Raw genomic sequence first — 57,671 nt, 5'->3', positions numbered from 1 at the left:
ATGAATATTCCAAGTGGGGCACTTATCATTTCGCCGATCTCTTAGGGATTGGCGTCGATCGCACGGAAAGTACGGGTACGGGCTATACAGGCCAATACCATGACATTCCATCTGCAAGGTACGAGTCGCTTCATACTTGTCCGGATGAGCTGCTGTTGTTTTTCCACCATGTTCCGTACACACATAAGCTCCATTCGGGAAAAACCGTAATCCAGCATATTTATGATTCGCATTTTGAAGGTGTCGAGCAAGCCGGGGAGCTCATGCAGTCGTGGGCAAGCCTGAAAGGGAAGGTAGACGATACGCGGTTCACCCATGTGTTAAGCCGGTTGGAAGAACAGGTTCGGCATGCCAAGGAATGGCGCGATATGATTAATACTTACTTTTACCGCAAATCAGGAATCCCCGATGAGAGAAACCGTACGATTTATTAATTTCAACCCGCCCTGTGCGGTTTTTTTTTTGATAGAACAGTGGGTGAACAGGAAAATTATAGTGATGTTTTCCCGCTAATTCCAACCTCCGGTACTACATGTAAATAATATCATTATCGTGGCAGCTATCGACAGGCTTCGAACAATTGTGATATCATCGATTTCTGATAACGTGTTAACGCAATAAAGCGAATACTTAATTAAGGTGGTTATTGAATCAAATGAAGCGTTTAGCAGCTATGGTTTTAGTCATCTCGACAGCAATTGCAATGTTTACAGGATGCTCCGGTTCGAAAGGCGCGGCTGGAGATGGAGAGAAACTGGTAATTGGTATTGACGACAAATTTGCTCCGATGGGATTCCGGGACGATAAGAATGAGATCGTCGGTTTTGATATTGATTATGCCAAAGCGGCAGCAGAAAAAATGGGAGTCACTGTGGAATTCCAACCGATTGATTGGAAGACGAAAGAATCCGAGCTGAACAGCGGCCGTATTGATTTGATTTGGAATGGATATACGATTACGGACGAGCGCAAAGAAAAAGTACTATTTACAAAGCCTTATTTAAAAAACGCTCAGGTAGTTGTCACACTGGCTGATTCGAACCTAACTAAGCTTGATGACTTGTCCGGTAAAATAGTGGGACTTCAATCGCTGTCCTCGGCATCAGATGCATTGAATGCAAATCCTATCCAATCTAAAATAAAGACGGTAACGGAATTCGCCGACAATGTTCTTGCCCTAAGCGACCTGAAGATCGGCCGCGTGGACGCGGTAGTTATTGATGAAGTCGTAATCAAATATTATATGTCCAAAGAGGAAGGCACCTTCAAGCTTCTGGAAGAATCCCTTGCTCCGGAGGAATACGGAGTCGGCGTCAAGAAAGGCAACGAAGCACTGCTCGAAAAGCTGCAAAAAGCGCTTGATGAAATGAACCACGACGGTACTGCGACGGAAATTTCGAATAAGTGGTTTGGCGAAGACAAGGTATTAAAGTAAACAAGATCGAATGATGATAGGGAAAACGGGATTTCTCCCCAGGAAATCCCGTTTTGCTTTTGGAGGAATTTTTTTATGTCCGCAGATTATTATACCTCGATGATTAAGCCCATGCTGGAAGGGGCTCAGATGACGATTCTATTGTTTTTAATCGCCATTGTGGTATCCATACCGCTGGGCTTCGTGCTGACGTTAGCCGTAAAAAGCAGCAGCAAACCGATAGCCTGGCTTGCACATACCTATATATACGTTATGCGCGGTACACCGCTATTGCTGCAGCTGCTTGTGATCTGCTTCGGGCTGCCGATGCTCCCGGTGGTCGGCGAATACTTGGTGCTGGACCGGTTTACTGCAGCTTGTGTCGGTTTTGTTTTGAACTATGCGGCCTATTTTGCCGAAATATTCCGAGGCGGTCTGATTTCCATCGATAAAGGCCAGTATGAAGCCTCTCAGGTGCTTGGATTTAACAAATGGCAGACTACGACGCGGATTATCCTGCCTCAAATGTTCCGCGTAGTATTACCGTCCGTTGCCAATGAATCGATTACGTTGATCAAGGATACCGCACTGCTCTACGCCGTTGCCGTTCCGGAGCTGCTGCATTTTGCCCAGACGGCGGTGAATCGTGACTTTACGATCATGCCTTTCTTTATAGCCGCCATCATTTATTTGATTATGACACTGCTGTTAACCCTGCTCTTCAAATGGCTGGAACGGAAATTTAAATTTGAATAAAAGGAATGGCGAATGTGGCTATTATTGAAGTAACTAAACTGAGTAAATCATTTGGCACTTTGGATGTATTGAAGCAAGTGACGTTTACTGTGAATAAACACGATGTAGTGGCGGTTATCGGCCCTTCGGGCTCCGGGAAAAGCACGATGCTCCGAAGTCTGGTGAATCTTGAACAGATTAATGGCGGCAGCATCAATGTGGCGGGAGAGTTCCTGGTTAAAGACGGGATTTACTCGCGCCCGCAGGAGATCAAGCGGATTACTTCCAAGATGGGCATGGTGTTTCAGCATTTCAATCTCTTCCCCCATTTAACCGTGAAGGAAAATCTGGAGCTTGCTCCTAGATTGGTCAAGGGAGAGACGGCGGAGGAAGTCGCAAGAAGAAGCGAGGAGCTGCTGGAGAAGGTAGGTCTTTCCAGCCGGGCTTTGGATTACCCGTCGAAGCTCTCAGGCGGGCAAAAACAACGGGTTGCGATCGCCCGGGCACTTATGATGAATCCGGATATATTATTGTTTGATGAGCCGACCTCTGCCTTGGATCCGGAATTGACGGGTGAGGTGCTGCAGGTCATGAAGGACCTTGCTGAGGAGCATATGACGATGATTGTCGTAACGCATGAAATGGGCTTCGCCAAAGAAGTGGCGGGTCAGGTCATGTTCATCGATAATGGCGAGATCGTTGAATCGGGCCCTCCGGATCAAATCTTTACGAGCCCACAGTTTGACCGGACTAAGCTTTTCTTGAACCGGGTTTTGAAATAATCTGTTGTCCCATATGTAGAACGCCCATAGAAAGCCTATTTTCCTCGATAGTACCGAATTTAGCTGATTTTACTGTGGCTGTCCATGTAGGTCTATGACCTTTTAGGACAGCCTATTTGAGGCTGAAGGGCAGTTTGCCGATTGCCTAGATTACTTTAAGCTGTTATTAATCGAAAGTAAGGCATGGTATACATATTCTAAAACAGGAGTCTTAACCCCCAAATCGTTTCCTTTTTGAATAACATAACCGCATAACGATTCGACCTCCATTTTCTTCCCCTGTTCCCGATGCTGCAGCATCGAGGGTCTATGATTCCTTACGAGCTCCGATTTGGGGAATACTTCATCGATGACTGCTTGCTTCAGGTCGACGCCCAGTCCCTTTGCAATTAGGACGATCTCCATAAGTATGTCTTCTGCGTAAGACCGCAGTGCTTCAGCATCAAGGATTTCGCCAATCGTTTTTTGTGTTAGCGCGCATAAAGGATTGAACGTAGCATTATATAAAAACTTCTCCCATTTCGTTTCTAATATATTAGATGATAGCTTGCACTCCAAGCCTGATCGATTGAATAAATCAGTGATAAGTTCTGCCTTTAACCGTCCATTTTCCGATAGGGGGCCGATGACAAAGGATTGAATGTTTTCTTGTCTTATTACCCCCGGAGACTCTAATTGAACCGTAATATAAGAGGCGCCGGAGAGAACGCGGTCGCTTCCGATGAGAGCGGCTAACCTTTCCTCATTGTCCACTCCGTTCTGAAGCGTGAGGACGGTCGATTCCGGCTTTAAGTGAGGGAGCATTTGGGCCGCCGTTTCTTTGGTTTGGGCGGAGTTCACGGTAAATATAATCAAATCGGCATGCATAAGCGCTTTAAAGTCATCTGTAAATATGGCGCGGATATGATGGCTCCCTGACATAGAAGAGTGGACGATTAGTCCGTTTTGCTGCATCGCTTTCAAATGCTGGCCCCTGGCAATGAAAATAACCTCGTCCACATGTGGTTTCAACATCGTTCCGCAATAGCCTCCGACCGCACCTGCTCCGAGAACAGCGATTTTCATGCTGGATCACCCGATTCATGTTTGTCTTTATAACATGATATGCGGTGAAGGGGAAAAATGTCGAAACTTCAGAATTTAGTCAAAAGATTAACGTGACAGATTAAAGGATAAAATAAATCCACGTTGTTAATAATGAGGTGCTTCGAATGTCTCAGGGCATTTTTCTTCCGCTTAATTTCAATTCAATCTGGTATTTAGGATTGGGTACGCTAAGTCTCATCCTTCTCTCCTTCGTGTTTTTCAAATCGAAAAATTATAGAAGCCTGCTCCTTTTTTTGGGGATGATCGGGGTAGGTTATACGATCGAGTTTGTCATATATGTTTTATTGGAGAGCTATGCCTATAATCCCCAGATCATCGCCCGCGATGCTTATTATGACAACAATATGGGGGCAATTGCTTCTAATATGCTGACTTTGCCCGTAACTGCCGCCTTAATAGCGGTGTTTCGCTTGAACTGGATTTGGATCGCCGTAATTACGGGTTTAGTGTTAGGGGTAGAGTGGCTGTTCGAAAAATTGGGCATTTATCGTCATTATTGGTGGCGTCTGGGATATACTGCCATCGGTCTGCCGGTTTATTATGGTTTGGCCAGAGCCTGGTTTACTCGACTTATGCTTCCTTTAAAGGGCTTCCTTCACGCTTTGACGCTGTTTTTCATCACATGGGCGCTTTTTACTATGCAGTTTTTCGCTATTGCGTTTTTTAACAGCAGGTATTATCAACTCGGATGGTTTGATAGCCGATCGCATGATACAACCGCCATGACGTCTATATTTGGGATACTTTTCAGCATTTTCTTCGTGTGGGTGTTGAAACATAATTGGAAATATAAATGGCTAAAGTACATGCTTCCTCCAGTTGTTATATCTGGCGTTTATATGATTTTCGATATAATCGGAGTGCTGCACAGCCTCGTATGGTGGGATTACTGGTATTGCTTTGGAGTGAACTTATTCGTGCTTATTGCAGTTGACGCAATAAGCAGACGCTTACGGAATGGTCCGGGGTGAACGGAGATCCTAATACGGTCAAAAAGAGCGCCTCAAACGGTGCTCTTTTTGTTGACAGATGAGGTTGATTATTGTACTATTCTAAAGGATAGTGATAATCATTATCACTTATTAGGGTCCGAGAGGGGAAATAGATTTAAATGTTTACATCCAGAGTAAAGACGCTGCTTCTTATGCTGCTTATACTAACCACTGCACTTGTAGGTTGTTCCACAAAGAAGACGGAAGAGAATTCCGGAACAGATGCAGGCACGGCTGAGAAAGTTGTCACTGTATCATGGCCAAGAGATATCGGGACGATGAACCCGCATGTTTACAATCCTTCTCAATTGATAGCGCAATCGATGATTTACGAGCCGCTTGTCAGCTACAAAGACGGAGGCAAGCTTGAGCCTCATTTGGCCGAATCGTGGACCATATCGGAGGACGGTAAAGAATATACTTTTAAAATCCGTCAAAATGTAAAGTTTTCGGACGGAACGGCTTTTAACGCCGAGGTTGCCAAAAAGAACTTCGATGCCGTTATGAAAAACGTCGAAAATCATAGCTGGCTTGGTTTTATCGGTGTTCTCGACAAGACCGAAGCTGTTGACGAATTTACGTTTAAACTAACATTGAAACAGCCTTATTACCCGACTATTCAGGAGTTGTCGGTCATCCGCCCGGTGCGCTTTCTCGGCGAAGCCGGTTTCCCGGATGACGGTGACACATCCAAAGGCGTGAAGCAGCCGGTAGGGACCGGACCATGGATGCTGGCGGATTACAAGACAGACGAATATGCGGAGTTTACCCGTAATCCGAATTACTGGGGAGAAGAACCGAAAGTCGATAAAATTGTGATCAAAATTATTCCGGACGGAGAAACGCGCGTGCTCGCCTTTGAGAAAGGGGAGCTGGACTTAATCTACGGAGAAGGCATCATCAGCATGGATGCATATAAGCAGCTGGAAGCATCCGGAGAATATGAAACCACTCTTTCTGAGCCTATCGCGACTAGACAATTGGTGTTGAATACGACTAACGAAGCGCTTGCGGATCTGAAGGTGCGTCAGGCTCTGCAGCATGGTTTTAACAAAAAGGCGATGGTTGAAGGCGTTACCTCAAGCTTGGAAGAGATGGCGGACAGCCTCTTGTCCCAAAACTTTCCGTATGCTCAAACTAGCGCAGCACCGGCCGAATACGACATAGAAAAAGCGAAAGCTTATTTGGATGAGGCGGGCTGGTTGCTGCCGGACGGCAAAACAGTCCGGGAGAAGGACGGCAAGCCGCTGGAGCTGGAATTGATCTATGAAAAGGCGGAACAAATTCAAAAACCGATGGCCGAAACACTGCAAGCTGAATGGGCAGCGATCGGCGTTAAGCTGAATATTACCGGTCTTGAGCTTACTGAACAGGTGAAACGTTTCCGTGCAAACGACTTTGATTTGTACTTCTTTAGCAACTACGGCGCGCCGTATGATCCGCACTCGTTCATTCACATCGTTGCCGAGAAAGGCTTTGGCATTTCGGATGCGCTGTCGAAGCTGCCGATGAAGCAAGAACTGGATCAGCAAGTGCAGGAAGCCCTTCTCTCTACGGATGAGAAAAAGCGCGAGGAACTATACGGTGCCATCCAGACGACATTACACGAGCAGGCAGCGCTCCTGCCGGTCTCTTATATTAAAAAGACGGTTGTGTATAACAAAAACATAAGCGGCTTTGAATTTCCGGCGAATCGGGACGAGAATCCATTCTCCAGCATCGACATCGCACAGTAAACCGCAGGGAGGCTTAACATGGGCAGCTATATTGGGAAACGGCTTCTTGCCGTCATACCTATTTTTCTCTTTGCCACGCTTCTCACGTTTTTACTGATCCATGTCTCGCCGGTCGACCCCGCCGAAGCCTATTTGACTGCGGCGCATATCCAACCGACCGACGAGCTGCTCGCTCAGAAAAGACATGAATTCGGCTTAGACCAGCCGCTGCTTGTACAATATGCCCAAACCCTCATGAAGATGTGCCGACTTGATTTCGGCACATCTTATGTTTCTAATGAACCGGTTTGGCAGGAAGTCGTTCTCCGGATGCCCGCAACGATCCAGCTCGCCTTCAGCAGCATTTGTCTGGCCATCCTTATCAGCGTGCCGATTGGTTTTTTGGCGGCTGTATACAAAAATAGCGTGTTCGATCATCTGAGCCGGCTGCTTGCTTATTTCGGCGCTTCCATACCGCAGTTTTGGCTCGGCTATTTATTGATATTTTTCTTTTCCGTCAAGCTCGATCTGTTTCCAGTGCAAGGAAGGGGCTCGTTCGCACATCTCGTCCTTCCGTCGATAACGCTCGCTTTGGGACTCATTGCCATTTATTCCCGGTTACTGCGAACCAGCGTTCTGGAACAATTACAGGAGCCGTATGTGTTATACGCCAGGACGAGAGGCATTAAAGAGAAGCTGCTTATGAGCAAGCATGTGCTGAAAATTGCGATTTCACCGATGCTTACCGGTCTCGGCATGAATATGGGCAAATTGCTTGCGGGGACGATCATTGTGGAGGAAGTCTTTTCTTGGCCTGGCTTTGGACGTTACTTTATCGAAGCGATCTTTAACCGGGATATACCGGTTATCCAAAGCTATGTGTTCCTCGCCGCTTGTCTGTTTATCGTATGCAACCTGATCGTGGATCTTTTGCAGATGTACCTGGATCCCCGAATTTCCTGGAAAGGAAGAACCGACCATTGATCGCGAGTATACGGACCGGCCTTAAAAGTCAGAAGACCGTAGCGGTATGCTCGGTCATTTTATTCGTTCTTTTTTCACTTACCATATTGGCACCGTGGATATCTCCGCATGACCCGGTTGAAGTGAACTTGGCGCTCAAGCTGCAGTCTCCAACGTGGGAATATCCGCTCGGAACGGATCATTTGGGACGCTGCAACCTGTCTCGCCTTTTACACGGTGCCCAAGTTTCTTTAGGCTTTGCGTCGTTGATATTCATCTCCTCTTTATTAATCGGCTTACTGATCGGCACCTTTTCCGGTTACAAAGGCGGTGTAATTGACCTTATACTGATGCGTTTCTGCGAAGGGGTGATGGCATTTCCGTCACTCGTGCTTATTTTAGGGCTTGTCGGCATATTTGGACCCGGACTCCCGCAGGTCGTTTTGGCCATGGTGTTGGTGCAGTGGGTGTATTATGCCCGTATGTTCCGCGGCATGGTTCTCAGCTTGAAGGAACGGAATTTTATTACCGCCGCCAGAATAAGCGGATCTTCGCAATGGACGATCATCAGACGGCATTTGATCCCTAACGTGCTTCCTCCGATCATCGTGATGGGAACGCTGGAAATTGGTTGGGCGATCATGGACATCGCCGCCATGTCGTTTCTTGGACTCGGCATTCAGCCGCCATCGCCGGAGTGGGGCTCCATGATCCACGAAGGGAAATCATATATACGAAGCAATCCCGAATTAATGCTGTATCCGGGAATCATGATTCTTATCGTTGTTATTACATTTAATGTATTGGGTGAAGCTTTGTCGGACCGGTTTGGCGTAAAACGACGTTTTTGAAAAGGAATGAGGCCATTGATTATAGATCCACGATATGTTTTGCAGGTGAGCGGCCTGCACGTAACGGTAAATACGGCTCAGGGAACGGTTCCTCTGGTTCAAGACATCCATTTTGAGCTGAAGCCCGGTCGCGTGCTCGGTCTTGTAGGAGAAAGCGGCAGCGGCAAAACGATTACCAGTCTGTCCTTGATGCAGCTTCTGGACCGTAAAACAACCAGAGTGGAAGGCAGCATACGATTAAACGGCCGTGAGCTGAACGGGCTGAAAGCGGATACGATGCGGAGCATACGCGGGAAAGAAATCGCCTTCATTATGCAAAATCCGATGAATGCCTTCACTCCCGTGATTAAGATCGGCGATCAATTCATTGAAACGATCCGTACGCATACCTCACTAACCAAAAAACAAGCGTTCGAGCTGGCGGTTACCTCTTTGGAAGATGTAAATTTACCTGATCCCGCAGGAATCATGAAGCAGTATCCATTTCAACTGAGCGGGGGAATGCTGCAGCGGGTTATGATAGCTATTACCATATGCCTCCGGCCATCCGTCATTATTGCCGATGAGCCGACTACCGCTCTGGATGTGACCAATCAATTGCAGGTTCTGAGGCAGCTGGAGCGCATACGTTCGGAATACGGCACATCCATTTTATTGATTTCTCATGATTTAGGTGTGATATCGGAGATGGCTGACGAGGTTGTCGTTATGCAGCATGGCCGGATAGTTGAAAAAGCGGATGTCTACCAGCTGTTCGATCATCCGCAGCATGAGTATACGAAAAAACTGCTCAATGCCAGACCCGCGTTACAGATCAACCAGCCGACTAAGGAGTTTGTCATGTTATGAATGCCTTGAAAGCGCCGGAGACGGTTTTGCAGGACCGTCCCTTTGGGCCGAAAGCGATACAGATTTACCTCGTAGCGATATTATTTTATACGACCAGCCATATCCTTCTGATTCTGCTGCCGCTGAGCTCGCACAAGCTGGGAGCAAGCCCGGCTCAGATTGGTCTAATTATGGGCGCATATATGTTTACCTCGATGTTTTTACGGCCTGTCGCCGGTAAAATTGTCGACAAGCTCGGGACAAAACGAATTTTTGCCGCGGCGCTGATATTGAATGCGGTTGTCATAACGATGTACCTTTTTCAAGAGCTGTGGGTTTTCGCTTTGCTCCGAATTTTGCAGGGCGTGATCCTTTCCTTCTTTTCCATGGTGTCGCATCTCATGATCATTGAAGTTTTACCCACGAAAGCCCGCGGTCAAGGCTTATCTCTTTTCTCGCTTTCATCCATGCTGCCTTATACCTACGGCCCTTTTCTCGCTCTGTATTTTGCGGATAAGGTCCCTATGACGTACATTTTTATGGGGTTGATCCCGCTCAGCTTGACGACGCTCCTCATCGGCATGAATCTCAGATTGCCTGAGCTTCGCAGGCAGGAAAATTTGCAAACGGACAATCTTCACAGCAGCCGTGATGTCTATAAAGGGTGGAAAGACCGGAAGCTGCTGCTTCCTTCCGTAATCATGCTGCTAGCTTCAGCAATCATCGGTACGGTGGCTGCCTTTCTTCCGCTTTATTTGGAGAAGCGCGGACTGCCTTATGCCGGATTGTATTTCTTGACCGAAACCGCGGTGCTTATAACCTTGCGCTTCTTCGGCAGAAAAATGATTCCTACAGACGGACGGTTCCCTTTTAAGATGATTGTCATGCTCATACTCCTGATGACGACCGCCGTCGGTTTGGTTCGGATGGCCGAATCGCTGCCTGTTGTACTGCTAGCCGCCGTTTGCAACGGGATTGCATTGTCGATGCTGTACCCAACGCTGCTCACTTATGTGTCGTTTATCGTGCCGGAACGGTTCAGAGGCAGAGGGATCGGTCTGTTCATTGCTGCCGCCGACTTCGGAACCTCCGTAGGCATTTGGGGGCTGAGCCTGGTGGCGAGCACGTATTCATACGAAGCTATGTTTTCCAGCTGTATCGCCATTGGAGCGGCTGCTCTGCTGCTTGTCCTATTTCCAAAAAAACCGGGGGTGAGCAAGTGAGTTTGCTGCAGGTGAAGAACGTTACTCATGGATACGGCTCATCCAACCTGTTCTGGCAGGCGAAGCGGGCAACGGTGCTTGACGATGTATCGCTCACCATCGAGCATGGCCAGTGCCTGGGGCTTCTCGGAACGAGCGGAGCAGGGAAGAGCACGCTTGGCAAGGTGATACTAGGTTTGGAAAAACCGCAGAAGGGGCAGATTCTTTTCCAAGGAATCGATCTGTATGACACGAATGCGAGTACCCGAAGACATCTTCGCCGCGATCTGCAGGTCGTGTTTCAAGATTGCTATTCTTCCGTAAATCCGCGAATGACCGCTGAGCAAATTATTGGGGAGCCGCTGCAAAACTTCGAGAGCCTATCCCCTAACGAGCAAAAGCGCACGATAGGAGAGCTGCTGGAAACAGTCGGACTAAGCCCGGAAGATATGAGGAAGTACCCTCATCAATTTAGCGGAGGGCAGTTGCAAAGGATCAATATCGCGAGAGCGATTGCCTTAAAACCGAAGATGCTTATATTGGACGAGGCGGTTAGCAGTTTGGACATGGTGACTCAAGCTAATATTTTGACCTTGTTAAAAGACTTAAAGACGATATTCGGCCTTTCTTACCTGTTTATCACGCATGATATTAAAGCTGCATATACCATTTCCGATGCTTTAGCCGTCATGGAAAAAGGGGAATTGGTTGTACAGTGTGAGGACAAAACGCAGTTTCTACAACTGCCGCACCCGAGTGTACAGAGGCTGCTGCAGTCTATTCTTTCGGAGCACCCGCGGTCACGATCACTCTAGTACTAAATTAAAAAGGAGCTAAGCCATAGCAATAATGGCTAGCTCCTTTGTAGTTAATTACAGGCTTCATACATAGTTTTTCCTGAAATTGATTAAAATGCTGCTGAATATAAAACCGACTCCGAGACCCAAGGGCAAAAATAGAATCGGCAGCCAAACCGGACCAAGCAGTACCCCAAATAGTTTGAGCTTGGAGGAATAGATCACCCCAACGGTTAAGAAATACGCAGTAAATACGAACGGAAGAAAGGAATAGGGAGTTTTCATTCCCCCGACATCCCGGTATCCATCCCACATTGCAAACATGTAAAGACAAGGATAAAACATCAGCCATTGATAATTGGCTTGTTCGATTGCTTGCTTGATTTCACCTTGAAAGCTCAAAAGAATCACTTTATTAAAGTTCGCATTCACGTTGATTAGGAACTCCAAGGCAATAAACAAAATCCCTTTAACGTATTTACCGTTTAATAGCTGGGCAAATCCTGGAAGGGCAATACTCCAAAATATGAGCTCCGGTTTTCTCTCTTTATCATTCATATTTTTCCATATCCTCGTATGCTTCGGCTGAATGCAGGTTTTTCAAGGTGCTGCTTGTCCTTTCGGGCTACTTGCTTTAGTGTGTACCGAATATATATATACATACTTGTAATTTATTTACAAAAATTGATCTGAATATTCCAGAGCTTCCTTTGCAAAGAACGCTCGTTTTTCTTTCGAGAATATTTTAATGGAATGTGTGTAAAATATGGTTTGATTAAACAAATGGAGGACATGACATGAACGTACAAAGAGCGCAAGAGATCGCAGAATCTGCAGTTATGGCAAATGTAACTTACCAAGGAAATCCTGTTTTTATTCAGCATGTCGATCACGATAAGGAAACAGCGAGAATTTACCCGCTCAATGAGTCGGAGAATGAGCAAGTGGTGCCAGTACATAGCTTGGAAGAGCATTAAGACACGTGTATGGATTATGTACTTTCGGTTCTAAGAGCAGTTGGTTTGTTTGTTGTTGGATTATTAGCCTTTCGGGTAATGGGAAGTCAATCGGTAGGAAGATTAACGGATTTTGATCTGGTCGTCGTTATAGCGATTGGAGCGATAATTGGGGACGGATTAGCTGATCCTGAACTAAATGTATTCATTCTTATCGCAGCTATTGCCGGACTAGTGTTGATGCAAATATTAGCCAGCGTACTTGCCATGAAAAGCCCGCTTATAGAAAAATTAGTGATGGGCAGCCCTATTAAGCTAATTGAAAACGGAAAAATACTGCTAAACGGGTTGCGAAGAGCCAGAATAACGAAAAATAACTTAGATCAGGAATTACGGGTTAAAGGATTAACAAGCCTTGAACAGGTCGAAGAAGCTTTTATGGAGCCGAACGGAAAGCTTAGTGTAATTGAAAAAGAGAAATAAAGGGTAAGGAGAGGACACTGACAGAAGAGGTTCGGTGTCCTTTTCCATTTTCTCTCGTTAATTTCGGCGGATTTGGCCGCGAATTTCTCCATCTGGATTTTGTATGGTGTGTACATTAACATATGCGTTGCCGTTATCAAACTCACGAACTAAGTCCATGATCGTTTTTCCTGCCAGAAGATCGACTAAATCTTGGCTTGTCAGGACACCCCGAACGATTCCGCGTCTTACTGATATGCCAAATTTTGACGGACCGAACAGAAAGGCGACAACGGGACCGTTTTGTCCTCTTTGTCCAAGATGAATATGTGCTTCAGTAACACCAGTGATGTTAAGAACGGTAAGTCGGAATCTTAATTGAGTACCGCTGCTATCGAGTTGGAAAACAGCATTTCCAGTGGCTGCCGTTTTTACAGGAGGAACCTCATTTCGCCCTTTTAAGAAGGCCTTGAATGTTCTGATAAGACCTCACTCCTCTTCTCGCGTGTTACTATAATATATTTTGAGATTAATAGATTTGTTTGTTTATCCGTCTACAGCAAGTGAAACGGGCTATCTTAATCTATTTGTATTTGGAGCTCGATTATAAAGTCTTCATTGTTAGATGAAAGAGGTATCTCACCCTTTATGAGATACCTCTTTTTTTCCAATTCCTTCTAGAATTCAATGAACTGGTTCCGGTACTTATTGTAGTCGGCCGCTTTGCACTCTAGCTTGAGGCGCGTGCCTTCCGGTTCATAGCTCGTCGATTGAACATGGGCATGCTCGTTAAAGTAAGCGACCAGCCGTCCTTGTTCGAAAGGAATCACGATTTCGCATTGCATATAATCATGAAAGATGCGCCCGCGGATCAGCTCTATCAGCTCATCGATTCCGCTTCTTTGTTTGGCGGAGAGGTATACGCTGCCGTCATGAACCCGCGGATAATTCTCATCCGTTAAATCCGACTTGTTATAAGCATAAATGGCCGGAATATGATCGGCGCCCAGTTCTTTTAGCGTATCGTTAGTAACGGAAATGTGCTTCTCATATTCCGGGTTGGAATAATCAACCACATGAACCAGTAAATCCGCTTCGGCAACTTCCTCCAACGTCGAACGGAACGCTTTAATGAGATGATGGGGCAATTTGCTTACAAATCCGACCGTGTCCGTTAACAAGAACGATTTCTGATCGGGCAGCACGATGCTTCTGACGGACGTTTCCAGCGTTGCGAATAACATATCTTGAGCCAATACTTGTTTGTTAGCTCCCGGATTGAACGTTTCCATGATGACGTTCATCAAGCTTGATTTGCCTGTATTGGTATAACCGACCAAACAAACGACGGGAACTTCATTTTTATGGCGCTGCTTCCGCTGGATCTGGCGCCGGGACACCAGCTTCTCGAGCTCGGCCTGCATAGCCGTTATTCGTTCTTCGATTCGCCGCCGGTCGAGCTCTAATTTGGTTTCGCCGGAGCCTCTGTTTTTCAAACCCGCGCCGCCGCCTTGCCGGCCTAATGATTCCCGAAGACCGACCAGACGGGGAAGCATATACTGCAGCTCAGCGATCTCCACTTGAAGCTGCGCTTCCCTTGTTTTGGCTCGTTCCGAGAAAATATCGAGAATTAATATGGTCCGGTCGATCACCTTCCGCTGTAGAGCGGCTTCAAGGTTGCGAATCTGGGCAGGAGACAGCTCATCGTTAAAAATAACGACAGGTGCGTCATTCTCTTCAAGCAGCGCCAGCAATTCCTTTAGCTTGCCGGTTCCAATGTAATGGGAGGAATTCACGCGGGCTGCTTTTTGGCACAGCTCGCCAACGACCTCCACATTGCAAGCGGCGGCCAAGCTGCGGAGCTCTTCCATTGAATATGAAAAGTCAGGCTGGTTAAGGAGATTGACCCCGACGATAATCGCTTTCTGTTTCAGTTGTTCCATAAATCATCATCCTCCAATTTTAAAAAGCAAAATAAAAAACACAGGCAGACTGCCTGTGTTTTTCATTAAGAGGATATCAGAAAAATCCATAAGGAAAAAAAGCTCCTTACTTGCCGGATTTATGGCCATGAAATGTTCCTTATTTAAAGGCAAACACGAAGAAGGTAGATCGAATAATCGAGACTGCCTCTTCGTGTATTTCAATATAGGGTTACCTTTAAAAATGGACAGACCAATCCTGAGTCCTCTGCACACAGGCAGAGCCTTTGGCGCTATTCAATTAGCTGCGCAAAGATCTAACTCGGATGTAGTCTATCACACGTAACCCTCCGTTCCATTTTAAGTAAGTCGAGTTTACCACAGGAGTAAGTTTATGGCAATTGCTAATCTTCTTGGCTTGTTGCCCACACTTTCCCGGACAGCATGGCATATCTTGATTTTAAATTGTGTAAAGGTGTACTGATGGAATATAAGGCTTCTCATGAGGGAATACGGGAAAAACTTCATTGATAATGAGAGGTGAAATCATTGCCAAAAAAGATTATGCGGGGAGATATATGGGATCAACAAACCCTGAAGCATTTGCTGCAACGAAAGCCTAAAATTTTATATAGAGGTAAAAGCCGCTACCAAAATATTGTCTTGCTGGAAGCGAAGGATATACGTTTGTATCTCGATAAGCAGCTGCAGTTCAGTTCATTGGATGAACGCTTTTATCACGAGGCACTTGTTCTCCCGGCCATGACCATGTCACCTAGCCGTCGCAATGTATTAATATTGGGCGGGGGCGACGGATTCGCAGTACGGGAAGTACTTAAATATCGTGATGTAAAATCGGTTGATCTTGTTGAGTTGGATCCAAAAATGATTCAAATCGCAAAAAGAAAGCCTATGTCTCTATTAAATAATCGTTCCTTATATGATAAGCGGGTTAAAATTTATCAAAAGGATGCAAGAACTTTTTTTCCATTGAATCCAAAACCAAATTCAAAAACCTACAATGTCATTATCGTCGATTTTCCGGATCCGTCTGATAAAGTGATAAGTAAGCTTTATACCAAAGAGTTTTTCCGGCGTGTAGTAAAATCGCTTGCTCCGGGCGGGATTATTGTCATTCAATCTAATTCGACCGAAGATATGCCGCGTGTGTACTGGAGTATTTATCATACATTAAAAAGCGTCGGAATGGTAACGAAAAGCTACTACGTTTATGTCCCTTCCTTTGGAGATTGGGGATTCCAGATCGCTTCGTTTAGAAAGATGATTCCAGGCAAAAAGAAAGTATCGGTTCCCCATTTAACGCTCCCCAAAAACCTTTCAACCTTGTTTAAATTGCCGAAGGAAGTTCGTGCAGAAAAAAGTAAGGCCTTGCCGAATAGTTTAAGAAAGCTGAGGCTATTCAAATATTACCATTCAGATCAACAAAGCGCGTATTCACAATGATGGTTAGGGAGAGGGCTATGGGATAGCCCTCTTTCGTTTTTTCATGCAAACATTAGCCTAGAAATCGGGATCTTCATAAGGATGAGCGACCCATCCTGCGGCATCAATAAACAATCTTACTGCGACCACGCGCCGGTTTTCCATCAAAGTGAAGAAATGGGGTGTATTCACCGGAACAGAAATCACATCGCCAGGGACTAATTCTATATCGAAGTAGCCGGTATCTTTGCTCCCTTTAACGGTGAAGATCCCTTTTCCTGCCGTAATAATACGAACTTCGTCTTCGGTATGCACATGGACCTGCTGAAATTTCTTCAGGAGCTCATCCAGATTAGGCGTAGCATCAGAGAGGGCTACAATATCCCATCTTTGATAACCGTGCCTTTGCGCAAGCGATCTGATTTCTGCATCGAAAACGTCAAGAATCTTTTCTTTCTCCGAGTCGGAGAGAATAAATTTTTCCTGGAGGTTTTCCGGCAGCTTGTTAGTATCCAAGTGTTCATAAAGAACGCCCTGATCTTCCAAGAAACTTTTTACGTTTTCCTCGCCTTTAATTCTTTCATTTGTTTTACGAAGTACGATCTCCGCCATACTGTTTTCCCCTTTCAATAGAAGTTTCTACCCTCTTAAAAGAGGGACAAGGATTGAATTCGGTGTACCGCTTCACGAAGCCGTTCTTCATTCGTGAGGAGTCCCGCACGAACGTATCCCTCACCGTGCTTGCCAAATCCGATGCCTGGCGCCACAACCACCTGAACCTTTTCCAGAAGCAGATTTGCAAACTGGCTGGAGGTATATCCGGGCGGAACCGGAAGCCAAGCAAAGAACGTCCCTTCGGAAGGCGGAGCATGCCATCCGATTTTACCCATTTCATAATAAAAGGAGTTCCTTCTGGATTCATATATGCCGACCAGCTCCCTTACACAGTTCTGAGAGTGCATCAAAGCGGTAACCGCCGCATCTTGAACCGCTCCAAACAAGCTGACATAATAATGATCCTGAAGCTTATTGATTAATCGGATGACGTTCTTATTCCCCAGCGCGAAACCGATTCGCCAGCCTGCCATGTTATAGGTTTTGGATAGAGTATAGAATTCGACCCCGACCTCTTTCGCTCCGGGACGAGTCAAGAAGCTAACCGGTTTCTTCCCGTCAAATCCGATGGCTCCGTAGGCAAAGTCATGTGCGATGACAATATGGTTTTTCTCTGCAAACCGAATGGCCTCATCGAATAAGGAGGCAGGGGCGCAGACACCGGTAGGATTGGACGGATAATTTAGAAACATTAATTTCGTCCTTTTCAGCTGCTCTGCTGTAATTTTTTCGAAATCAGGAAAATAGGAATTTTCCCGCAGCAGCGGCATCGTAACCATCTCAGCTCCTGACAGCGCAATCCCCGACCAGTAATCCGGATATCCAGGGTCAGGAACAAGCGCGCTATCTCCCGGATCGAGCAATACGGCCGAAAGCTCTACCAAGCCTGTTTTCGCTCCGGCAAGAATGGCTACTTCTTCCTCGGGATCGAGAGAAACGCCATGTTCATTCTTATACCACTGACATATAGCCTCTTTTAATTCTCTTCTCCCGGAAAATGGGGGGTACTTGTGGTTTAACGGATTTTCGGCCGCCTCTTTTAAGGAATGAACAATATGCGACGGAGTGGGAAGATCGGGATTTCCCTGTCCGAGATTAATGACATCGTATCCTTCTGCGGTGAATTTGTTTACTCTCGACACCAGGGTTGAGAAAAATTGAACGGGAAGACGGTTCAATTGAGCTGATGCCTTAATTTCGAATTTTCCTATTTGTTCATCCATTACATCCCCTCCCCTATTAAGAAAGGATATGACGGGGAAAGCAGATTTGCTTGTACATCTATCATCTATTAGAAAAACAATCGTTTGTCTCTCTATTAATCACCTAAATAGTTAGTCTAATTTACTATTTTCGCCTTTTACAAACACCAATGCTTCTCTCTTGGATTATTTATAGAATAGGAATACTTTTTCAATAGAGGAGAGGGACCTTATGCTTCGATACCACCCCCTTGATGAACAGGGAGCTATAACCTATGCCCTAAAGTTTACGGATCTATTTCCAGAGAATGCTCAGCTCATTTGCAGAAAGGTCGGGGATGGAAATTTAAATCTCGTCTTTCAGCTTACAGACAAACGATCAGGTAAGAGTATTATTATGAAGCAGGCGCGCCCCTTTGCGCGAGCAATTGGAGAATCATGGCCGTTAACTCTCGACCGGGCACGCATTGAAAGCCAGGCATTGATCAATCATGACAGGATCTGTCCCGGTTTAGTACCAAAAGTCTATCATTATGATAGAGTTCTGGCGTTGACTATCATGGAGGATCTATCTAACCACCTCATTATGCGTAAGGGGCTTGCTGCCCGAAAGCGCTATCCTCATTTTGCGAGTCATATCGGCACCTTCCTGGCACGAACTTTGTTTATGACGTCCGATATCGCTTTGCCCGCGCAAACAAAGAAGAAAAGAACGGTTCAATTCATGAATCCGGAAATGTGCAAAATCTCAGAGGATCTCATTTTCACTTACCCTTATTTCGATTCCGGAGAGAATCAATTTAATCCATTGATAGCGGATACGGTGGAAGAAATATGGATGAACAACCAATTGAAGCTTGAAGTCGCAAAGCTAAAGGATGGTTTCCTCACTCATGCCCAGGCGCTTATCCATGGCGACCTTCATACCGGCAGTATCATGGTGACAGAAGAGGATACCAAAGTGATTGATCCGGAATTTACTTTTTATGGACCTATGGGATTTGATATCGGGGCCGTGATCGGAAATCTTCTGCTAAGCTTTGCCTCCCATGAAGGGCATACTCCGGACTTGGGGGAACGCATGAATTATCAAGAGTATCTTCTTACGATGATTGAACAAATATGGACTTGCTTTGAAAAAGAATTCAGGCAGTTATGGGAAAAAGAAGCAAAGGAGCGAATGGCGGTAATCCCGGGATATGTAGACCATTACTTGCTTCAAGTACTGGAGGATGCTTCAGGATATGCAGGCTGCAAGATGATACGCCGGATTATCGGTCTTGCACATGTATGGGATCTGGAAAGCATAAGCGATCCAAAGCTGCGGGCAAACGGGGAAAAATTAGCGCTGTCGGTCGGACAAAAGCTGGTACTTGAGAGACGTCAGGTGAAAGAAATTTACGATATTACATCCCGTGTAAGACAGTTAGTAGAGTTGGGATGAAAAAGTAAGTTAATAAAAATTGGGAGGTATTGTATATGACTATCAAAGAATGGAAAGTCGCTTCAAGCTAAGGTACACGCTGTTCCCGCTGAATTAGACTACTATGTGGCTAATCTGCGATTAGAAACGCTTGGCATTCATATAGATCATCTTACAAAAACTAAGAGGCTATCCCCTAAGTAAATCACTTAGGGGACAGCCTCTTCTTTTTAACATGACTATTCCTCAAGGTTAGTTTGCTCACTTCATATTTTTAAAGAATTCATCTTGTTTTAATCTTATGGGCAGCTCCGGGCATATGTTTTCAGCAGATTCAATGGTCCACCCTGCCACCTTGGTTCCGCAAATCACCGCTTCTTTTAAAGAGAGCCCCTTAACTAATCCCATGACTGTACCTGAAAAGAAAGCATCTCCTGCTCCGCTTGAATCAACAAGTTTGACAGGAAAGACAGGTTGATAACCTACCTCTTTGGTTTGGGGATAGTAGACAGCCCCTTTTTCTCCCAATGTAGCCACCATAGAGCCCATTCCCATCCGATCAACAAATTGAATAAGAGAATCTTGTTTTTGATCGATATTCAAAAATACTGAACATTCTATATTTAGGCATAATAATATCTACTCATCCATACCTTTTCGTTTCTATCACATAGAATATATTAAATGAAAATAGAATAGAGGTGAGAGGATGAAGCAAGGTTCAGACCCGCCTAAGCTACGAACTCTACCGGAAATGGTTCAAGAACAAACTACCATTATTGTAGAATTGGATCCTCCAAGAGATCTGGACTACTCTCCTTTTTTAGAGGGGGCTATAGCGCTGAAAGAGGCTGGTGCTGATGCGGTAACGATGGCTGATAACTCGCTGGCAATGACCCGTATCAGCAATGTAGCGATGGGAACGCTTGTAAGAGAGCGGGTTGGGATTCGCCCTCTCCTCCACGTGACTTGCCGGGACAGGAATTTGATTGCTCAACAGTCTCATATGATGGGACTTTACGCCTTGGGTATTGATCATGTGCTCATTGTAACTGGCGACCCTCCGCGCTATGGCGACCTTCCGGGTGCTGCGCCTGTTTTCGATACGACTTCATCAGAAATGATTCGCATGATTAAAAAGTTAAACGAGGGTATTTCATTCTCGGGCCGCCCCCTTAAAGCATGCACGACATTTACCGTAGGGGCAGCCTTCAATCCCAATACACGGCATTTAAACAAGTCTGTTGAGAGGCTGGAGAAAAAGATTGCGGCAGGTGCGGATTATGCCATGAGTCAACCTCTCTTCTGTCATCAACAAATCGAACTGGTAGCACAAGCAACTCAGTATTTAGCTATTCCTATCTTTATTGGGATCATGCCTTTAACCAGCTATCGGAATGCTGAATTTCTCCATAATCAAGTTCCAGGCATACGACTCTCCGATGACGTACTTGCTAGGATGGCTCGCTTCCAAGGTGAAGATGCAAGAAAACAAGGATTGGAAATTGCGATGGAGCTCGTGGATACCGTTTACCGTTCTTTTAAAGGAATTTATCTGATTACTCCGTTTATGCGGTATGAAATGACGGCAGAATTGACGAGGTATTTGAAGAGTAAAAGATAAGACGGAGGGATGCGGGATGTCGGCAGTCGTTGTTGTGGGGACGCAGTGGGGAGATGAAGGGAAAGGCAAGATTACCGATTATTTAGCGGAAAAAGCGGACATTGTCGCCCGGTATCAAGGCGGGAATAATGCGGGTCATACCATCGTGTTTGAGGGAAATAAATATAAACTGCACCTGATTCCTTCCGGAATTTTATATAAGGATAAGATTTGTGTTATTGGAAACGGAGTCGTTGTTGATCCGAAGGCGCTTATTCAAGAGATTGAGTACCTTCATAGTCATAAAGTGAGTACGGATCACTTACGGATCAGCAATCGGGCACACATCATTATGCCTTATCATATCAAGTTGGATTCTGTAGAAGAAGATGCTAAAGGAACGAATAAGATTGGTACGACGCGCAGAGGAATTGGACCAGCTTATACGGATAAATTTGCCCGCGCGGGCATTCGTATAGCGGATCTTTTGGATCCTGAGGAATTCGAACGCAAGTTAAGGCGTAATGTGGAGGAAAAGAATCGTTTGTTTGAGAAAGTTTACTTGACAGAAGGCTTTAATATAGAGGAGCTTCTAGGTGAATATTTGGCAATAGCAGAAATCCTTCGACCTTATGTGTCCGATACGTCAGTGCTGCTTAACGATGCGGTAGATGCAGGAAAAAGGGTTTTGTTTGAAGGTGCCCAGGGAGTCATGCTGGACATTGATCATGGCACCTATCCATTCGTCACCTCTTCCAATCCGATCGCTGGAGGGGTCTGTATCGGTGCAGGTGTCGGACCAACCAAGATTCATCAGGTGATAGGGGTAGCCAAGGCATACACAACCAGAGTAGGAGATGGTCCATTTCCAACTGAATTAATGAATGACATTGGAAACCACATTCGTGAAGTTGGTCATGAATATGGAACTACTACAGGTCGTCCAAGACGTGTGGGATGGTTTGACAGTATTGTGGTCCGCCATGCTCGCCGCGTGAGCGGAGTAACAGGACTTTCGCTTCATTCGATCGATGTTTTGACTGGTATTGACAAGTTGAAAATCTGTACGGCATATAAATATAAAGACGAAGTTATGGAATCTTTCCCTGCTAATCTTAACATCCTGGCAAAATGTGAGCCTATCTATGAAGAGCTCCCCGGCTGGTCGGAGGACATTACAAGAGTCAAGTCATTGGGGGAGCTGCCCGCAAATGCGCGTCAATTCATAGAGAGAATCAGTTTTTTAACAGGTATTCCAGTATCTATTTTTTCTGTTGGACCAGACCGTGATCAAACGATTGTAGTGAACCATGTATTTCAACCGTAACAAAATGGACTAATGTCCAATTCAAGGGAGATACTCGGAAAATCAACCCCCCGCTGTAATTTGCTAATCTCTTTGCAAATGCAAGCGGGGATGATTACTAACATAGACTTCATATACATAAAAGTCTGTTATGGGGTGATTCCGAAGTGAAAGGAAGAATAACCGTGAAAAAACCATCTATTCAAGAACAAATGCAAAAGAAGATTCTGATACTGGATGGCGCTATGGGGACTATGATTCAGCAGGAGAATCTCATTGCCGAAGATTTTGGAGGGGAAGAACTGGAAGGATGTAATGAGATGCTTGTCCTGACGCGTCCGGATATTATTTTAAACATTCATGAAGCGTATCTTGCCGCGGGTTCCGATATGATTGAAACGAACACCTTCGGTGCTACGAAAGTCGTACTGTCAGAATATGATCTCCAAGAGAAATCAAGAGAAATTAATATTGCTGCTGCAAAGCTTGCCATTGAAGCAGCAGAGAAATATTCCACGCCGGAGTGGCCTCGGTATGTGGCAGGAGCGTTGGGGCCTACGACCAAATCGCTATCTGTCACAGGAGGAGTGACCTTCGAACAGTTGGAAGAAAGCTATTTTGAGCAGGCGGCAGCCTTGATTGAGGGTGGCGTTGAAGCTCTGTTAATCGAAACTTCACAGGATACGCTCAATGTTAAAGCGGCCAGTATCGGCGTACGAAGAGCCTTCGAACAGCTCGGTGTTGAGCTTCCAATTATGATCTCAGGAACTATAGAACCCATGGGTACAACTTTGGCAGGTCAACATATCGAATCTTTCTATATTTCACTGGAGCATTTAAACCCGATCTCAATTGGTCTGAACTGTGCGACAGGTCCTGAGTTTATGCGTGACCATATTCGCACGTTATCGCAAATAGCCGATTCGGCCATTAGCTGTTATCCGAATGCTGGTTTGCCCGATGAGAACGGGCATTACCATGAATCGCCGGAGTCATTGGCCAAGAAGCTGGAAGGCTTCGCCGAACAGGGCTGGCTTAACATTGTCGGAGGCTGCTGCGGAACGACGCCTGCTCATATTCGCGCCTTAGCAGATACAATGAGCCAATACTCTCCCCGTAAGAATTATGGCAGTCATCCCGCTGCGGTGTCAGGGATCGAGACCGTCTATATCGAAGATGAGAATCGTCCGATCATGGTCGGCGAGAGAACGAACATATCAGGTTCCCGAAAGTTCAAAAGATTAATAAAAGAAAAAAAGTTCGAGGAAGGTTCAGAAATTGCCAGGGCGCAAGTGAAGAATGGCGCTCACGTCATTGATATTAATTTGCAGGATACAGATATCGACGAGGCGTATGCGATGAAGCATTTTCTGCAGGAAGTGGTCAAAAAAGTAAAAGCGCCGCTCATGATCGACTCCACTTATGATCACATCATTGAACTTGGTTTGAAATATTCGCAAGGAAAAGCGATTATCAATTCGATCAATCTGGAGGATGGTGAAGCCAAGTTTGCCGCTATTGTGCCTTTGATTCATAAATACGGGGCAGCTGTTGTCATGATCCTCATCGATGAACGAGGTCAAGCCGTATCCAGAAAAGCTAAGATCGAGGTCGCGGATCGGGCATATGACTTGTTGACAAATAAATATGGTTTGAAACCGCACGATATTATTTTTGACCCGAACATGTTCCCGGTCGGTTCTGGTGATCCACAGTATCTCGGATCTGCTGTCGAAACGATTGAAGGAATTAAATGGATTAAAGCGAAATATCCGGAATGCAAGACCATTCTAGGTCTTAGCAATATTTCCTTCGGTCTTCCTGATGCAGGCCGGGAAGTGTTGAACGCTGTTTACTTGTACCATTGTACCAAGGCCGGATTGGACTACGCCATCGTTAACACCGAGAAGCTGGAGCGTTATGCTTCAATTTCAGAGGAAGAGCGCCGTCTCGCCGAGGAATTAATTTATAATACGAACGATGATACACTTGCCAAGTTTGTGGCGCATTTCCGTGTCAAAAAGGTAGAGAAGAAAGAAAAGATTTCAAACCTCTCGCTTGAAGACCGCCTCGGTTCCTATGTGATCGAAGGGACGAAGGAAGGGCTCATTCCCGATTTGGAAGAAGCGCTGAAGGTATATTCTCCACTTGAAGTCATTAACGGTCCGTTGATGAAAGGAATGGCGGAAGTTGGACGATTGTTTAACAACAATGAGCTTATTGTAGCTGAAGTTCTGCAGAGTGCGGAAGTAATGAAGGCCTCCGTTTCCTATCTGGAACCTTTTATGAAGAAAGATGAATCTGCTGAAAAAGGGAAAATCATTCTCGCAACGGTTAAAGGCGACGTTCACGATATCGGTAAAAATCTCGTGGAGATCATTCTCTCTAATAATGGATACAAGATTGTGAACCTTGGAATCAAGGTTCCTCCGGAGCAGATCATTGAAGCTTATCGAAGAGAACTGCCCGCTGCAATCGGATTATCAGGCCTGCTAGTTAAATCGGCGCAGCAAATGGTCATTACAGCACAGGATTTGCGGGGAGCAGGCGTCGATGCACCGATACTGGTCGGAGGCGCTGCCTTGACCCGCAAATTTACGAAGACGCGCATTGCTCCTGAATATGATGGAATGGTCTTGTATGCCAAGGATGCGATGGACGGATTGGACATTGCTAACCGGTTGAACGATCCTGAGCAGCGGAAGCGGCTCATTCAAGAACTGAGGGAGACCAAGGAATTGGATGTCATGGAAACTGGCAAGAAGGAAGATCTGCTGCCGAAGATGACACGGGTTAATGCTTCTACGATTTCAAAGGAGGTTCCGGTTCATGTGCCGCCAGATTTAAAGCGGCACATTTTGCGGGATTATCCAATCGGTCACATTATGCCTTATGTTAACATGCAGATGCTGCTTGGCCATCATCTGGGCTTGAAAGGTAAAGTAGAGCGTCTCTTGAGAGAAAAGGATGCTAAAGCCTTGCAGCTGAAAGATACCGTGGATTCGATTCTGAATGATGCTCAGAAAAACGGGATTATTCAAGCGCATGGGATGTATCGCTTTTTCCCTGCGCAATCTAGCGGCAACGATGTGCTTGTTTACGATTCGGACGATAAAGGCAAAGTACTGCAGACATTTACCTTTCCAAGACAGGAAACTGAGCCTTACTACTGCTTGGCCGATTACTTGAAGTCGGTGGAAAGCGGCCAAATGGACTATGTGGGCTTCCTATTGGTCACAGCTGGGCATGGGATCAACGAGCTTGCAAAGGAGCTGCGTGAAAAAGGCGATTATCTCAAATCACATGCGTTGCAGGCAACTGCGCTTGAGGTTGCGGAAGGGTTCGCGGAGCGGGTTCATCATATCATGCGTGATGTATGGGGAATCCCCGACGCGCTCCAGATGACGATGCAGGAGCGCTTTGGAGCGAAGTATATCGGACAGCGTTTCTCCTTCGGTTATCCGGCTTGTCCGGATCTGGAGGATCAGGAGCCGCTCTTCGCTCTGCTGAAGCCGGAGGATATCGGTGTAGAGCTGACGGAGTCGTTCATGATGGATCCGGAGGCTTCGGTCTCAGCAATTGTCTTTGCGCATCCCGAAGCACGTTACTTTAACGTCGACAAGGCTTAGTAAAACGAACGTGATATGTATAATGTGAGCATCAAGCCCACGGAACATATCGATCAAGCACTTTTCCAAAGAAAAAGACGACTTCTCATCCCAATAACCGAGATGAGCGTCGTCTTTTTTGATCCTTAATTCAGTCACTCAAAATACAAGCAAGTTCTTCAGTGGCCTCAAGAAGCAGGAGGCTTTCCATTTAATCTATGATCACTATTTCATCTAAACCACGAATTAGTTTTTTCATATACATTTTCTTAGGTTTTAATATATCAATTAAATAATTGATAGCGATTTGGGGGTCTACTTTCTTTCCGCATGTGAAACAATCAATTGCTGCAAATTTTTCTTCTGGATAAGTATGAATGGAAAGATGGCTTTCAGATACAAGAATAAGAACGGTACAGCCATTTGGCTCGAATTTTTTATAAGTGACTGATAACACATCTGCACGACTTTTCACAGCTGCATCTATCATTCCTTGTTTTAAAAATTCAACATCATCCAGAAGCGAAAAATCCACCCCCCAAACGTCAAGAGCAATATGTCTTCCATATGTCGAATACTCCATATCCTATCTCCCCTCAAAGATTTAATGAAGATGAAAAAGCAGAATTGAAAGTCTATCAACTTCACTAAATATAATATGAAAAAAAAGTAGAAATTGATCTAGTAGAATGTCTAATTCTAGTTAGTATTTTGTTAGAAAGTGCCTTCCTCATCCTTGGCGATGAATAAAATACCGAAACGTCCATGCTCTTCCCGGAAAGAAACATATATTAATAAAATAAGCAAGGAATCCTTAGGCAAGAAGGGAGTTGAGGATTCGATGAATGAGATAAACAAAAAGGTTATTTCGGAAATTTTACAAAAAAATTATGGTGTTATACCTGAAATCATGGTTCGAATAAGACGTAAATCGGATAGGCAGGTATGGAAGATAACAGATACCAATACAAACATATATGCCCTAAAATATTTGGAAAAAAGCGCCAGAGCCCCAGTGATCGCTGCAGTAAATGATTATATGCATGGGAAAGGGATTCCGGTAACACCCGTTCTTCCGACTTTGTATGGCACTTCATACCTAGACGTCAATTATGGCTGTTTCCTGCTGTTTCCATGGCTGGAAGGGGAGCATCCCAGCTATACAGAGCCGGGAATGATCGAAAAAATGGCCATCCTGCTTGCCAAATTTCATGAGGCGTCCCATGGCTACGCTGCTTCAGGCAATCCGATTGCCGATAGTCGTTTGGATTGGAATAAAATCTATAAAAAAAAGATAAAAAAAATGGAAAAATTCCGGGTAAAGGCTAGTGTAAGCGAGGATTCATTCTCACAGGTCTATTTAAGTCATTTACCGTGGCTTCAAGCCCGTGCCAACTGGGTGCTTGAACAGCTTCCGCAAACGGCTTTGCGTACTCTATTGGACTCCATAAAGCATGATCCCCGTCTTGGACATGGCGATTATTCACATCTTAATGTTCTCCGCAATAACCATAACGAGTTAACCGTCATCGATTTAGATACCGTCAGCCTAGCGCTTCCTATGCGAGATATATCCCATCTTTGTACTTTGATTAAACAATCCTTTGGAGAATGGTCCAGGGAGAGATTCCAAGTGGTATTGAATGCTTACCAGCAAATCCGTCCTCTTTCTCCGGAAGAACTTGAGCTTCTTCTGCTGGATCAAATTTTTCCGCATAAAGCGATTCGATTGGCGCAGAAATACTTTGTTGATTCAAGCCATGTAAAAGGTCATGCAACACTTCTTATTGAATTTGAGCGTTGTATAGCGATAGATAAACAAAAAATAACCGAACTTGGGATGGGACCTATATGGAAGGAATAGAAGATTTTAAACAGGAGAGGCGTATGAAAGTTGTTATATTGGCAGCTGGAGTCGGTAGTCGCTTGCGTCCATTAACGACAAACAGTCCAAAAGCAATGATTAGGATCAATGATAAACCTTTAGTGCAGTACCAAGTAGAGAGCGTGATGAAGTCCGGTTTCGCATATGAAGATATTTACATTATAGGCGGCCATAAAATCGAAGAAATTGAAAAGCACTTTAAAGGAACAGGGGTTCATTTTATATACAATCCGTTCTATCAATCCATGAACAATATTTATTCTTTTTTACTTAGCCGTGCTGTGGGCGGTGATTTATTGCTGATTAATTCGGATCTTTTTTATGATCATCGGATGATTTCGTTAATTTTAAATGCAGAGCACCCCACATGCATATTGGTTGATGGGCAAAAAGAGCTGACCGAGGAAGCGATGAGAGTAAAGCTGGATGGAAACCGCTTACGATTGGTGAACAAGCAATTGAGTTTGACAGGTACGGATGGCGAGTATATTGGAATTTCTAAATTGGCTGCCCGGGATCTTGCTGTTTTATATCAAAAAGCATTGGAGTTAATTGAAGCGGGAGAAACAAGCTGTTGGTATGAAAATGTATTTGAAGCGTGTGCGGCAAACGTGGAAATTAGGGCTGTGAGTACGGAAGGATACCATTGGATTGAGATAGATGATCTAAGTGATTTTGAATGCGCAAAACAACTTATGTAGCGGGGGGCTTACTATGTCAAATAAGATGGGACTCCCAGCGCATTTGATTTACGAGCCCAAGGCATTTGAACGATTGTATGGAAGTGAAATTTGTGATTCGTTGGCCAATCGGAGAGTGGTTGTGATTAGCGGCAAAGGCGCGACTCGCAAAATAAGCGAGCAGCTGATTCTTACGATGAAATTGCAACCGGTACAGATAAAGGCTTTATACTGCACTGACAATACTCTCCGGACGATAGATGAGCTGGAAATTGAGACACGACTGGAATATGCCGAGGTGATTATCGGCGTTGGGGGCGGAAAGGTACTCGATGTATCCAAAGTAGTCGGCACGAGAATGAATGTGCCCGTCATGCTGGTACCGACAGCGTTGTCATGTGATGCTGTCTGTTCGCCGGTAGCTTCTATCCGTGTGAATCAAATTAAGAGTATAAGTATCGAAGTCGGAATGCCGTGGGCTGTCGTTATCGACCTCGATATCGTGGCCGGTTCGCCCCATCGATTATTTTGTGCCGGCATCGGGGACCTGCTTTCCAATAAGACAGCGCTTGTTGACTGGAAGCTGGCGCATCAAGTGAATAAAGAAAAAATTGATACTGTTTCTTGTATGATCGCCAATAATGCGGTGGATATTTTTTTGAATTCCGTTAATGAAAATAACATAGGCAGAGCAGCTTTGCTGAAGATGACGGTTGAATCAATTATCATGAGCGGGATTGCCATGGCTATTGCAGGTTCGAGCAGACCTTGCAGCGGTTCGGAGCATTTAATTAGCCATGCGCTGGATAATTACTGCGGCGGAAAAGCGCTTCACGGGGAACAGGTTGCTGTAGCCATGTTAATTTCTGAATATTTACAAGGGGACCATAACTCTGGGAACAACATGAGACAGCATTTCAAAATATTAGGTCTTCCTACGCACTATAAGGAGATTGGTTATACAAAGGATGAGATGTGCTTGGCGATTCAGAAAGCCCCTTCGATACGAAACCGCTACACCATTTTGAATGAAATGGAACTAAAAACGAAACAAATTAATTATATATTAGATGAAGTATTTCCTCTCTCACCCTAAATCACCATAAGATAATAAGGAGTGTGCCTTCATGGCTGCCACAAAATATTCTTTGAAAGATATTAGAGATTCTTCTTATAAAAAAAGGGATGCCTGGTGGACCGTTTATTTGGTTGATCCAATCGCTTCAAGGTTAATGCTTCCTATAGCCAACTACACCAATATTAGCCCAAATCAACTTACTTTATTAGCATTTGTGACCGGCCTCATTGCCGCTTTTAATTTTTATCAGGGTACCTATGTTTCGTTAGTCGCGGGTGCGGTTTTTTATCATATCAGCTTTACTTTAGATTGCATGGACGGGAAAATTTCTCGTCTTAAAAAGACGGGTACCATATATGGGGCATGGATGGATTATATTTTGGACCGAACCCGCGTTGCCATTTGTGCTTTTGCATTGATGCTTGGTCAATATCACCAAACGGGAGAAGTGTATTATTTTTATTTGGCTGCTCTCATTTGTTTTTTGGACAGTACGCGATACATGAATTCGTTGCTTGTCTACAAATCGCTAAATGAAATGCGTAAAAAAATTGATAAAGCGAATAGCAAACTTCAAATGGATAAGAAGCCTGTCATGATTAAGCATACCAAATGGGTCAAAATTCTAGACGGTAAGCGATCACAGCAATATATAAAAGCAGGAAAAAAAGATATCAGTATAAAAGAGGATTTTTTAAAGGAAGTTGTAACCCGGCATCCGTCTTATTTGAAAATAAGGGCATTCTTTTTAAAAAGAAGAGTTCGATTGCATCTGATGAGCGGAATTGAATATCAAATGTTTATTTTTATCATTGCTACGGTTACGGGCCTTATCAAAGAAGGAGTTATTTTTAGCTCTGTTATAATGATCATGTTTGAATCGGCTGTTATTTATAAGCTGTGGCTTATGAATGTAGATTACCGGCGACAGTTAAGCCTATTAACTGACCGAATAAAAAGCTTATCTATCCGCGATTAGCGCGGATTTTTTTCATTTACGAGAACGCAACGTACTATTTCGATATCTTGCTATTACATTAGCAAATGCGTACAGATGGCCATCATCGGGGGTATACTTAGGGAGAGGTGAGCCAAATGGAAGATAGAATAAACCAGGAAAATTGGCAAGCGATTATAAACAATGATACAGCTTACGATGGTAAGTTTATATACGCGGTAAGGACCACCGGTATTTTTTGCAGACCGTCTTGTAAGTCCAAACCGCCAAATAAGGAAAATGTGCGTATATTTCAAAATGCCGAACAAGCGTTGTCAGCTGAGTTTCGTCCATGCAAACGATGCAAGCCGACCGGCGGGCGTTTGCCTGATCACGAGTGGGTTGCTCAGATCACACATTACATCGACATGAATTACAGAGAATCGCTAACGCTGGATATCTTGGCGGATATGTGCCATGGAAGCCCCTATCATCTGCAGCGTACATTCAAGCGGATCAAAGGAATAACACCGGTCGAATATGTCCAGCAAACGAGAATAACCAAGGCCATGGAGTATCTGACCGATTCGGATAAAGCGATTGCGGATATTGCCAAGGCCGTAGGCATGACGAACACACCTTATTTCGTAACGCTGTTCAAAAAAATAACGGGGCATACGCCCACAGATTATCGTCAGTTAAATAGCAATAAACATATAATGGAGGTGCTTCACAGTGGAAGCAAAAAATAATTCGACGATTCATTGGACGCTTCTTGTCCATGAAGACTGGAAATTATATATGGCTGCAACTTCAAAGGGGCTTTGTTATGTTGGCTCTCAGAATAAGCCATTCGAACAATTGGCTGATTGGGCAAGCAGGAGATTTAGCGGCAGCGTATTGGTTCAAGATGATGAGAAATTACAGCCGTATGCGACTGAATTGCGAGAGTATTTCCAAGGGAAACGCAAAAGCTTTTCCGTACCGTTTGATTTCCGCGGCACTGCATTTCAACTCGCCGTGTGGAACGCGCTCTGCGGGATTCCATATGGACAAACCCAATCCTACTCCGATATTGCGAATGATATAGAGAAGCCGGCTTCGGTACGTGCGGTTGGAGCTGCTATCGGTGCCAATCCGGTATTAATCTCCGTACCGTGCCATCGGGTGATCGGAAAAAATGGCTCATTAACCGGTTATCGGGGCGGCTTGGATATGAAAACTAAACTACTCAAGCTCGAAAATGAAAGCTCATTGGTTGGAGGGGGGCCGCTGCATGTCTAATCAACTTGCAGAGCGCAATTTTCATGATGCAAAGTTAGTTTTTCTACAAGTACTTCCCCGCTGATCAGGTTTATTTGAGCCAGAAAGGCTTCGCGCCTTAGACAGCTGTTCGGGACGTCGAAGTGAGTACCCTCAGAATATAACTTACTCTTACGGGCCCTGTCCCTTATGTGCATTAATTGTTGCTTTGGACTATATTGCGCTTGCGGAGGCCGATTGCAGTAACGGCAGCACCAAGTACGGCAGCGGCAACCGGAACCCATAGAGCGGTTCGATAGCCTTCTAATATTGCCTGGGGTGATCCGTCGGCCCCAGTAGCGATGATGCTGACGGCGGTCACTACTGAAAGTCCGAGCGCTGCGCCGAACTGAATCGACGTGCTAAGAAGACCGCCGGCCAGCCCTTGTTCTTCTTCCGCGATACCGTCCGTGGCAGCGATGGTGAGCGGCCCATAGGTTAGCGCAAAAGCGATGCCGGTAAGAATCATCGTCGGAAACATGGCCGCGTAGCTCCAGTCGAGGCTAACCGGCAGGAACAGGGCGTAGGACACGGCGGCAATGCATAAGCCTCCAAAAAATATTACCCGGACGTTGCCGAATCGGCTCACAAGGCGCGGTGTGAGCGTCGGTGCGAGTACGGAATCGATGCCAATAACCATGAGCGCGAGTCCAGTCTCGAACGCTGACCAACCGCGCAGTTCCTGAAGGTACAGGACAGCGATGAACTGAAAGCCGAAGAAGGAGCCAGCTAACAAAATCGCACCAAGATTGGCACGTACGAGAGCGCCCGAACGAAGTATGCCGAGTCGCATCAGCGGCGATGCTGAACGTCGCTCAAACACGACAAAGGCGGCCCGCCCCCCCAGCAGCATGAAGCCACCGTAACCAAGCACATAGGCACTCACTACCCAACTCAGAGCGCTAGTGGACATACCTAGCTCGGTGCGGATCGACGGTAGAGCTACACCAATCATCGACACGTCGATTCCTTCAAGGAAAATTGCACCGCACAGAACGAACAGTAGCCCCCCAAGATATTTTAGTGCCATTATTTCCTTGCAGACTCGAATTTTTTTTCTTCATTTCGAAACATCCCCTTCCAGATCGGCATCATGCAGCCCGAAGTCTTAATTGTACCTCAGCAGCCTTTCATGACTTCCCGAAGTTATATAGGTACTGAAAAGTACCTTTGAAATTACATTTATCAACAGGAGGAATCCAATGATGGAACCGCAACCGAAGCGAAGATACACTATCCCGGCGGAAGCAACGATCGAAGTTATAGGAGGCAAGTGGAAGACACTGATTTTGTGCCACTTGTCCTACGGGCCTAAACGAACGAACGAGCTTAAAAAGGCAATGCCGGACATTACGCAAAAAATGTTAACTCAACAACTGCGGGAGCTGGAAGAAGACGGAGTTATCTTCCGGACGGTCTACAATCAAGTACCCCCAAAAGTGGTCTATGAAATGACTGAAATAGGAGAATCACTGAAATCGATCTTGGATCAAATGTGTGAGTGGGGAGAAAAATTTATTCAGGGAAAATTTCATGATTTCACCAAAACGACTGACCCAACGATGATTTAATCAATCAAAATATACTGCTGTTGTCGTCCTGCAAGGTTAATTGGACATGAGGCTTGACTGCACGTTTACTGAAAGCTTTTTTTGTATATTTGTGATATAAATTTGGTTATAAGAGAATGACTAATAATGTCGCCGGGTAGCGGTTATTCCTTTTATTTGGGGACTGTACAATCCCTATGTTATAATTAACGAAAAGTTAAGCTATTTTGGAGGGAACGCTCATTATTAACGTCGTCCTGAATGATGCCATGACCATGTTACAGAAAACGAGCCGCACTTTTTATATTCCAATCAGTCGTTTAGTGCCAGGCTTGAAGGAAGCTGTAACATCTGCATATCTGTGTATGCGGGCTATCGATGAAATAGAGGATCATGAAGAACTCACAGATCAATTGAAGGTGGAGCTATTAAACGGAATGCACGAGGCATTCCAATCTCCCAATATAACGGAAGCAGCGCAAAAAGTACTGACACCGTATCAGGACGTCTTACCAGCAGTTTCGATGCGGGTGCATGAGTGGGCGCTTCTTTGCCCTTCCTCCATAGCTCCGACTGTTTATCGTTATATTGCAATGATGGCGCAGCAAATGGGCGAATGGGTTGCTGCAGATTTCAAAATCCAAACGGAAGACGATTTAGACCGTTATACGTATAGCGTGGCAGGCATGGTCGGGGAAATGCTTTCCGAGCTGTGGTTGTGGCATGACGGAACGGAATCCGATATGGTGAAGGCTGTTGGCTTCGGCAGAGGTCTGCAAGCGGTTAATATTCTTCGTAACCGAACGGAGGATCTTGAGCGCGGAGTCGACTTTTATCCTGACGGCTGGGGAAAAAAGGAGATGCTTCAGTACACGCGCCGCAATCTAAAGCTGGCCGATGAGTACATAGGGGATCTGAAGAAAGGTCCGGCCCTGAGCTTTTGCAAAATACCGCTAGCGCTTGCTCATGCAACGGTTAACCTCATCGCAGCCGGCGGCAACAAACTGACGCGGGACGCTGTTATGAAGCTTGTGGGCCGGGTAACCGGGTAACGAATAGATAGTAGGCGTGCCGCTTGTCGGCCGCCTTTTTTTATGCTTCGCTGCAGAACTCCTGTGATCTAGAACTGAGTATGGAGGGAGGACACCTCTTCAAAACTTGAGTTATAGTTAAGGTGGAGGTTTCATCGAACGGAAGAGGAGAGCTAGACTATCGCAAAGGATAGTCTAGCTTTTATTTACGGTTACTTCGACTACATCTGATGACGAGGGTTGCAGTAGAGGCGAATCCATTTGGCGCAAATATTTATTGAAGAAGGCTAATGTGTATTCATTTATTATGCGGTGGGCAAGCTTCGTATTGATTTTGTCCTTTAGGATATAAGGCACCAGCGGAGAATACAATACGATATCGGTAAACGTATAATGCGAGGCTCCTTTTAGCCAAACGTGATAACCACCATTGTGAAAGGCATTTCTTTGATTGTTTTCGAAAACATCGAGAAAGCCGATGTATTTGTTATACTCCTCCTCAGAAATACCTGCTTCTTCCCAATAATTCGTTCCCACTGAATCCGAGGATTCAATTTGCGACATACTGGTTTTTTCTGCAGATAGCTGCATAAATGGTCCGGGGAGACCCTTATCGGGTATTGCGCCTGTACCCGTTAACGTTCCATCCAAATTAACAGCAGCCTTGACCCGGGGTTCAAGGAGAAGGGTCTGTGCGGCTGCCGCCCCTCCGACAGAATGTCCCAGCATGCCTATACGCGTCATATCGATTCGATTGGTGAACATTCCCTCCGCGTCCTCGATATTGATTTTTTCCAAGTAATCTAGCGCAGAGCTGGCATCCTTCACCCATATATCCGTGACCATTTTGTTCATTTCGATAAATTGATCAAATCGCGATAAGTCATAGGATTGCTCTGCAATCGTACGGCCGCCCGGAAAGACGGTTAACAAAGAATGATAGGGATGCTGTATGCCGGCCACGATGTAACCGTGCGAAGCTAATTCCTCCATCTGGAACGTGTTTTGAAATCCATACAGGCCAAGGCCATGGGAGAATAGGATGACGGGATATTGGGGCTCTTGAGCGGAGAGCTCCGCATTTGTAACCGAATAGGTGGCCGCAGATGTTAAATGACTGAATAAAAAGGACGGAAGCTCCATATTTCGTGTGACTGCAGCTACTATTTCCGGCATGTTCGTTCCATAGCTTGCCTTATGCAACTCGTTTGCACCGGCAGGATACCAAATTTGGAGGTAGAGCTCTCTTTTATCGTTAGGATCTGGTGAAAGCGTCTCGCTGCGGTTAGGGTCGATTAAATAACGTGAAGTAGTTCCGATTTGAAAAGGCCCGGTAGGTTTGTCAAATAGCTTGGTAGGAAACAGGTGGGGGAATAAGGTTGCGACGATAAGGAAAAGGAAGGTTAAAAAACTCTGAACAGCAATGATCCAGCTTTTCTTTCGCACAATGCTTTCGCGGCTTGGGTGTTTTCGGAGCAGCAAGAAGGTAAGCAGCCCAATCATGATATAAATCGGCAGCATCGGCCAGCGGTAACCATCATAAATGAAGTGAGATGCGAGCACTAAACAAGCAGCAGCGGATAGAGAGACATTTAGCTTCCGCAGACGGGTCAGCCGGCCTGAGTTTAATGCAATGAGCATGCATGCAGCTAATATTAATAATGACCATTCCAAAAGTTTCATTTTGCACATCCTTTGAACGTGATTCACTAACGGCTAGAGTATACAATTTATTCTGCGACTAGGAAATAGATTAGGGTCTTAGTGAAAACTGGACTTAAGTCGGAATAAAAGCGCATGCATGGCTTTCTAAGTATCTCGGTGTACGAAACAATGTAAGCGCAGCATACGTTAATATAAACAAGAGGTGTTCTATAGGAGAGGGGTTATTCAGAAATGAGTTGGATTCCCGCAGCAAGAAGCAGCCGGTGGTGTGTTTTGGCAGGAGCGTCGTCTTTGTTGCTTAGCATCCTGTTATGGATGATTCGTTTTGTCGTATTAGGCCAGCCGTTTAACGGCACGCTCGCTTTTCGGTTTATGCTGCTTGCCATTATACTTTCGGTCTTTTTTGGTTTTACAGGGTGGCTTGGTACACGAAAGCTGTGGTTATGCTCCAACATAGGAGTTGTTGCCGGCCTTGTCCTAATGGCGATCTATTCACGCGATGCTACGGGCTGGGAAGACCTGATTAGCTTCGTTATTTTCTTAGAGGCGGTGGCGGCAGGCTTTGTTGTTGGCTTAGTCGTTGAAGGGATATTTCTAATATTGCGTTTGACGAAAAAAGAATAAACTAAACAAGAGGTATGACAGTTGAGTCATACCTCTTGTTTTATAATGTGATCGTAGGCGGCATTATTATATTTTTCTACATAAATAGATATAAATCTACGTATCTATTGTTTTCCAATGAAACTACTGGTATATTTACCTAGTCCAATAGGACTAATTTGGTAGTTTTGAGAGGGGAACTAGTTTCATGTTTGCAAAACGTATTACTATGGTACTACTTTCTGCAGCCTTGTCGTTATGTTTTAGCGTTGCAGCAGCGGCGGCTCCAGCTTCAAAGGCGAATGGCGCGAAGGATCCGTATAATTTATCTCTTACCGCTTTGAAAGGACAAGAGCTAACGGATTTGTATATTTCGGTTAGCCCGAAGGAAATCGGTTTTACGGCCCCAGAATCGCTAAAAAAAGTGCAATTGAAGTCATTCTCGACAGACGGCATTCACGAATATACGCACAATAGTTTCGATATCGCATCGCCGTCGGGTGTTGCGGCAATCGCACTGAAAGACGTGGACCGGTATCAGGTTCTCGAAACGAAAGTAGCGGTTAAAAACGCACAAACGGTAAGCGAGAAAAACCTTTCCGGTTCCGTTACCGTATTGCTTCGTCCGGATCTTTCATTTAAAGAGGTAACTGCTCCTGAGCAAACGAAAGTAAACGTGCCGTTTACCGTCAATGCTGCGTTAAAGGAGTCTAATTTGGATGTGGGCGCCAGTGCCAAGGTAACCATTCTGAACGGAGAGCAAGTGCTTGACGTTGCGAACGGTGTCATTGTCGAGAAGGGTGGCTCGAAATCGGTCGCGTTCGCACTTCAGCTTGCCGAAGCGGGAGATTACAACCTGCGTGCGGTTATTTCTGACGTTGCACCTGCAGATTACAACAATGCAAATAACGAAGCTTCGTTCTCGGTTCAAGTGGTAGACAGCTTAAAATCGGTATCGTATCAGTCTCATTACTCCTATGATGCAGACAACGAATATCATTACCAGGAATATGGCTGGTACGGTAATCTCGTCCGTGAATACCACCAAAAGAGCACAACTGAATACTTCAATTTATATGCGTCGACTTCAGACGTTTTTGATCCTAATGGAGAATTTAAGATTGATTTGACCGACGAGAACGGTAATGCCCAAGCCATTACCCTGTCTAACATGCAATACCAGAATTGGAGTCATTATTACGGCTACAAAGCGTATTATGGTTATGATTCAGGTACGAATCTAAATGTATATGTTTACCAATATCCTTGGGGAACCGATATTCAGGTACATAAATCGGCTGGTAATTACCAATACAGCGATAACTATTATGGATACTATTCCAGCAGCCATGGAGTGATTCTAGGTGCGAAGCAGGAGCTTTTCGTGCACTTTGAACTGCCGACTACAACAGGCTCTGCTTATGGCGGCTCGTATGAAATCCCGCTCACGTACAATCCTTACACCTGGGAAAACTACTACAACAATTACTGGTACTACTACAGCTACAAATATTGGGGCCATAGCAATCAGTATTACGGCTCCAGCTATGGTATTACGGCTGCGAACTAAACAACAAAAGGGCGACGATCCTCGGATCGCCGCCTTTTTATTTTGTGCGTTGCATTAGAATACTTGAACGCCTTCTAAAGCGACCTTGATCTTCCCGTCTGCTTCCAGCATCTTTACTTGGACCTTGCGGCCGGGCTCATATTGAGGGATGTTGACGATGTATATGACGGCCTTAATAATCGTACGATAAGGCTCGGCATGCTCCCTGGGAATGGTTAATCCGATATAAACCTCGGGATGCCCATTAATTTCAATGTTCGTTTGCCGAAGGGAACTGATGGTTGCTTCAGCCGGTACGCCGTGTTTTAAAATATGTTTTACTTCACGGTTGGCTTGAAAGGATTGCCGGATTACCATGAAGGTGAGAAAGCAAATGGATAGTGAAATAAGGACGACGACAATAATAATGTTCATTTCTGCTGAATTCATGATCCACCACTTTTCAGTTATTTGCACCTTGTATGAGGCTTGGTGTTTTATAATATGAAAAGCGTACCATACCGTATATCATGTGGAAATATTTCCAAAGTCTTATTGTTGGCATAGGACTAGTCCTTCTTCGTTGATGGATCTAAAGAAAAGTATCTTTCTTCATGAAGCTTTTTGCTAAATTTTCGGCTGGCAGGTCCTTTGCGTTCGGTTTATAATTCTCCAGCACATCGATTAAGTAATCCTCGCCGGGCTTGTTCGACCTGAAAATAAACTGCTCCTTATTTTCGATATGCACATCGTGTCCGCATTGCTTCAGGCATTGTTCGAAATCCTGAAGCGTAGGCTGCTGGTTTTCCTCTAAATAGATTAGGCCGGTTAGCAGCGTTGTTTCCGTTCCGCGGATCACCTTGAAATGGACAGTATGTTCTTTTTTCATGTTTCTTCCCTTCCTGTAAAATAATATTCCTTATTGTTATCCTCTAATTGGACTCTCTATTCCGTTCGAACAGTCGTATGGAGCTCTGATCGTTTCACTGCCGGAACGTCGGCCGACGCCGTACGCCAACTGTCTGGCGATTGAACTTAAACCGTAAGTATTTTCTTTAAGCACGAAGCCGGCGGCATCGCCGGCCAGTAGAAGTCGCCGCTTGCCACCGGTTCATTCGGTCCACGCTTCTGCGTCGAAGCGCTCAGCCTTGAACATCGGAATAAAATCCTTGTGCCCGAACTGCTTGTGTTCTCCGTAGGTACGGATGTGATGCTCTTTTTCCTCAGAAACTTTCATGTACATATTGCGCGGGTACCATTCGTTATTGAAAGCGGGTACGGAATGCCTACTTTTTCCGTTAAACTGCCATGCTGCAAAGAATGGATATTACTCATATTATTTTGCAGATTGTTAACCAGTCTCGGAGGGAAACGGAGAGAGAAGGCTATGAAAATCGAATTTTTAGTGGTTTTTTAGGTGATTTTTTTATGTATTATCAGGAATGACATATAGTTACAATAAAATAGAACCGCTTACATTCTACTGAGGGGGTGCATGAAAACTACATCGAACCGCAGTCGCATCTGCGCTGTAAGCTGGTTCGTTTCGTGACACTGCTGTGCCGCATTCATGGAAGGATTTCATCCAAAGTTTTACTGTCATTTATAATGCTGCTCATATGCAAGGTCATTAAATCTATGAAACCAAAGGAGAATTTTAGTGAACACAAAGAGATCGTATTTATCCGTAGTCATGGCCGTTTCCTTGCTGCTTGCGCTTTTCTCGCCCCTCAGTCCGGCCGCAGCTTCCGAGAAAGAAACCCCGATGCAGTCCTATGTCAGCGCGATGCAGCCGGGATGGAACCTGGGCAATACATTCGATGCATTTAACCCGAATGATCCGACGACAGAAGGTGACGAGACGGCTTGGGGCAACCCGCGCGTCACCAAAGAATTTATTAAGGAAATTAAGAAGCAGGGGTTCAAAAGCATTCGTATTCCGATTACATGGGATAAACGGATGGGCGGCGCACCGGACTATACAATCAATCCGGATTGGATGAACCGGGTTCAGGAAGTTGTCGATTGGTCGCTCAAAGAGGGTCTGTATGTCATGATCAACGTTCACCACGACGCTTGGAAGTGGCTCAGAACGATGCCGGCGAATCATGATGAAGTAATGGCTCGGTATACCGCCATATGGACGCAAATTGCCGACCGCTTCAAGAATCATTCCAATAAGCTGATGTTTGAAAGCATCAACGAACCGGAATTTTTAGACGTAGATACAACGAAGCAGCTCGAATATCTTGATGAGATTAACACAACCTTCGTCCATCTTGTAAGACAGTCGGGTGGCAACAATGACGTTCGTCCGCTTGTGCTGCCGACATTATATTGCAATGCCGAGAAATTGCGTGTGGATTCTCTTGTAAATACGATTGCCAAGCTAAACGATCCGAATTTGATCGCTACAGTTCATTACTACGGCTTATGGCATTTCGGTGTGAACATTGCGAACTACACGAAGTTTGAAGGCGACGCGATTAAGGATGTCGATACAACGATTAGCAATGTATACGATGCGTTCGTATCGAAAGGAATTCCCGTTATTGTAGGCGAATACGGACTGCTCGGCTGGGATGCAGCTGACGGTGTGCCCCAGCATGGCGAGATGTTGAAGTTTATCGAGTATTTCACCTCTAAATCCGTAGAGAACAAAATTACCCTTATGCTGTGGGACAACGGCGGGCGTTTTGACCGCAGAGCGCTTCAGTGGAGAGATCCGGAGCTTTACAATTTGATCAAGGTCAGCTTGAAGGGCCGCTCTTCCACCGGCGAATCCGATCTGATCTTTGTCAGGAAAGACGCGGCAGCTCAGGACACCGTCGTCCATGTGAACTTGAACGGCAATGTTTTGACCAGCATCAAAAACGGAGACTACGAATTGATTAGAGGCACGGATTATGTGTTGAACGGCGAAGACCTGACCCTCAAGGCTGATTATCTCGCCAAGCTGACCGATTCGGCCGAACTCGGCGAGGTTGCCTTATTGACGACCCGATTCAACAAGGGCGCCGATTGGACCTTCCATGTATTGTACAATGACACGCCGGTCCTGCAAAACGCGGAAGGTACAACCGGAAGCTTTGCGATTCCAACATCCTTCAACGGTGACCGTCTTGCCACGATGGAGGCCGTATACGCCACAGGGGGCAACGCCGGTCCGCATAACTGGACTTCGTTCAAGGAGTTCGGCCGGAACTACTTACCTTCTTATGCATCGAATGAAATCAAATTGACGCAAGGTTTCTTCAATGAAGTGAACGATGGCGTGGTCATTCTGAAGTTCCACTTCTGGAGCGGCGCAATTATCGAGTATAAGATTACGAAGAACGGTACGAGCATTACAGGCACAGCTTCGTAGAGCTCAATTTGAGGAAAAAGGGAGTCCTTCCTTGCTCATGTGCTTAAGGCGGACTCCCTTTCCGCAGAAATATAGATTTGTGTAAAACCCGATAATGAAAGGAAAACGATCATTGGACTATTTTACCAAAGAGACAAGAGTATTACGAATCAAGAAAAAGATGGGGCAGATTTAATGCAACAAGCGTTTACTAAAAATAACCCACAAATAAAATTAAGTGATCTCAGTAATGAATCCGAACGGAATATCCAAGATGGATATATGCGTGCAATATTGGTTAGTTTGAGGGAAATAGAGCTAGTTTCTAGCTCTATTTCAGAATTGTGGTGCGTTCGAGCCTGTTCAAGGGTGAGTATCGATAGAGAACGGAGTCAGCCGGTTACGGTTTGCAATGCTTCTTATACCTGCTGCACCTTTATAAGGTTCGTAGCTCCGGCCTGCCCGATAGGTACTCCGGCAGATAGAATAACGGTATCTCCAGGCTGAATAAGTCCCGTTAGTGCGGCGTTGCGAGTTGCGGACTCGAACATTTCATCCGTGGTCGAAACGCTGTCACCTTTGATAGGAATAACACCGGAGAGCAGACAGATCTTCGGCAATACATGGTCATGCTGCGTAATGGCGATAATAGGCGCTTTCGGACGATACTTGGACACCATACGCGCGGTAAATCCGCTTTCCGTAGAGGTGAGGATCGCTTGGGCGTTTAGCTCGAGTGAGGAGCTGACGACGCCTTGGCTGATCACCTCTGTAATATTCGTGCTTTGCTGAGCTCTTCTCTTATCGAATTGTTCTTTATAGTCGATCATCGACTCAGCCTTTTTGGCGATTGTCGCCATGGTCTGAACCGACAGGACCGGATATTTACCGGCAGCCGTCTCGCCGGAGAGCATAACAACGTCTGCTCCTTGCAGTACCGCATTGGCAACATCGCTAACCTCCGCTCTTGTCGGGCGCGGGTTTTGCTGCATCGATTCAAGCATATGCGTTGCGACGATAACCGGTTTTCCTACCAGGTTGCATTTGCTGATCATTTCTCTTTGCATCATCGGGACATCTTCGATCGGCACTTCAACGCCGAGGTCACCCCGTGCGACCATGATGCCGTCGGATGCTTCAATAATGGCATCGAGATTAATCATGCCTTCTTCGTTTTCGATTTTTGAAATGATTTGAACGTGTCCGGCGTTGTTCTCCTCCAATATTCTGCGGATTTCCAAAATATCTTCAGCCTTTCGTACGAACGACGCTGCAATGATTTCAATATTGTGCTTGATACCGAACTCGATATGTTTTACGTCGCGCTCCGTCACGCCGGGCAGCGTCGTTTTAATTCCCGGCAGGTTGACGCCTTTGCGCGGCTTCAATATTCCGCCGTTGATGATTTTGCAATGAATTTCTGTATTCGTTACGGAAACAACCGTCAGGTCAACGAGTCCGTCATCGATTAGAATCCGGTCATTCGGCCTCACCACGAGCGGAAGCTCTGAATAATTGACGGAGATACGGCCCGCATCGCCAAGAATGTCCTCCGTTGTCAAAATAAGCTCTTCACCGATTACAAGCTCGCAGGATGCCTCTTTCAGTTTTCCGATCCGCACCTCTGGTCCCTTAATATCCATTAACACCGGTACAAATGTGTTCAATTCCCGTGCAGCTTGACGTATATTTTCCATCCGCTTGATGTGATCCTCTAATTCGCCGTGAGCCATATTCAATCTGCCAACGGTCATTCCCGCTTTGATCATTTCTTTGATCGTCGAAACGGAATCGCAAGCGGGTCCCATTGTACAAATAATTTTTGTTTTTTGCATGTTGAAGGCCTCCTCGTTTTTTTTATTGTAGCGCGTATGCTCGAAAGAGACTATGAACTATAGTACAATGAATGTATTATAGTATTCGGTCAAGGAGCGACCCTATGATTGCAATTACAGATATGCATCAAGATAACGGCGGGGATTGGTATGAAGAGGGATTAGGCCGGAAAGTGGCTTTCCACCTCGTTCTAGTGACCTACGGTAAATGCGTATATTGGGTTAACCACGAAAAGATTATTTTGGAAAAGGGCGATCTGCTGCTCATTCCCGGTCATATCCCGTATTACGGGAAAAGCATACCTACAGTCGTGCATACCAAATTTGTCGTGAACTTTAGAAAAACAGCGGCTGACAGCAGGCTGCCTATTCTTCATCTGCACGAGCCGTTCAAGCAACGGTTGGGGTGCTACGAGATTATTCATGAACGATTGAGAGGAATGCTGCATCAATGGAAGGAACGGCCGGCCTACTATGAAATCATGGCGGAAGCGCTGTTGACAGAGGCTTTGGTTTTGTTGAATCAGGAAAGGGACCGAGGTGTCATTTCTTCGGAAAAGCACCGGCGTGTCGACAGCATGAAGCAATATATTCAGACCCATTATCGCGAAAAAGTGACCAAAGAGGAGCTTGGCGATGTCATCATGACAACCCCCAACTATGCGGCAACCTTATTCAAAACGGTCACCAGCCAAACGATCAGCGGGTATGTTCATAATGTGCGGATGAAGACGGCGGTCTACATGCTTACGGAATCTCAGCTGACGGTTACCGAAATATCCGACTACTTGGGCTATAACGATGTTTCTTACTTCCATCGCGTCTTTAAGCGGAGCACGGGCAGAGCACCCTCCGACTTTTTGCATGAAAGATCATCGACGAACGGTTGACTTCTCTAAATATTCAGATTACAATTTATCCATAAATAGGCAATGACCAAAGACATGATTTCCTGCACGGGCTGTCCAGAGAGAGAGGCTATAGCTGAAAGCTTCTCCAGCAACCGGTTGTGAGATTACCCCTTTGCAGCCGTGTCATTGAACCCGTCGATGGATGCATCCCGGCAGTAAATGGCACCGTCTCATCCCCGTTACAGGATGCTCAATAAGGATCTTGTTTTGGATGAAGTTCTGTCGCGATAGCCAGATACGGAAGCCGCGGATCGAATGAGGGTGGAACCACGAGCTGAACGCACTCGTCCCTTTGTGGAGAGATGCGTTTTTTTTGCGTTCTACTAAATCGATTGGAGGCTGCAAGATGGGTATTACGATTACATTGCCAGACGGAACAGTTAAGGAGTATCTTCAGGGTACGACCGTGGAACAATTAGCGGGATCAATCAGCACCGGTTTGAAAAAAAATGCGGTAGCAGGCAAAATAAACGGCAGACTCGTCGATTTGGCTGAGCCTATCAATGAGAACAGCCATGTGGAGATTGTAACGCTGGACAGCAGGGACGGACTGCAACTTTACCGGCATAGTACGGCCCATGTTATGGCACAGGCTATTAAACGCATTTACGGGGAAAAGGCTGTAAAGCTTGGAATCGGGCCGGTTATCGAGGATGGATTCTACTATGATATCGATATGGAAAAACCATTATCGATTGATGATCTTGCTGCTATCGAAGAGGAAATGATGATGGTTATCCAAGAAAACCTGCCAATCATTCGTAGAGTTGTAAGCCGGAAAGAAGCTACAAGTTTGTTTGAGCGGCTTGAAGATGCGCTGAAGCTGGAATTGATTCGTGATTTGCCGGAGGACGCGGTCATTACGGTGTACGAGCAAGGTGAGTTTATTGATCTTTGCCGCGGGCCGCATCTACCGTCGACAGGGCGAATAAAGGCTTTCAAGCTGCTGAATGTTGCAGGTGCCTATTGGCGAGGAAATTCCGATAATAAAATGCTTCAACGGATTTATGGCACCTCCTTTCCTAAGAAAGCCCAGCTGGATGAGCATTTGCATCTTCTGGAGGAAGCGAAGAAACGCGACCACCGCAAGCTCGGCAAGGAACTTGGCTTGTTCATGTTCTCTGAGGAAGCGCCCGGCATGCCGTTCTACCTTCCAAAGGGGATGACCCTGCGGACGGAGCTGGAGAACTTTGCGCGTGAGCTCCAACGGCAGCGGGATTACGAAGAGGTTCGGACTCCTTTTATGATGAACAATCGGCTTTGGGAGCAATCGGGACACTGGGAGCACTACAAAGAAAATATGTATTTCACAAACGTTGACGATACGACATTTGCACTCAAGCCGATGAACTGTCCAGGTCATATGCTGATTTTCAAAAACAATTTGCACTCCTACCGGGAGCTGCCGATTCGTATCTCCGAGTTCGGTCAAGTACATCGCCACGAGTATTCCGGTGCGCTGAACGGCATGATGCGGGTGCGTACATTTTGTCAGGATGATGCCCATCTATTCGTACGTCCTGATCAGATTGAAGAAGAAATAAGCCGTGTCATATCCTTAATCGATCATATCTATCAGGTATTCGGCTTTGAATACAAGATCGAGCTGTCGACTAGGCCTGAAGATTCAATGGGCTCGGAAGAGTTATGGAATCAGGCGGAGCAATCGCTTCGCAACGTGCTGGACATCCGCAATATTCAATATCGGGTAAATGAAGGCGAAGGCGCATTTTATGGACCGAAAATTGATTTTCATATCTTTGATGCTCTGAAGCGCAGCTGGCAGTGCGGGACGATACAACTGGATTTTCAAATGCCGGAAAAGTTCGATCTGTCCTATATTGGCGAGGATAGCCTGAAGCACCGTCCGGTCGTTATACACCGTGCCGTGTATGGATCGATCCATTGACCGATTTATCGGTATTTTGACGGAGCATTTCTCAGGTGCCTTTCCATTGTGGCTTGCTCCGGTTCAAGTAAAGCTCCTGCCGGTCTCGGATAAATATAACGAGTACACTTTGCAAGTGAAGAGGTCGTTAGATGAAGCGGGCATACGTACCGAAATGGATATACGCAATGAAAAGCTGGGTTATAAAATTCGGGAGGCGGGGCTTGAAAAGGTGCCCTACACGGTTGTATTGGGTGAGAACGAGAAAAATTCCGGTACAGCGGCATTAAGGAAAAGGGGCGAGGGTGACCTCGGCTCGCTTACCATTCAAGAGCTAATCGAACGCATTATAGATGAAGCCCGGGCCAAGCATTAAAATTAAAAGCTCTTATTTCAAGGAACGGCCATGCCCGATTTCTGTGAAATAAGGGCTTTTTATTGTCAGGTGGTAAAAAACCATTAGTCCGAACCGTTTACAGGTATCCAGCCAGTGAGCAGGGCTCCACCCTCCGAATGGTTATCTGCAGCAAGCTCGCCTCCGTGACGCCTAATAATTTTTTGTGAAATCGTCAACCCTAATCCGCTGCCTCCGGTTAACCGATTCCTAGATATTTCACCACGATATAGAGGTTCAAACACGCGCTGCAGCTCTTCCGAAGAGAAACCAGGCCCTGTATCACGAATCGTAAAATTGACCTTACTGCTATCTTTATAACATTGGACTACAATTTCACCACCTGCAGGTGTGTGTCTGACGGCATTATCCAAAAGATTATTCATGGCGCGTTCCAATAAATGCGTGTCGCCGCTAATGATGCAATCGTCTGTAAAATGACTGGAGATCGAGATGTGTTTTTGCCGAGCTAGCGGACTCAGACTGTCAATCGATTTCCGAAATACGAATGTCAGATCAACGGACTTGTTGTTCAGTTTCGTCTCCAAATACTCCATCTTCGTAAATGTGAACAGGTCCTCTACCAGCCGATCCAATTGTGCCGATTTTTCCTTGCAAACCGCCAAATATTTCGTTATTTTCTCCGGCGATTGAGCAATCCCTTGTTCCAAGCCATCCAAATAACCTCGTAATGCAAACAACGGTGTTCGTAAATCATGCGCGACGGCAGCAATCACGAACCGGCGTTCTTCCTCCAATTCCACTTGCTTCTGATTGGATGTTTGGAGTCCCTTCACCATAACTTCAAATCCATCGCGTACTTCGGCGATTTCTGTAATTCGAGATACGGGCAACCGCACATCCCAATCTCCTGCTGCAATTTGTCTGGCTGCAAGGCTCATCCTCTCGAGGGGCTTTAGAAGGAACCTTCGCATCTCGTAACCAATAATAAAGAATGCCAGCAATAATCCGATAAACATAGATATGAGTTGTACCATATGTGTCTCCGGCAGATAGATGACAATCTTTCCAAGTAATTGACCGTCCTCTAAGATAGAAAAACGTTCGGTTGATGCAAAAGCGCTGCGGCCCTCCGGGTTAGACTGATAAATTTCCTGACCTGACGCCGATAATATAACCGCATCCATCTTCGCTTTCCGCAACTGGTTGTGCAATTGGTTTTGCCAATCCGAATCCATCCATTTGGCCGTATTCGATTCGATCAAGGTAGTCGTCTCGGCCAAATGTCTACGCAGAGCTTCGTTTTGCGACTGGCTATTTGCGAAGCTAAGGGTGTTTGTTTCGAAGAAATGAGCGGCAATATAGAAGATCCACGGCAGTGAAAGGATGAAGAAGAAACAAAGCAAAGTAAACGTGCGAATGCGAATTGTCTTCATCTTATCCTCCCTCGAAGCGATACCCTATTCCCCATACATTGAGCAGGTACCGCGGATGGTTCGGATCGGGTTCAATTTTGTCCCGGAGCCGGCTGAGATGAACCCGAATCGTATGCTTATCGCCCACCCCTTCCCAAAACCTATCAAGTAATTGTTCATAGGAAAAAACATGTCTGGGATGTTCCCCAAACAATCTCAGCAGCTCATATTCCTTCGGTGTGAGCACTACGTTTTCCCCCTTCACTACCACTTCTCTTGCGGACAGGTTTATCTTGATGTGTCCATAATCCAAGATTTTTTCATCCATTTGCTGCCGGTAAACGGAACGCCGCAATACAGCTTTTACCCTGGCAACAATCTCTCCTGGGGAAGCGCTTTTGACGATATAATCATCGCCGCCGAGAGTCAGCCCTCGAATCTTGTCCACATCATCGCTGCGGGCACTTAAGAAAAGGATCGGAACGCTGCTCTCCTTCCGAATTCGACGACATAACTCGAATCCGTCTTGCCCTGGCATCATGATGTCAAGAACGATGCAATGTACGGGGCTTTGTTGGAACAAGGCCCATGCTTCAGAGGTATCGCAAGCGGTTATCACTTGAAAATTATCATTCTCCAAAAAGTCCCTCAATAGTTCAACGATACTTGGGTCATCATCTACAACGAGTATCGTATTTAATACGCTCATGAATATCCCACCTTCCCTTCCAGTTTATCATTTTTTTTGCTGGAACAATCGAAACCCTATGTTTTGTGACGGTTTGTTTATTGTTTTGTGACTATTTCACAACCTTAATTGAGATATTCAGTTGTTATGATTCTATTGCGAACGATTTTAATTAGATAAATGGGTACTAACTATGGAACTGCGGGGGTGTTGTGTTGGACCACATAAAGAAACGGAAATTATTATACGGAATTTTATCCTGTGTCAGCATTCTGTTTATTCTTTGCGCCTTGGCGAAAAATTATATGATTGATCCCGGAGCTGTGGGATTTCTTAGCCATAAAACCGGGCTTAAGCGCGTGCTTAATCTTCGAGTATGGTTAAACGTGATGTACGTTCATGTCGCATTTGCATGCCTGGCCATGGCGTCGGGGCTGCTCAACTTTTCTACCCGAATTTTCGAGAAAAGCCGTAAGCTCCATCGCATAAACGGCTACGTTTATATCTTGTCCGTCCTTCTTGTCGTGGTGACTTCCGGATATATGGCGCCTTACGCCACCGGAGGGAAAATCAGCAGTATGGCGTTCAACGTGATAAATATGATATGGCCGATTATCACCATTACGGCGCTCATTCAAATCAAAAAGAAACGAATGATTCGGCACCGGAACTGGATGATCCGAAGCTACGCTTTTTGTTTTACAAACATGTTGATTCATCTTGTTACTTTTCTTTTTGAACAGGTATTCGGTTTCGGTTACGCTGACAGCTATACCATCGGAGTCTATGGCACCCTTGCGTTGCTCCTGCTCATTCCCGAAGTCATTATCAGAACAATACTGAGAAACTCATAGTTATAAGCTATGTTGAACCCCCAGTCGAACTGGGGGTTTTTTATGCGGTCGCTTTACTGGTTCCACACTGTTTTCTCACTCAACATTTATCCTTTTCAAGCAAACACAAACGGCATGAACCTACATATGCTGAAGAATATATACCATTAAGCACATGAAGCTAATAGGAATTAAAGCAACTACGTCTGGTTGATCCATGCTCAAAAAACGTCTATTTAAGGGGGACAACAGATGGCTGTATATCGTAATGTCCAGGATCTTATTGGCCATACGCCAATGGTGGAGCTCACCCGCTTTGCGCTGCCCGAAGGGGTTCGGCTGTTCGCTAAGCTGGAGTTTATCAATCCGGGAGGCAGCGTGAAGGACCGGCTTGGCGTGCAGCTGTTAGAAAGCGCTTTGACGAGCGGACAGCTGCAGCCCGGCGGTACCATTATCGAGGCGACTGCCGGCAATACCGGCATTGGGCTTGCATTGGCGGCAATCGGACGGGGTGTGTCGACGATCTTTGTCGTTCCGGAGAAATTCAGTATCGAGAAGCAGCAGCTGATGAGGGCGCTTGGCGCCAAAATTGTAAATACGCCTACAGCAGACGGAATGGCCGGTGCGATTCGAAAGGCCGAAGAGCTGACAATGGAAATTCCCGGCGCCTATTCGCCTGGACAATTTTCAAATCCAGCCAATCCAGAAACGTATTATAAGACGCTTGCTCCTGAAATTTGGGAGGATTTAAACGGTGAAATCGACGTGTTTGTTGCCGGCGCGGGATCGGGCGGTACGTTTATGGGCACAGCGCGGTATTTAAAAGAACGAAATGCTCTGGTTAAAAACGTTATTGTTGAACCGGAGGGATCTATTCTTGGCGGCGGGACAGCAGGCTCTCACAAAACGGAAGGGATCGGCGTGGAGAAGCTTGCCCCGTTTATGGATTGCTCCTATTTTGATGCGATTCATACGATTCTTGATGAGCATGCTTTTGAACGGGTTAAGGAGCTGGCCCGGCTGGAAGGCCTTCTTGTCGGAAGCTCGTCGGGTGCTGCGCTGCATGCAGCGTTAATCGAAGCGGAAGCCGCAGCTCGAGGCAGCCGGATCGTTACGATTTTTCCGGACAGCAGCGAGAGGTACTTGAGCAAACAGATTTATGACGGAGGCATTTAACATGAAACGGAAAACGAAGCTGATCCACGGCGGTATTCCTATCGATCCGCATACGGGTGCTGTTAGCGTTCCGATCTACCAGGTAAGCACGTACAAGCAGGACGATATTGGCGTTCACAAAGGGTACGAATACTCGCGAACGGGCAATCCGACGCGCCACGCGCTGGAGCAATATATAGCGGACTTGGAGGAGGGGGCAAGAGGCTTTGCCTTTAGCTCAGGCATGGCGGCCATCCACGCGGTGTTTTCCTTGTTTAACTCCGGCGACCATATCATTTTGACCGATGACGTGTATGGCGGAACATACCGAATTGCGACCAAAGTATTGAGCAGACTCGGTCTATCATCCACCTTTGTAGACACGACGGATCTGGATGAAATCGAAAAAGCGGTAAAGCCGAATACGAAAGCGCTGTTCGTGGAAACCCCCACAAATCCGCTGCTCAAGGTAACGGACATTGCAGCCGTATCGGGCTGGGCGAAGTCGCGCAAGCTGCTCTTTATCGTTGACAATACGTTTAGTACGCCTTATTGGCAGACGCCGATTGCACTTGGGGCGGATATTGTGCTGCATTCGGCGACGAAGTATCTCGGAGGACATAGCGATGTGGTTGCCGGCCTCGCCGTCGTGAGCAGCGGCAAGCTGGGCGAGGAGCTTCATTTTATCCAAAATGCAACGGGCGGCGTACTCGGTCCACACGATTCGTGGCTGCTTATCCGCGGTCTGAAGACGCTTGGGCTGCGCATGGAAGCCCACGAGCACAATGCTCGGGAAATTGTATCGTTTTTGTCGGGTCATCCGGTTGTGAAAAACATCTATTACCCGGGACTCGAGAGCCATCCCCAGCATGAGCTTGCTAAGCAGCAAGCACGCGGCTTTGGCGGTATTATTTCATTCGACGTAGGCAGCTCGCAGAAGGCGTCGGAGGTCATTAAGAAGCTTAAATACTTTACGCTGGCCGAAAGCTTGGGCGCGGTTGAGAGCCTCATTTCCGTACCTGCCAAAATGACCCATGCATCCATCCCAAAAGAGCGGCGGGAGGAGCTGGGCATTACCGATGGTTTAATACGGATTTCGGCCGGTATTGAAGACAGCGAGGATCTTGTAGAAGACTTAGCGCAAAGCTTTAATATAAATGAAATTTAATAAGACTATTGGAAGGATTGTGAGCCTTATAGGTAGAATAAAGGGTAATGTCCAAAAATAGGCATGGAAGCACTTTAGAAAGGTTAGTTGGTCCATTACATGACAGATAAAACGATGATTACACGGTCACATCAACAATGCCAGCTATTAGGCCTTGATCCTGATGCACTTCCTATATATACGGAGAGATTTTCCGTCAGGGAGCTGGAAGCGCAGCTTATTAAGTATAAAGAAGTTATTGAAGTCATTCATTTTTTTATGGATAAATTTCTATCCTCTGTGCAAGGCGATCCTATGCTCATTGCTATTTTAGATAATGAGGGCTACGTATTAGATTTTAGAGGGGATTCTTCCATTAAAAATGCGGTGCGCAAATTAGGAATTGTAGAGGGCGTCCGGTTTAGCGAAGAGCTCGGAACGAACGCCCCTGCATTGTGTATGCGCTATGAGCAGCCTATACAGCTTGTGGGCGAGGATCATTTTCATAAAGTGCTGCATCGCACGGCTTGTTACTCGGCTCCATTTCATACGGAGGATAGCGGACAGATTCTCGGAACCATTACAATAATGACAGATATAAGCTGTGCGCACCCCCATCTGCTTGCTCTCTTATGTACGATCGTTGATTCCATTGAACGGGAGCTTATGCTGCGGAGACATAACACCCAGCTTCAAATTTTGAACCAGGTGCTGCTTGATACGAACTACTATGGCGTCATTATTACGGATGCTCACGGTGTTATTATTGAAATGAACGATAATAGCTTGGAGATGCTATGTACGGATGATTATAAAAGAGGCTGTTACCTAGGCTCGAGTGTATTCGAAATAAGCACGATTGGCGAATATTTTGGACGGGTTATCGCCTATCGTGATAAGTGTGTAGGCGTTGAGTTGTCCATTCCGCAAAATGATGCCGTCCGCTATTATATGCTGGATGTGGTACCGATCTACGATAATGAACATGCACTCATTCGCGTTGTAGGCAGCTTGCGCGATATTACCGAGATGAAAACAACGGAGGAGCTGCTTCGGAATACGGAGAAGCTCGTTTTCGCGGGTCAATTGGCTGTAAGCATTGCACACGAAGTTAAAAACCCGTTAACGACGGTAAAGGGTATGCTTCAATTTTCAAATGAAACGGTAAACCCTCATCATTACAACCTAATTATGTCTGAGCTTGAACGAATGAATGCGATCGTGAGCGAGTTTATCATTTTAGGGAAACCGCAGGCTGTGCATTTTAGAGAAGAACAATGCCTGGCGATACTCGATGAGGTTTTAAGTATTTTTGAAATTCAATCCGTAATGAACGGAATAACGGTAAAACGAAAAGTTGAACAGGGACTTACCATTCGATGCGACCGCAATCAAATCAAGCAGGTGTTCCTGAACATTTTGAAAAATGCGATGGAGGCTCTGCCATTCGGCGGGGAAATCGACGTTCACATGGATATCCTGGATACCTTCCAACGGATTCGATTCTCTGACAATGGTGAAGGGATGACGGATCAAGTGCTGCAGCGGATAGGAGAACCCTTCCTCACGACAAGACCAGACGGCAATGGATTAGGGATGATGATTGTTCAAAAAATTATCGATTCGCATAAAGGCCGAATGGTCATCACGAGTGAAGTCGGAGTGGGGACGGCCGTTGAAGTGTATCTCCCCGTTGTTTAAGCAGAAAGAGCGTGTTTCGCAGTCTGAAGCACGCTCTTTCTGCGTGAGTAGCAGCCTACTTCACTGCCATTTGTGTTTCTGCTTTCGCAATGACGGCTTTAATCTGCTGTTCGTAAGCGTACATTTTTTGCTTTTGCTCCGTGATTTGCTTCATGAAGGAGAGCAATCTGGTAAAGGAGCTTAGCGTGGCCGTTGAATCGCCTTTTCTTACAACCTGATTTAAGATGGATGTCTCGGTTGTAAATTGTTTCTTTATGCTGCTAACCGAGCTCTTTGCTGCTTTAATCTTCACTTCGATCGTGTCAGCATCCGATAAAGTATCTCTTATTTTCTTCATCGTTTTTGCAGCAGCCGCTTTTGCTGCCTTGAGCGCTGCTTCTTTGCTGCGGATATCCATCTTGGCAAGCTGGACAGCGGCTTTTGTTGTTTCCACCTGCGGACTCAGCATGTTAGCGAGCTGCTTGTCCTTAAAGGACTTGGCTATGCTCAACTGCTGCTTTAACGCTTCATATAAATCGAATAGAGGTTCATATTTTTCCTTTGTTTGTATGACGTCATCCTCAAGCTTTTGCAGCTTGGCTGTGTCAACTTCTTTTATTCTTTTGCGTGTAGAGAGCTCGGCTTCTTCATTTTGGTAATGCAGCTTATTGATTTTCGCATCCCAGTCGATGTCCTGCTTCTGCACCGTTTGCAATTGTGCATACTGCGATGCCAATTTTGCGGCTGTTGCTTGATCGGAGGAAGCTTTCATTTTGTCGAAGGCGGTTTTAGCGGTAACGGTAAATTCAAATGAAGCGGCGGTCGCAGCGGCAGGGCAAATGATGAAGAGAAATAGGACAAGCAGCGATAAAGTTAGCTTTTGAACGGAATACATAATTAGGCCTCCTTGGATTTCGGCGAACAACACAAAAAAAGCACCAGCAAGATAGGCGTTATCCGCCATCTCTTACGGGTGCTTCCATCGTAAGCCGTGCTTATTTAACTAATTTCTACCAATATACAGGATGCTGCCCGAGAGAGTCAAGCGGCTAGCGAACCGCATGCTCTACGGATTTGGCATATTCATCAGGCGTTTTGCCTATATTGGATTCGATACAGGGTAGGAGCAGAAATTTGTTGGCTTGCTGAGCTAAGTTGGATTTCGTACAGTAAAAAGCCGAAAGTTACTGTATTTTTCCACTATAGCCGTGCTCGCATTCAGTAGTTGTTTGATGAATATACACAAGGAATGTTCCCTTTGCGGCAGCTATTCTTTATACTAATAGAAAACGGACAGGCGGCATACGTCTGATACCAAGATAGGAGAGAGAGAGCAGCATGGGTTACAAAATTGTGTTTTTCGATATCGACGGTACGTTAATTAATGAGCATAAGGAAATTCCGGCGGATACGATTAAAGCGATCGCAGAGCTGAAGGAGCGGGGAGTAGAGCCGGTTATCGCGACGGGAAGGGCTCCTTATTTTATTAAACCGCTTGCGGAGCGGCTCGGAATTGAATCGTTCGTATGTATGAACGGCGCGTATGTCGTTTACAAAGGCACACCGCTTTACAAACGGGAAATTGAGAAGAGCAGCTTAGAAGCGCTGGTAAAGTTAGCCGGTGAGCATAGCCATGGACTGGTATTTGAAGGAGAGCATGCCTTCTTCGCCGATAAAGAAGACCATCCGTTCATTATCGATTCCGTCAATTCGTTAAAGGTGGATCTGCCCGGCTACAATCCGGAATATTGGAAGACAGACAGCATATATCAAGTGTTTCTTCACTGCGAAAGCCATGATGAGCATTTGTATGAAAACCTTCATTCCGAGCTGAAGCTCATTCGCTGGCATCCGCAGGCGATCGATGTGCTGCCGGCGGGCGGCTCGAAGGCGCAAGGAATCGAAGCTCTGCTCGATAAGCTTGGGCTTACGCCAGCCGACGCGGTTGCTTTCGGCGACGGTCTGAATGACAAGGAGATGCTGGATGTGGTCGGGTTTGGTGTCGCCATGGGCAACTCTCATCCGGAGCTGCTGCCGTTCGCTGATTATGTCACGACGCATGTCGATGAGCAAGGTATCCGGAACGGATTAGTGGAAGCGGGTCTATTATAATAGGCACATGGTAATTAAAGTTATTTTTTAGTGTGACTATATGCAAAAATAAATCGTAAAAAGCTGATGAATTCTACAAAGAACGTCAGCTTTTTTAGTGCTTTCATACTAATTCTTGAAGGAATTAATGGGTTGATACCGAATAAATATGAATAAATGTTAATATAAAATACAATTATTCGATCATTGGGGAGGTGTCTATCATTAATACCTGTTCCATACAGTTAACAGAATCCATTAAAGTGACTAATGGCGCGCATATTCTTTATACCTACGATCAGCTCGATGACTATATAGCAAATGCAGTCTCGTTTATTATAACGGGAGTACAGCAAGGCCAGCATATTATTTTTGTGGACAGCAAACAGAGGTATGAACGGATTACGGAGCGATTGAGACTGATCGGCTTTAGTGATACCCTATCCAACATTAAATATGTGAACAGCGGGGACTTTTATAGGGTGAGTGATACATTTACCTCTGCTAAAGTAATACAAAACTTCATAAATGTTGTGCAGCCATTTCTGGATAATAACATGTCTATTCGAACATGGGGACATGTGGAATGGAAAGGCTATCCTAACTTTGAGGAACAAGTGATTGCTTATGAGAGTGAATGTGATGCATCTGTAAATCAATTAGGAATCGTAACCGTTTGCGCTTATTCCGGACAGCGATTAACCGCCAGCATGAACATGAGATTGATGCAGTCTCATCAGTATGTTATGACGGATAAACAATTTACGCTCTCCAGCTTGTACAATGTACCTGGGAAAACGGTTATTTTCCCTTCCTTGTCCGAACATACGAAAATTCAGAGCGAGATGGATTTATATAAGAAAAAGCTCGATTTTGTGCAAGTCATTTCTCATGAGGTCCGAAATCCGTTAACCGTTATAAAAGCCTATGCTTCTATGCTGTTAAATGAAAAAGAATCGCTGCAGCTCAATGCTAACGCCAGTAAGAAGCTGGAGGACATTGCAGACTACGTAACGGTCATTGACAATGAGATTGCACATATTTTAAATACGGAGCAAATGCTTACAACGGAAGCATTGTGGCGGACAAGCGATGTCATTCCACTGCCAATTATTCAAGAGGTCGCAACCATGATGGAAATAAAGGCGCGGACGCAAAATATTCAATTGAACACGGAGATTGCTCTAACAGGACATGAGGTTATGAAAAGTAATGTAATCGGGCTGCGATTAATCATTTCCAACTTATTATCCAATGCAGTGAAGTATAGCTTTGAGGGCAGTGAAGTTTATTTTAAAGCGGCCGTAATCGATTTTATGCTGTGGATTGAGATTGAAGATCATGGGGTCGGAATGACCGCGGAGCAGCAAGAAAACCTGTACCGGAAATATGAGAAGATGAACGTCGACAAGAGCGGACAAGGCATCGGCTTGTTCATGGTGAAGAAGCTCGTTGAGCTGTTTAACGGTGAAATTTATATCGACAGCGAGGTAGGACGCGGCACGATAGCCCGTGTTGCTCTGCCTTTGACAAAAAGTTTTTCCAATTAGAACGAGAAGAGCATCGCAGGATGCTCTTTTCTTAACTAACGTTATGCTTATTTCACAACAATGGAATGCTCTTTTATTATATCTGCGAGCTCTTTAAAATCATATTTATGATTGACCATATCAACGGTGAAATCTTCAGCGGCTTTGGTGTTCATAACAAACCGGTAACCAGTATAGGTTATGAAAATAACTAGAGCGGTAAAGGCGGTTCGCTTATTCGCATTTTGAAAGGGGTAGTTTTGGCCCAAAGATACGAAAAGCGCGGCGGCTTTTTCGAAAATCGTCGGATAAGCTTCTTCGCCAAAGGCGGACGATTGCGGGCGCAATTGGATTCAGTGAATTTTGTTTTAAAATAAAAGTCTCAGGCAAAATAAACTAGGTTTGGCATAATGTCGGACGGAATAAGGTAAGGTGTACTTTGATGGACTACACGTATGAAATTATCCAGACGGATGATAAGCTGCCTTTGAATATTTTTTTTCATAATGTCAGATATGTCCCGAACCATTGGCACGACAGTATGGAGCTTCTGTTCGTGCTGAAGGGCAAGACAACAATCGTCGTTCAGAAT

Annotated in this window: 53 protein-coding genes and 4 pseudogenes (2 of these 57 only partly in view); 39 read left to right on the top strand and 18 right to left on the bottom strand. The window is 45.5% G+C overall.

Translation table 11 applies throughout. The features are described from left to right. The 4 genes from DFP97_RS13180 to DFP97_RS13165 form a co-directional block, all read left to right on the top strand. A protein-coding gene (locus DFP97_RS13180; RefSeq protein ID WP_114380642.1) for an alpha-glucuronidase family glycosyl hydrolase crosses the window boundary here: on the top strand, positions 1 to 434 show its final stretch. The gene continues 1,639 nt to the left of window position 1, outside the view; 434 of the gene's 2,073 nt are visible here — the last part of the coding sequence; its start codon lies off the left edge, out of view; it ends in the stop codon at positions 432 to 434. Between the two features lie 221 nt (positions 435 to 655). Continuing rightward, positions 656 to 1,435 (top strand): amino acid ABC transporter substrate-binding protein, encoded by a 780-nt coding sequence (locus DFP97_RS13175; protein ID WP_114380441.1) that lies wholly within the window; start codon positions 656 to 658, stop codon positions 1,433 to 1,435. Between the two features lie 75 nt (positions 1,436 to 1,510). Beyond that, on the top strand, positions 1,511 to 2,170 hold the full coding sequence (locus DFP97_RS13170; RefSeq protein ID WP_114380440.1) for an amino acid ABC transporter permease: 660 nt from the start codon (positions 1,511 to 1,513) through the stop codon (positions 2,168 to 2,170). Between the two features lie 14 nt (positions 2,171 to 2,184). Next, positions 2,185 to 2,931 (top strand): amino acid ABC transporter ATP-binding protein, encoded by a 747-nt coding sequence (locus tag DFP97_RS13165; RefSeq protein WP_114380439.1) that lies wholly within the window; start codon positions 2,185 to 2,187, stop codon positions 2,929 to 2,931. 150 nt (positions 2,932 to 3,081) lie between these two features. Here the strand turns inward: DFP97_RS13165 and DFP97_RS13160 are convergent, their stop codons facing one another. Continuing rightward, positions 3,082 to 3,996, bottom strand: a complete 915-nt coding sequence (locus tag DFP97_RS13160; protein ID WP_114380438.1) for a ketopantoate reductase family protein — start codon at positions 3,994 to 3,996, stop codon at positions 3,082 to 3,084. Positions 3,997 to 4,142: 146 nt separating this feature from the next. Between DFP97_RS13160 and DFP97_RS13155 the strand changes: the two genes are divergently transcribed. The 7 genes from DFP97_RS13155 to nikE all read left to right on the top strand — a co-directional run bounded on the left by DFP97_RS13155 (position 4,143) and on the right by nikE (position 11,404). Beyond that, on the top strand, positions 4,143 to 5,009 hold the full coding sequence (locus tag DFP97_RS13155; protein WP_114380437.1) for a hypothetical protein: 867 nt from the start codon (positions 4,143 to 4,145) through the stop codon (positions 5,007 to 5,009). Between the two features lie 140 nt (positions 5,010 to 5,149). Next, positions 5,150 to 6,766 carry a nickel ABC transporter substrate-binding protein gene (gene nikA, locus DFP97_RS13150; protein ID WP_114380436.1) on the top strand — a complete coding sequence of 539 codons (1,617 nt, stop codon included), beginning with the start codon at positions 5,150 to 5,152 and terminating at the stop codon, positions 6,764 to 6,766. Between the two features lie 18 nt (positions 6,767 to 6,784). Further along, entirely contained in the window at positions 6,785 to 7,729 is a 945-nt protein-coding gene (gene nikB, locus DFP97_RS13145; RefSeq protein ID WP_114380435.1) for a nickel ABC transporter permease subunit NikB, read from the top strand. After that, the gene (gene nikC, locus DFP97_RS13140; RefSeq protein ID WP_114380434.1) at positions 7,726 to 8,559 is read left to right on the top strand and encodes a nickel ABC transporter permease subunit NikC; all 834 of its coding nucleotides are present in this window, start codon (positions 7,726 to 7,728) and stop codon (positions 8,557 to 8,559) included. The genes nikB and nikC overlap by 4 nt, the downstream gene beginning before the upstream one ends. Positions 8,560 to 8,574: 15 nt before the next feature. Then, positions 8,575 to 9,408 (top strand): nickel import ATP-binding protein NikD, encoded by an 834-nt coding sequence (gene nikD / locus DFP97_RS13135; RefSeq protein WP_245976186.1) that lies wholly within the window; start codon positions 8,575 to 8,577, stop codon positions 9,406 to 9,408. Further along, positions 9,405 to 10,610 (top strand): staphylopine family metallophore export MFS transporter CntE, encoded by a 1,206-nt coding sequence (gene cntE / locus DFP97_RS13130; RefSeq protein ID WP_114380432.1) that lies wholly within the window; start codon positions 9,405 to 9,407, stop codon positions 10,608 to 10,610. Before nikD ends, cntE begins: the two co-directional genes overlap by 4 nt. After that, entirely contained in the window at positions 10,607 to 11,404 is a 798-nt protein-coding gene (gene nikE, locus DFP97_RS13125) for a nickel import ATP-binding protein NikE (protein WP_114380431.1), read from the top strand. Before cntE ends, nikE begins: the two co-directional genes overlap by 4 nt. Before the next feature lie 66 nt (positions 11,405 to 11,470). On the opposite strand, the gene DFP97_RS13120 is transcribed toward nikE, so the two are convergent. After that, the gene (locus DFP97_RS13120; protein WP_114380430.1) at positions 11,471 to 11,944 is read right to left on the bottom strand and encodes a hypothetical protein; all 474 of its coding nucleotides are present in this window, start codon (positions 11,942 to 11,944) and stop codon (positions 11,471 to 11,473) included. Positions 11,945 to 12,183: 239 nt separating this feature from the next. Between DFP97_RS13120 and DFP97_RS13115 the strand changes: the two genes are divergently transcribed. Next, positions 12,184 to 12,363, top strand: a complete 180-nt coding sequence (locus DFP97_RS13115) for a small acid-soluble spore protein H (RefSeq protein ID WP_114380429.1) — start codon at positions 12,184 to 12,186, stop codon at positions 12,361 to 12,363. A 9-nt stretch (positions 12,364 to 12,372) separates the two neighbouring features. After that, entirely contained in the window at positions 12,373 to 12,825 is a 453-nt protein-coding gene (locus tag DFP97_RS13110; protein WP_114380428.1) for a DUF421 domain-containing protein, read from the top strand. Positions 12,826 to 12,882: 57 nt separating this feature from the next. Here DFP97_RS13110 and DFP97_RS13105 read toward each other — a convergent pair whose 3' ends face one another. Next, positions 12,883 to 13,287, bottom strand: a complete 405-nt coding sequence (locus tag DFP97_RS13105; protein ID WP_114380427.1) for a CHRD domain-containing protein — start codon at positions 13,285 to 13,287, stop codon at positions 12,883 to 12,885. A gap of 194 nt (positions 13,288 to 13,481) precedes the next feature. Then, positions 13,482 to 14,747, bottom strand: a complete 1,266-nt coding sequence (gene hflX / locus DFP97_RS13100; protein WP_114380426.1) for a GTPase HflX — start codon at positions 14,745 to 14,747, stop codon at positions 13,482 to 13,484. A gap of 528 nt (positions 14,748 to 15,275) precedes the next feature. On the opposite strand from hflX, the gene DFP97_RS13095 reads away from it, so the two are divergent. After that, positions 15,276 to 16,190 carry a fused MFS/spermidine synthase gene (locus DFP97_RS13095; RefSeq protein WP_245976185.1) on the top strand — a complete coding sequence of 305 codons (915 nt, stop codon included), beginning with the start codon at positions 15,276 to 15,278 and terminating at the stop codon, positions 16,188 to 16,190. A 57-nt stretch (positions 16,191 to 16,247) separates the two neighbouring features. On the opposite strand, the gene DFP97_RS13090 is transcribed toward DFP97_RS13095, so the two are convergent. Further along, positions 16,248 to 16,781 (bottom strand): cupin domain-containing protein, encoded by a 534-nt coding sequence (locus DFP97_RS13090; protein WP_114380425.1) that lies wholly within the window; start codon positions 16,779 to 16,781, stop codon positions 16,248 to 16,250. A gap of 35 nt (positions 16,782 to 16,816) precedes the next feature. After that, entirely contained in the window at positions 16,817 to 18,007 is a 1,191-nt protein-coding gene (locus DFP97_RS13085) for a pyridoxal phosphate-dependent aminotransferase (protein ID WP_114380424.1), read from the bottom strand. Positions 18,008 to 18,218: 211 nt separating this feature from the next. Here DFP97_RS13085 and mtnK point away from each other — a divergent pair, with 211 nt between their 5' ends. Next, on the top strand, positions 18,219 to 19,430 hold the full coding sequence (mtnK, locus tag DFP97_RS13080; RefSeq protein WP_114380423.1) for an S-methyl-5-thioribose kinase: 1,212 nt from the start codon (positions 18,219 to 18,221) through the stop codon (positions 19,428 to 19,430). Between the two features lie 240 nt (positions 19,431 to 19,670). Here the strand turns inward: mtnK and DFP97_RS13075 are convergent, their stop codons facing one another. Further along, positions 19,671 to 20,012 carry a carbohydrate kinase family protein gene (locus tag DFP97_RS13075; protein ID WP_245976183.1) on the bottom strand — a complete coding sequence of 114 codons (342 nt, stop codon included), beginning with the start codon at positions 20,010 to 20,012 and terminating at the stop codon, positions 19,671 to 19,673. 124 nt (positions 20,013 to 20,136) lie between these two features. On the opposite strand from DFP97_RS13075, the pseudogene DFP97_RS13070 reads away from it, so the two are divergent. The 3 genes and pseudogenes from DFP97_RS13070 to metH all read left to right on the top strand — a co-directional run. Next, positions 20,137 to 21,033 (top strand): annotated as a pseudogene (locus tag DFP97_RS13070) (methylenetetrahydrofolate reductase); the annotation flags it as partial. Between the two features lie 16 nt (positions 21,034 to 21,049). Next, positions 21,050 to 22,339 carry an adenylosuccinate synthase gene (locus tag DFP97_RS13065; protein WP_114380421.1) on the top strand — a complete coding sequence of 430 codons (1,290 nt, stop codon included), beginning with the start codon at positions 21,050 to 21,052 and terminating at the stop codon, positions 22,337 to 22,339. A 164-nt stretch (positions 22,340 to 22,503) separates the two neighbouring features. After that, positions 22,504 to 25,947 (top strand): methionine synthase, encoded by a 3,444-nt coding sequence (gene metH / locus DFP97_RS13060; protein ID WP_114380420.1) that lies wholly within the window; start codon positions 22,504 to 22,506, stop codon positions 25,945 to 25,947. Positions 25,948 to 26,137: 190 nt separating this feature from the next. On the opposite strand, the gene speD is transcribed toward metH, so the two are convergent. Continuing rightward, entirely contained in the window at positions 26,138 to 26,509 is a 372-nt protein-coding gene (speD, locus tag DFP97_RS13055; RefSeq protein ID WP_114380419.1) for an adenosylmethionine decarboxylase, read from the bottom strand. Between the two features lie 258 nt (positions 26,510 to 26,767). Between speD and DFP97_RS13050 the strand changes: the two genes are divergently transcribed. From DFP97_RS13050 to DFP97_RS13025, 6 genes are all read left to right on the top strand, one after another. Beyond that, positions 26,768 to 27,790, top strand: a complete 1,023-nt coding sequence (locus tag DFP97_RS13050; protein WP_181873499.1) for a CotS family spore coat protein — start codon at positions 26,768 to 26,770, stop codon at positions 27,788 to 27,790. Continuing rightward, the gene (locus DFP97_RS13045; RefSeq protein WP_245976182.1) at positions 27,778 to 28,512 is read left to right on the top strand and encodes a phosphocholine cytidylyltransferase family protein; all 735 of its coding nucleotides are present in this window, start codon (positions 27,778 to 27,780) and stop codon (positions 28,510 to 28,512) included. The genes DFP97_RS13050 and DFP97_RS13045 overlap by 13 nt, the downstream gene beginning before the upstream one ends. Before the next feature lie 13 nt (positions 28,513 to 28,525). Continuing rightward, positions 28,526 to 29,587, top strand: coding sequence for an iron-containing alcohol dehydrogenase family protein (locus DFP97_RS13040; protein WP_114380417.1), 1,062 nt, complete (start codon positions 28,526 to 28,528; stop codon positions 29,585 to 29,587). Positions 29,588 to 29,618: 31 nt separating this feature from the next. Next, positions 29,619 to 30,548 carry a CDP-alcohol phosphatidyltransferase family protein gene (locus DFP97_RS13035; RefSeq protein ID WP_114380416.1) on the top strand — a complete coding sequence of 310 codons (930 nt, stop codon included), beginning with the start codon at positions 29,619 to 29,621 and terminating at the stop codon, positions 30,546 to 30,548. Between the two features lie 116 nt (positions 30,549 to 30,664). After that, positions 30,665 to 31,258 (top strand): bifunctional transcriptional activator/DNA repair enzyme AdaA, encoded by a 594-nt coding sequence (locus DFP97_RS13030; protein ID WP_114380415.1) that lies wholly within the window; start codon positions 30,665 to 30,667, stop codon positions 31,256 to 31,258. After that, entirely contained in the window at positions 31,242 to 31,790 is a 549-nt protein-coding gene (locus DFP97_RS13025) for a methylated-DNA--[protein]-cysteine S-methyltransferase (protein ID WP_114380414.1), read from the top strand. The genes DFP97_RS13030 and DFP97_RS13025 overlap by 17 nt, the downstream gene beginning before the upstream one ends. A 175-nt stretch (positions 31,791 to 31,965) precedes the next feature. On the opposite strand, the gene DFP97_RS13020 is transcribed toward DFP97_RS13025, so the two are convergent. After that, positions 31,966 to 32,631, bottom strand: coding sequence for an MFS transporter (locus DFP97_RS13020; protein WP_220271158.1), 666 nt, complete (start codon positions 32,629 to 32,631; stop codon positions 31,966 to 31,968). A gap of 382 nt (positions 32,632 to 33,013) precedes the next feature. Between DFP97_RS13020 and DFP97_RS13015 the strand changes: the two genes are divergently transcribed. Together DFP97_RS13015 and DFP97_RS13010 are read left to right on the top strand one after the other, a co-directional pair. Continuing rightward, positions 33,014 to 33,379, top strand: a complete 366-nt coding sequence (locus DFP97_RS13015; RefSeq protein ID WP_114380634.1) for a winged helix-turn-helix transcriptional regulator — start codon at positions 33,014 to 33,016, stop codon at positions 33,377 to 33,379. Positions 33,380 to 33,627: 248 nt separating this feature from the next. After that, positions 33,628 to 34,410, top strand: coding sequence for a squalene/phytoene synthase family protein (locus DFP97_RS13010; protein ID WP_114380632.1), 783 nt, complete (start codon positions 33,628 to 33,630; stop codon positions 34,408 to 34,410). 174 nt (positions 34,411 to 34,584) lie between these two features. On the opposite strand, the gene DFP97_RS13005 is transcribed toward DFP97_RS13010, so the two are convergent. Next, complete coding sequence (locus DFP97_RS13005) at positions 34,585 to 36,072, bottom strand: alpha/beta hydrolase family protein (protein ID WP_181873498.1); 1,488 nt, start codon at positions 36,070 to 36,072, stop codon at positions 34,585 to 34,587. Positions 36,073 to 36,285: 213 nt separating this feature from the next. Between DFP97_RS13005 and DFP97_RS13000 the strand changes: the two genes are divergently transcribed. Together DFP97_RS13000 and DFP97_RS12995 are read left to right on the top strand one after the other, a co-directional pair. Continuing rightward, positions 36,286 to 36,678 carry a hypothetical protein gene (locus tag DFP97_RS13000; RefSeq protein WP_147275052.1) on the top strand — a complete coding sequence of 131 codons (393 nt, stop codon included), beginning with the start codon at positions 36,286 to 36,288 and terminating at the stop codon, positions 36,676 to 36,678. Between the two features lie 187 nt (positions 36,679 to 36,865). Beyond that, the gene (locus tag DFP97_RS12995; protein ID WP_114380410.1) at positions 36,866 to 38,227 is read left to right on the top strand and encodes a hypothetical protein; all 1,362 of its coding nucleotides are present in this window, start codon (positions 36,866 to 36,868) and stop codon (positions 38,225 to 38,227) included. A 54-nt stretch (positions 38,228 to 38,281) separates the two neighbouring features. Here the strand turns inward: DFP97_RS12995 and DFP97_RS12990 are convergent, their stop codons facing one another. The 3 genes and pseudogenes from DFP97_RS12990 to DFP97_RS12980 all read right to left on the bottom strand — a co-directional run. Beyond that, the gene (locus DFP97_RS12990; RefSeq protein ID WP_114380409.1) at positions 38,282 to 38,656 is read right to left on the bottom strand and encodes a hypothetical protein; all 375 of its coding nucleotides are present in this window, start codon (positions 38,654 to 38,656) and stop codon (positions 38,282 to 38,284) included. 142 nt (positions 38,657 to 38,798) lie between these two features. Further along, positions 38,799 to 39,095 (bottom strand): hypothetical protein, encoded by a 297-nt coding sequence (locus DFP97_RS12985; RefSeq protein WP_114380408.1) that lies wholly within the window; start codon positions 39,093 to 39,095, stop codon positions 38,799 to 38,801. A 222-nt stretch (positions 39,096 to 39,317) separates the two neighbouring features. After that, positions 39,318 to 39,479, bottom strand: a pseudogene (locus DFP97_RS12980) (alpha-L-fucosidase); the annotation flags it as partial. Positions 39,480 to 39,899: 420 nt separating this feature from the next. Here DFP97_RS12980 and DFP97_RS12975 point away from each other — a divergent pair. Both DFP97_RS12975 and DFP97_RS32265 read left to right on the top strand, forming a co-directional pair. Next, positions 39,900 to 41,573: a cellulase family glycosylhydrolase gene (locus DFP97_RS12975; protein WP_114380630.1), complete on the top strand. Its 1,674-nt coding sequence runs from the start codon at positions 39,900 to 39,902 to the stop codon at positions 41,571 to 41,573. A 75-nt stretch (positions 41,574 to 41,648) separates the two neighbouring features. After that, complete coding sequence (locus DFP97_RS32265) at positions 41,649 to 42,059, top strand: TIGR02391 family protein (RefSeq protein WP_425453525.1); 411 nt, start codon at positions 41,649 to 41,651, stop codon at positions 42,057 to 42,059. Here DFP97_RS32265 and pyk read toward each other — a convergent pair. After that, entirely contained in the window at positions 41,972 to 43,387 is a 1,416-nt protein-coding gene (gene pyk / locus DFP97_RS12965) for a pyruvate kinase (RefSeq protein ID WP_114380406.1), read from the bottom strand. The genes DFP97_RS32265 and pyk overlap by 88 nt on opposite strands. A 104-nt stretch (positions 43,388 to 43,491) precedes the next feature. Here pyk and DFP97_RS12960 point away from each other — a divergent pair, with 104 nt between their 5' ends. Both DFP97_RS12960 and thrS read left to right on the top strand, forming a co-directional pair. Then, positions 43,492 to 44,277, top strand: coding sequence for a helix-turn-helix domain-containing protein (locus DFP97_RS12960; RefSeq protein WP_114380405.1), 786 nt, complete (start codon positions 43,492 to 43,494; stop codon positions 44,275 to 44,277). Between the two features lie 367 nt (positions 44,278 to 44,644). Then, positions 44,645 to 46,562 (top strand): annotated as a pseudogene (thrS, locus tag DFP97_RS12955) (threonine--tRNA ligase). An 83-nt stretch (positions 46,563 to 46,645) separates the two neighbouring features. Here the strand turns inward: thrS and DFP97_RS12950 are convergent. Both DFP97_RS12950 and DFP97_RS12945 read right to left on the bottom strand, forming a co-directional pair. Beyond that, positions 46,646 to 47,977 carry a sensor histidine kinase gene (locus DFP97_RS12950; RefSeq protein WP_114380404.1) on the bottom strand — a complete coding sequence of 444 codons (1,332 nt, stop codon included), beginning with the start codon at positions 47,975 to 47,977 and terminating at the stop codon, positions 46,646 to 46,648. A 1-nt stretch (position 47,978) separates the two neighbouring features. Then, positions 47,979 to 48,665, bottom strand: coding sequence for a response regulator transcription factor (locus DFP97_RS12945; RefSeq protein ID WP_114380403.1), 687 nt, complete (start codon positions 48,663 to 48,665; stop codon positions 47,979 to 47,981). A gap of 203 nt (positions 48,666 to 48,868) precedes the next feature. Between DFP97_RS12945 and DFP97_RS12940 the strand changes: the two genes are divergently transcribed. From DFP97_RS12940 to DFP97_RS32120, 4 genes are all read left to right on the top strand, one after another. Continuing rightward, positions 48,869 to 49,498: a DUF2306 domain-containing protein gene (locus DFP97_RS12940; protein WP_114380628.1), complete on the top strand. Its 630-nt coding sequence runs from the start codon at positions 48,869 to 48,871 to the stop codon at positions 49,496 to 49,498. A 231-nt stretch (positions 49,499 to 49,729) separates the two neighbouring features. Further along, positions 49,730 to 50,653 (top strand): PLP-dependent cysteine synthase family protein, encoded by a 924-nt coding sequence (locus DFP97_RS12935; RefSeq protein ID WP_114380402.1) that lies wholly within the window; start codon positions 49,730 to 49,732, stop codon positions 50,651 to 50,653. Position 50,654: 1 nt separating this feature from the next. Beyond that, positions 50,655 to 51,800: a bifunctional cystathionine gamma-lyase/homocysteine desulfhydrase gene (locus DFP97_RS12930; protein WP_114380401.1), complete on the top strand. Its 1,146-nt coding sequence runs from the start codon at positions 50,655 to 50,657 to the stop codon at positions 51,798 to 51,800. Positions 51,801 to 51,899: 99 nt separating this feature from the next. Continuing rightward, positions 51,900 to 53,480 (top strand): ATP-binding protein, encoded by a 1,581-nt coding sequence (locus DFP97_RS32120; RefSeq protein ID WP_114380400.1) that lies wholly within the window; start codon positions 51,900 to 51,902, stop codon positions 53,478 to 53,480. A 55-nt stretch (positions 53,481 to 53,535) separates the two neighbouring features. Here DFP97_RS32120 and DFP97_RS30740 read toward each other — a convergent pair whose 3' ends face one another. Then, positions 53,536 to 54,354 carry a hypothetical protein gene (locus tag DFP97_RS30740; protein ID WP_181873497.1) on the bottom strand — a complete coding sequence of 273 codons (819 nt, stop codon included), beginning with the start codon at positions 54,352 to 54,354 and terminating at the stop codon, positions 53,536 to 53,538. Between the two features lie 443 nt (positions 54,355 to 54,797). Between DFP97_RS30740 and DFP97_RS12915 the strand changes: the two genes are divergently transcribed. Both DFP97_RS12915 and DFP97_RS12910 read left to right on the top strand, forming a co-directional pair. Continuing rightward, the gene (locus tag DFP97_RS12915) at positions 54,798 to 55,571 is read left to right on the top strand and encodes a Cof-type HAD-IIB family hydrolase (RefSeq protein ID WP_114380399.1); all 774 of its coding nucleotides are present in this window, start codon (positions 54,798 to 54,800) and stop codon (positions 55,569 to 55,571) included. Between the two features lie 194 nt (positions 55,572 to 55,765). Beyond that, complete coding sequence (locus DFP97_RS12910) at positions 55,766 to 57,100, top strand: MEDS domain-containing protein (protein WP_114380398.1); 1,335 nt, start codon at positions 55,766 to 55,768, stop codon at positions 57,098 to 57,100. A 47-nt stretch (positions 57,101 to 57,147) separates the two neighbouring features. On the opposite strand, the pseudogene DFP97_RS12905 reads toward DFP97_RS12910, so the two are convergent. Next, positions 57,148 to 57,426 (bottom strand): annotated as a pseudogene (locus DFP97_RS12905) (type II toxin-antitoxin system death-on-curing family toxin); the annotation flags it as partial. Positions 57,427 to 57,521: 95 nt separating this feature from the next. Between DFP97_RS12905 and DFP97_RS31500 the strand changes: the two are divergent. Beyond that, positions 57,522 to 57,671, top strand: the 5' end (the start) of a protein-coding gene (locus tag DFP97_RS31500; protein WP_245976181.1) for an AraC family transcriptional regulator. The gene runs 585 nt beyond the window's last position; 150 of the gene's 735 nt are visible here — the first part of the coding sequence; the start codon lies at positions 57,522 to 57,524; its stop codon lies beyond the right edge, outside the window.

Origin of the sequence: Paenibacillus prosopidis, from assembly GCF_003337375.1 — a bacterium.
Lineage (GTDB): Bacteria > Bacillota > Bacilli > Paenibacillales > Paenibacillaceae > Pristimantibacillus > Pristimantibacillus prosopidis.
This window is presented reverse-complemented; position numbering and strand designations above follow the sequence as displayed.

Excerpts from the sequence above, each read along its gene's own strand:
- DFP97_RS13175 (WP_114380441.1), top strand. The coding sequence starts at position 656 with ATGAAGCGTTTAGCAGCTATGGTTTTAGTCATCTCGACAGCAATTGCA.
- DFP97_RS13170 (WP_114380440.1), top strand. The coding sequence starts at position 1,511 with ATGTCCGCAGATTATTATACCTCGATGATTAAGCCCATGCTGGAAGGG.
- DFP97_RS13160 (WP_114380438.1), bottom strand. The coding sequence starts at position 3,996 with ATGAAAATCGCTGTTCTCGGAGCAGGTGCGGTCGGAGGCTATTGCGGA.
- DFP97_RS13155 (WP_114380437.1), top strand. The coding sequence starts at position 4,143 with ATGTCTCAGGGCATTTTTCTTCCGCTTAATTTCAATTCAATCTGGTAT.
- nikA (WP_114380436.1), top strand. The coding sequence starts at position 5,150 with ATGTTTACATCCAGAGTAAAGACGCTGCTTCTTATGCTGCTTATACTA.
- nikB (WP_114380435.1), top strand. The coding sequence starts at position 6,785 with ATGGGCAGCTATATTGGGAAACGGCTTCTTGCCGTCATACCTATTTTT.
- cntE (WP_114380432.1), top strand. The coding sequence starts at position 9,405 with ATGAATGCCTTGAAAGCGCCGGAGACGGTTTTGCAGGACCGTCCCTTT.
- DFP97_RS13120 (WP_114380430.1), bottom strand. The coding sequence starts at position 11,944 with ATGAATGATAAAGAGAGAAAACCGGAGCTCATATTTTGGAGTATTGCC.
- DFP97_RS13115 (WP_114380429.1), top strand. The coding sequence starts at position 12,184 with ATGAACGTACAAAGAGCGCAAGAGATCGCAGAATCTGCAGTTATGGCA.
- DFP97_RS13110 (WP_114380428.1), top strand. The coding sequence starts at position 12,373 with ATGGATTATGTACTTTCGGTTCTAAGAGCAGTTGGTTTGTTTGTTGTT.
- hflX (WP_114380426.1), bottom strand. The coding sequence starts at position 14,747 with ATGGAACAACTGAAACAGAAAGCGATTATCGTCGGGGTCAATCTCCTT.
- DFP97_RS13090 (WP_114380425.1), bottom strand. The coding sequence starts at position 16,781 with ATGGCGGAGATCGTACTTCGTAAAACAAATGAAAGAATTAAAGGCGAG.
- DFP97_RS13085 (WP_114380424.1), bottom strand. The coding sequence starts at position 18,007 with ATGGATGAACAAATAGGAAAATTCGAAATTAAGGCATCAGCTCAATTG.
- mtnK (WP_114380423.1), top strand. The coding sequence starts at position 18,219 with ATGCTTCGATACCACCCCCTTGATGAACAGGGAGCTATAACCTATGCC.
- DFP97_RS13065 (WP_114380421.1), top strand. The coding sequence starts at position 21,050 with ATGTCGGCAGTCGTTGTTGTGGGGACGCAGTGGGGAGATGAAGGGAAA.
- speD (WP_114380419.1), bottom strand. The coding sequence starts at position 26,509 with ATGGAGTATTCGACATATGGAAGACATATTGCTCTTGACGTTTGGGGG.
- DFP97_RS13050 (WP_181873499.1), top strand. The coding sequence starts at position 26,768 with ATGAATGAGATAAACAAAAAGGTTATTTCGGAAATTTTACAAAAAAAT.
- DFP97_RS13045 (WP_245976182.1), top strand. The coding sequence starts at position 27,778 with ATGGAAGGAATAGAAGATTTTAAACAGGAGAGGCGTATGAAAGTTGTT.
- DFP97_RS13040 (WP_114380417.1), top strand. The coding sequence starts at position 28,526 with ATGTCAAATAAGATGGGACTCCCAGCGCATTTGATTTACGAGCCCAAG.
- DFP97_RS13035 (WP_114380416.1), top strand. The coding sequence starts at position 29,619 with ATGGCTGCCACAAAATATTCTTTGAAAGATATTAGAGATTCTTCTTAT.
- DFP97_RS13030 (WP_114380415.1), top strand. The coding sequence starts at position 30,665 with ATGGAAGATAGAATAAACCAGGAAAATTGGCAAGCGATTATAAACAAT.
- DFP97_RS13015 (WP_114380634.1), top strand. The coding sequence starts at position 33,014 with ATGGAACCGCAACCGAAGCGAAGATACACTATCCCGGCGGAAGCAACG.
- DFP97_RS13010 (WP_114380632.1), top strand. The coding sequence starts at position 33,628 with ATGACCATGTTACAGAAAACGAGCCGCACTTTTTATATTCCAATCAGT.
- DFP97_RS13005 (WP_181873498.1), bottom strand. The coding sequence starts at position 36,072 with ATGAAACTTTTGGAATGGTCATTATTAATATTAGCTGCATGCATGCTC.
- DFP97_RS13000 (WP_147275052.1), top strand. The coding sequence starts at position 36,286 with ATGAGTTGGATTCCCGCAGCAAGAAGCAGCCGGTGGTGTGTTTTGGCA.
- DFP97_RS12995 (WP_114380410.1), top strand. The coding sequence starts at position 36,866 with ATGTTTGCAAAACGTATTACTATGGTACTACTTTCTGCAGCCTTGTCG.
- DFP97_RS12990 (WP_114380409.1), bottom strand. The coding sequence starts at position 38,656 with ATGAATTCAGCAGAAATGAACATTATTATTGTCGTCGTCCTTATTTCA.
- DFP97_RS12985 (WP_114380408.1), bottom strand. The coding sequence starts at position 39,095 with ATGAAAAAAGAACATACTGTCCATTTCAAGGTGATCCGCGGAACGGAA.
- DFP97_RS12975 (WP_114380630.1), top strand. The coding sequence starts at position 39,900 with ATGGCCGTTTCCTTGCTGCTTGCGCTTTTCTCGCCCCTCAGTCCGGCC.
- pyk (WP_114380406.1), bottom strand. The coding sequence starts at position 43,387 with ATGCAAAAAACAAAAATTATTTGTACAATGGGACCCGCTTGCGATTCC.
- DFP97_RS12960 (WP_114380405.1), top strand. The coding sequence starts at position 43,492 with ATGATTGCAATTACAGATATGCATCAAGATAACGGCGGGGATTGGTAT.
- DFP97_RS12950 (WP_114380404.1), bottom strand. The coding sequence starts at position 47,977 with ATGAAGACAATTCGCATTCGCACGTTTACTTTGCTTTGTTTCTTCTTC.
- DFP97_RS12945 (WP_114380403.1), bottom strand. The coding sequence starts at position 48,665 with ATGAGCGTATTAAATACGATACTCGTTGTAGATGATGACCCAAGTATC.
- DFP97_RS12935 (WP_114380402.1), top strand. The coding sequence starts at position 49,730 with ATGGCTGTATATCGTAATGTCCAGGATCTTATTGGCCATACGCCAATG.
- DFP97_RS12930 (WP_114380401.1), top strand. The coding sequence starts at position 50,655 with ATGAAACGGAAAACGAAGCTGATCCACGGCGGTATTCCTATCGATCCG.
- DFP97_RS32120 (WP_114380400.1), top strand. The coding sequence starts at position 51,900 with ATGACAGATAAAACGATGATTACACGGTCACATCAACAATGCCAGCTA.
- DFP97_RS30740 (WP_181873497.1), bottom strand. The coding sequence starts at position 54,354 with ATGTATTCCGTTCAAAAGCTAACTTTATCGCTGCTTGTCCTATTTCTC.
- DFP97_RS12915 (WP_114380399.1), top strand. The coding sequence starts at position 54,798 with ATGGGTTACAAAATTGTGTTTTTCGATATCGACGGTACGTTAATTAAT.